The following is a 57,671-nucleotide window of genomic DNA, read 5'->3' on the forward strand; positions in this document are numbered from 1 at the left end:
CAGAACACCAACCCAAACCACAAGCCCAGGCCCAACCCCAGGCCCAGGCCAAACCAGCGAGGGACCGCGAACCACCGCACCCGTTCTGAGCGCATGCCCACACGCCACACGCGCGCGACGCGCATGGAGTATGGCGAGTCGCCACTAAAGCCCGCCAGCCCGACGCCTCGCGGAACAACGCTCTTCGGTGCTCCGCGGTGCCCCTGGTTGCTCCGCTGTACTTCTCATGGCACCGCGGTGCTTCTCGGAGCTCCGCAGTGCTTCTCGGTGCACCTCAGTGCTTCGCGGTGCACCTTGGTACCCCTAGTTGCTCCTCGGTGCCCCTATTTGCTCTGCGGTGCTCCTGCTTGCTCCGCTGTGCTTTCAGGGCCCGCCGTGCTTCTCAGGGCCCGCCGTGCTTCTCAGGGCTCCGCTGTGCTTCTCAGGGCTCCGCTGTGCTTCTCAGGGCTCCGCATTGCTTCTCGGTGCTCCGCAATACGCTTCATTGCTCCCCGTGGAGCTCGGATGACGCGCAGAGCTCAGAACTCGAAGCGCAAAGCGCAAAGCGCAGAACTCAAAGCGCAAAGCGCTGAGCAAATTCAGCGGTGTTCAGCGAAATCTAGTGACGGCCAGTACAGTCCAGCGAGATTCAGCGCTACGCGACGTCGGCCGAGCACGGCCCCCGCTCTGACACCTTGCTCCGGCACCTCGCTCAGGCGCCCCGCTGCTCTAGACCAGGGCGCTTTCGCGGCTACCCGCGTCGCATCTGCACGGGTTCATCCATCCACTCTGAGACGGAGGCACGACCCTCATCGGATAGCCGGATCGGCCGCATCGTCTCGCCGTGCACGATCACGATGTGAGAGATCGCGCGGGCGACCACGCTGCGCTCAGTGGAACCGCCGGCACCAGTGGAACCGCTGGCACCAGTGGAACCACCGGCACCGCTGGCACTGCTCGCACCGCTGCTGTCGCTCACGCCCTCGACGATCTCATAGTGCACTTCAAGGCTCGATCCGCCGAGCTTCCCGATCCATAGTTCCACCGTGATAGGGCGCTCCGAGTATTCGAGCACACGCAGGAACTCGATCTGCTGGTTCGCGACGAGCATCTTCGGCCCCGCAGGGTCGTCACCGCGGAAGTGGCGCTCCATGCCTGTGCGCTCGCGCCCGGAGCCCAGCCAGAAGGTTCGCACCCGCGCCTCTTCGAGGAACCGCGCAAACGCGACATTGTTCACGTGTCCGTAGGCGTCCTGATCGCCCCAACGGAGCTCCATGTCAATACTGGTACGCGCCATCCGACGCCCCCTCTCTCAGGTGAAACGACGAGAGCCCGACTCCCCCAAGGGAATCGGGCTCTCGATCCGCTTAGTCGCGGGTGAGCTTGCGGTATGTGACGCGTGACGGCTTCGCCGCGTCAGCACCGAGCCGGTCGATCTTGTTGGCCTCATACGCCTCGAAGTTGCCCTCGAACCAGTACCAGTTCGCCGGGTTCTCTTCGGTGCCTTCGTACGCGAGGATGTGCGTCGCGATGCGGTCCAGGAACCACCGATCGTGCGTGATAACCACAGCACAACCGGGGAACTCGAGGAGCGCGTTCTCCAGGCTCGACAGCGTTTCGACGTCGAGGTCGTTTGTCGGCTCATCGAGCAGCAGCAGGTTGCCGCCCTGTTTCAGGGTGAGGGCCAGGTTGAGGCGGTTGCGCTCACCACCGGACAGCACGCCGGCAGGCTTCTGCTGGTCCGGACCCTTGAACCCGAATGTCGAGACGTATGCACGTGACGGAATCTCGACGTTTCCGACCTTCATGTAGTCGAGGCCGTCAGACACGACCTCCCACACTGTCTTCTTCGGGTCGATCCCCCCGCGAGTCTGGTCGACGTAGCTGAGCTTGACAGTTTCACCGATTTTCAGCTCGCCACCGTCAAGCGGCTCGACTCCAACGATCGTCTTGAACAGCGTGGTCTTGCCCACACCGTTCGGGCCAATGATGCCGACGATGCCGTTGCGCGGAAGCGAGAACGACAGCCCGTCGATGAGCGTCCGCCCGTCAAAGCCCTTGTTCAGGTTCTTTGCTTCAAGCACGATGCTGCCCAGGCGGGGGCCCGCGGGGATCTGGATCTCTTCGAAGTCGAGCTTCCGAGTGCGCTCGGCCTCGGTCGCCATCTCCTCGTAGCGAGCCAGACGCGCTTTCGACTTCGCCTGACGGCCCTTCGTGTTGGACCGAACCCACTCAAGCTCTTCCTTCAGACGCTTCTGCATCTTCTGGTCCTTCTTGCCCTGCACCTCAAGACGCGCAGCTTTCTGCTCCAGGTACATGGAGTAGTTGCCTTCGTAGGCGTACAGCCGTCCGCGGTCAACCTCGCAGATCCAGGTGGCGACGTGGTCGAGGAAGTACCGGTCGTGCGTCACGGCCATGACGGCACCCGGGTACTTCGCGAGGTGCTGCTCGAGCCACAGCACGCTCTCGGCGTCCAAGTGGTTCGTGGGCTCGTCGAGGAGCAGCAGGTCAGGCTTCTCCAGTAGCAGCTTGCAGAGCGCAACACGGCGCTTCTCGCCACCGGACAGGTTCGAGACGATCGCCTCGGGCGGCGGGCAGCGCAGCGCGTCCATTGCCTGATCCAGCTGGTTGTCGAGGTCCCAGCCGTCAACAGCGTCGATCGCTTCCTGCAGCTCACCCATTTCGGGCAGGAGCTTGTCGTAGTCAGCGTCCGGGTTCGCCATCTCCGCAGAAATCTCGTTGAAGCGGTCCAGCTTGCCCTTGATCTCGGCGACACCCTGCTGCACGTTTTCGAGCACTGTGAGCTCTTCGTCCAGCTCCGGCTCCTGCATCAGGATGCCGACGGTGTACCCCGGTGTGAGGATCGCGTCACCGTTCGACGGGGTATCGAGCCCCGCCATGATCTTCAGGATCGTGGACTTACCGGCACCGTTAGGCCCGACCACGCCGATCTTCGCGCCCGGCAGGAACGCCATGGTCACGTCGTCGAGGATCACCTTGTCGCCGTGCGCCTTGCGCGCGCGAACCATCTGGTAAATGTACTCAGCCATATGTTTTCCGTGCGCCCGTGGCGCCCCGAACTCCCTGTGTGCAAGTCAATGTTGGATACGGCCACTCTACCGTGTGGGTCGGGCCACCCGCCCGCGGACCTGCGAGACTCGTTTGTATGCACAGCCGCCCCACACCACTCGCCGCGATTCCGGATGCGCCCGTCCCGGTGCCGCCACGCGTCGCTGACCTGACTGCGGGACGAGAACTCACCTCGGTCTGGATCAACGGACTCGGCGGCGTAACGTTCCGCGACCCAGGCCCCGCGGGCACGGAAGCGCGCTTCGTGAAGTGGACGGCGGCCGGAACTCCCGAGATCGATCTCGCGCAGGAGGCTCATCGGCTCGCCTGGGCGGCGGCGCATGGCGCAGCGGTCCCGCGCGTGCTGGATCACGGATCTGACGCTGCCGGATCGTGGCTGGTCACCGCCGCGCTCAATGGGGAGTCAGCGGTCTCCCCGCGCTGGATCGCTGAGCCAGAGACCGCGGCCCGGGCCATCGGTGTCGGCCTTCGGGTCCTGCACGAGCAGCTGCCGGTTTCGGAGGCCCCCGCCGCGTGGTCGATCGAGCGCCGGATCGCCCAGTTCGAGGACAGGGTCCGCGCGGGCGACGGCCCCGCACACTGGTCCGCTGAATATCGGCAACTCAGCGTCGCCGAGGCGCGGGCTCGACTCGCCGATGCTCCGCCGCTCGACGGCCCGGTCGTGTGCCACGGCGACGCGTGCGCACCGAATACGCTGCTCGACGGAGCCGGCCGCTTTCTCGCCCACGTCGACCTCCAGGAGCTTGGCGTGGCGGATCGCTGGGCCGACCTCGCGGTCGCGGCGTGGAGCACCGAGTGGAACTACGGCGCTGGCTTCGATCACCTTGTGTATGAGGGATACGAGATCGCTCCAGATCCCGAGCGCATCGCCTACTACCGTCTACTCTGGGACCTCAGCTAACACCGTTCAGGCCCGCGCCAGTGCCCCGCCGCGGGTGAGACCATCCCGACTGAGCTTTTCCGGGTTTACCTGGAGCGAGATCTCCCTGATGCCTTCCGGGCCCCGCCCAAAGTCGACGACAGTCACCACCTCCCCGGCCTCGCGAACCACGACGCCGTCGCGGCCGTTCACCGCCTCGACACTAAAACTCAGAGCCATGCGCTTTCCCGACTGAATGCGAATGATGCCCAACAGGTACCCTGCGACGCGCTCCGCCCCGAACACCGGCTTGAGCGCCGCCTGCACAAGGCCCCCGCCATCCGATCTGACAACCACGGAGGGGTCCAGCACCCTGATGAGCGCGTCGAGGTCGCCGGTTGCGCAGGCGGCCGCGAACGCGGCGACGGCAGCGCTGTGAGCATGGGGATCTGGGGAAAGCTCTCGCGCCGCCCGGAGGCGGGACCTGGCGGAGGTAGCAGCCTGTCGGCATGACGCCGCGCTGCGCCGAACCGCGGTGGCGATCTCGGGGAACGGCACCCCGAAGGCCTCGTGCAGCACAAAGCTGACCCGCTCGATCGGGGTCAGCGCTTCCATGGCAAAGAGCACCGCGAGGGTGACCGTCTCGTTGAGCACCACGCGCTCAGCCGGATCCCGAGCATCGGGTGTGCCAGGGTCCCCGGGGAGCAGCGGCTCAGGGATCCAGACTCCACGGTACTGCTCGCGCTTCCTGGGGGCTGCAGCCAACACGTCGAGGCAGCGCCTGGTGAGCACGGTCCTGAGCCACGCGTGTGGCACCGCGATCTTCGCTCGTTCCGCGCGGGTCAGACTGAGCCACCGCTCGAGGGTGTCCTGCAACGCGTCTTCGGCGTCGTGCACGGAGCCAAGCATGCGGTAGGCGACACCGAAGAGTCGCCGCGCCGCGGTGGATCCGCGATCAGCGATCTCAGCGGCTACAAGCTCGTTGGGGTGCGCCGCTGCCTGAGACTTGGTCTGCTGAGGCGCGGCGGGCTCAGCGGGCTCAGCGGGCTTAGCGGGCGCGCCGGGCTCAGTGCGCTCAGTGCGCTCGCGCTCAGGTTCCTCCGTCATCGCACCTCCTTCGGCACTCGCGGTCCCGGGAGCGCCGGTGCCGAACCAGGACGCCGCGCTTCACGGGCCGGCCATCTGAGGATACCGCGGCAGATCCATCGCTTCATCCACACGGCCAGGGGCCCGGTTACCGCGAACCCGTACGGCGTGTCGCCGCGGCTCACCAATTGGACAAGCGCCTGCCCGCGTCCGAGGCTGACACACCACTGGAAGAACCCAACGTCGACCGGCCGCGTCGCTCGCCCTCGGAGCTCGGCGAGCAGGTTGTCCGCCGCTTGTCCTCCGAGTGGGATCGCAGCCGCGCAGCTCATCCGCAGGTGCCGACCCCGTGGCCCCTGTACTACCGCGGCGTCTCCCGCCGCGTAGAGTCCAGGCGTTCCCGCGACCCGGAGCGTATCTTCGGTCAAGATCCGCCCGGACGCGTCTACGGGAAGCCCAGCGGCGCGCCCGAGCGCTGGGACCGCGAGCGAGCCGGCCCACACAGTGATTCGTTCAGGATCGCCCGGCCCCGCGGTTCTCCCCGCAATGTGGGCCCCGTGCTGGCTTGGTGATCCCCCGAGCGCCTGCGCGACCGCTGGAACTGGCTCAGCCCAGAGTGCTGGCGCTCCCGTGGGCACTGCAACTCGCTCTCCCGGGCGCAGCTGTACACCGAGCCCGTTCAGAATCCCCTGGAGTTTTCGCTGGCCGCGAGCCGGGATGCCAGCGAACCCCGATGCCGCACCCCACAGGGTCACCCTGGGCGGATCAGGCCGGCCAGCCATCTCGGCACTGAGCTCGACCCCGGTAGTTCCCCCGCCAACCACGTGGACATCAACCCCGGCCTGGCTACCCGCCGCTGCAGCGAGCTCATCACGCAGACGAGTTGCGGCCGCGAGATTGTGGATCCCATGCCACGATCCTGCTGGGCTTGCGCCGTCCGCTCCGCTACCGACAGCGATGATCCCCCGCGAGAAACGAATCTCCCTCTCATCCAGGGTGTCGGGGGTCCCGGCCAGGCGTAGTACCCGCGCCACTCGATCGAGCTCGGTCACGGTCCCGATGATGCAGCGAACCCCGGAGTGCACGATGTCCGCGAGCGGGACACGCACGTCAGCATGGGTGCCTGCGGCGTACTCGTGCAGCCGGACCCGGTCGACCAAATACGGCTCGGCGGAGATGAGGACCACCGGCCACCGCTGGGCTTCGGAATCGGTGAGTCGTGCCCGGAGTCGGTTCGCTGCTGTGACTCCGGCGTATCCTGCCCCAATCACCACGATCGGTGCTGCGGGTGTCACACGCGGAGGGCTCGCCTGCGTCGCGCCCCCTGTCTTCGCCTGCGTCGCGTCCCCTGTCTTCGCTTGCGTTTCCGTAGCTTCGCGCATCGTCTGCCCTGCCCTTCGCTGTTGGGCTGACGGTGAATCCGCTGGCCCCTCATCAGGGTTGACGATTCAGCGCGAGAAGTGTGAGGTCAGCCTCATGTCCGTGTCGAGCGGCGGCACCGGCACCGTTCGAGGCCCGGAGCACGGGTCACGGCCAGGCACGATTGGTCGCTGGGTGGACCGCTACCCACCGTTTTGTGCAATGGGCGCGGTCTTGCCGATCAAGCAGATGTCACCGTTGGGACCAATCGCGGGTTCCACAACGGCGAAGGTGCTGCGATCCTCTGACACGAGCTGTCCGATGAGGCAGCTCGCATCGACGCGCACCGACACGAAGATGTTGTCGGCGACGAGGTTCGTCTTGCTCTGATCGAAGCTCACCTGCATCAACGCAGGGTCGAAGCCTGCGGCGACCACTGCGTCTACGACGGGCTGGCCCTGAATCGGGCTCGTGCCCGAACCGTACGCGCGCAACACCTCGGAGAAGTACGGCAAGTTCTCCTCCGCCGTTCCGCCTGGGATGAACTCGGGGGCCACCTCGGGTGCCGCCGGGGTTTCGCGCGGCGGCGTCTGTGGTGTGGGACCCTCGAGTAGCGAGCACCCCGCGAGCAACGCGGCAGATGCGGTCACGGCGAGCAGCGCAGCGGCAGCGCGACGGGGACGGTTCATTCCTCTGGGCACCCGTTCAGTCTACGCAAACGCAGCGCAGCACGAGCTGATGGCAGGCTGAGACGTTCTGGGCCCGGGTGATTCCGGCTACGGTCGCGATGGTGCTGTGCGATCGCGCACACGTTGCTGCCCCCCTCCCGTTCATGCACAGGGAGCTCGGTTTCACCCGCCGCACTTGTCCGTCGCTCACAGGTACTGGATGTGAGGCGCACACGTCAAGTCATCCACAGACGCCGGGAATTGTGACCACGGGTTGGCGTTTCAACCGAGACTTGTGGCGAGCGGAGGCCCGATACGCGGCGGCCTCTCCACCCGCTCACCACTCTCACCCAGGCAAAGGAGCTCCATCATGTCCACTACCGTCAGTATCGTCGGCACAATCGGCACCACCCCCAGGCTGCTGCGTTCCGCCGCAAACGTCGCCTTCTGCTCATTCCGGGTCGCGAACACGCCACGCCGCTATGACCGCGACACTAGTTCCTGGGTCGATGGCGAGACAAGCTGGTACACAGTCAACGCGTTTCGGGGCCTTGCTGAGCACGCCAAGGCCTCGCTGTCGCTTGGCGATCGCGTGGTCGTTTCTGGCCGGCTGCGCGTCCGCGATTGGAAGGCAGACGACCGCTCCGGCACCAACGTGGAGCTCGAGGCCGACGGCCTCGGCCACGACCTCCGCTGGGGCACCACGCGCTTTAGCGCAACACCTCGGCCGCAGGAGCTTCCGGAGACAGCGAACGCTCAAGAAGGCACATCCGAAGTACCGACATCCACGGACCCCGCGGGCGGTGCCCCGAGCGCGGTTGCCCCAGTTCCCAGCATCGCCGGTACCCCCACGCAACACGGCTATGCCGCCGGCGTGCTGCGTGACTCGGAGCAGGCGGATGCCAGCGACGCCGGGGCGTCCACGAAAGACGCCACAATCCCCGAACGCGGGGCCGCGTGACTACCGCAGATACGCGGCGAACGCCGCGCGCACCTTGTTCACCTTGGGGACCGCAACTGCGAGGCAGTAGCCCTGGGTCGGGTTCTTCGCGAAGAAGTCCTGATGCGCGTCCTCCGCCGGGAACACCTCGCCGAGGGGCTCCATCGTGGTCACGACCTCCCCCGGCCACCACTCGGCGGCGCGCAGCCGAGCCGCCTCGAACAGCTCGGTCTGTGCGGCGTCCGCAGGGAACATCGCGGAGCGATACTGGGTGCCGACATCGTGCCCTTGCCGGTTCAACTGCGTGGGATCGTGCATCGTGAAGAATGCGTCGAGGATCACCTCGGCAGGGATCACGTCCGCATCAAACGTGACAGCGACAGCCTCGGCGTGACCGGTGTGTCCGGTGCAGACCTGCTCGTACGTCGGCGACGGGGTGGTGCCGCCGGTGTAGCAGGAGAGTACATCGGTCACGCCTCGTAGCTGCCGGTAGGCCGCGTCGAGGCACCAGAAGCAGCCTCCTGCAACCACAAATGTCGTGCTCATGCCTGTGCCCTCCGCTCGTCATCGCCGCGCCACCAGGTATCGTCCGGCGTCACCGGGGTGCGGCGCTTGTGCTCAGTCGCCCGGTACCGGCGCTCGAGGTTCTCAGCTGCCGCGGCGGATACGTTCTCGCCGCGCAAGTAGCCGTCAATCTCCGGGTACGAGACGCCGAGGCTCGACTCGTCGGTCTGACCCGGCTGATCATCAAGCAGGTCCGCGGTGGGTACCTTCTGCCAGAGGCGATCGGGGGCGTCCAAAGCGCGCAACATCTCTGCCCCCTGGCCCTTCGTGAGTCCCGCGAGGGGGAGCACGTCCGCGGCACCATCGCCAAACTTTGTGTAAAAGCCGGTGATTGCCTCAGCCGCGTGATCCGTTCCGATCACGAGCAGCCCCAGATCGCCGGCGATCGCATACTGCGCCACCATCCGCATCCGCGCCTTCACATTGCCTCGGGTGAAATCGGTGAGCGGAGTCCCCGTCGCGACCGCCACCTGCTCGGCGATCCCATCCGTGCCCGGCGCGATGTTTACGGTGACCGCACGATCCGGCTGCACGAACGAGAGCGCGAGCTGCGCGTCGTCCTCGTCCTGCTGCACCGCGTACGGCAGGCGCACCGCAATGAACTCCGCGTCACGCCCCTCCGCCCGGAGACGTTCAACCGCGAGCTGTGCAAGCCGGCCCGCCAGCGACGAGTCCTGCCCGCCGGAGATCCCGAGCACAAAGCCCCGCACTCCCGGGATCGCCCGCGCGTAGTCCACGAGGAACGTCACTCGGCGATCCACCTCGGCGGCCGCGTCAATCGTGGGAACCGGGCCGAGCGCCCGAATAATCTCCTGCTGCATCTCGCTCACGCTTCCCACTCTACTCCGGCCGTGGCCACGCGTCGAAGGGTCACCCCGCCGCCACAAGTTCCTCCAACGGCATGAGGCATCGGGGCCCGAGCAACCCCTTCAACTCGCCAAAGAGGTCCGCGGACACCCGCACTTGCAGCGGGAGTTCGAACACGCGGATCGCGGTCGATGTCATCAGATTCAGCCGCACCTCGCTCTCTCCGCGATGCCGCATCAGCGTCCGCTTCAACTCATCCATGAGATCTTCGGTCGCACGCGCGTCGGAGATCGTCAACATCAGCGTTTCCGCGTCTTCCTGCACTCCCGCGTCGATCGGCTTCACCCCGTAGGCGTGCATTGACATCCCGTCATCACGGGCATTCATCTTGCCCCGCAGCGCCACGATCGAATCCGGCTGCAAGAGGCTGCCGAATTCCTGGTACGACTTCCCCATGAAGAGCGCCTGCATCTCGCCGCTGAAGTCCTCGATCGTGACCATGCCGTACAGGTTGCCCGACTTTGCGGTGCGATGCTGCACGTCGGTGAGGAGCCCCGCCAGCGTGACAACTTCGCCGTCAAAACCGGGCGACGCGTCCGGGTTGGTGACCTGTTGCACGGTCGCGCTGGCCTCTTTCGCGAGCGCCGATTCGAGCCCGCGCAGCGGGTGATCCGAGACGTACAGACCCAGCATCTCGCGCTCGAAGGAGAGTTTGTCCTTTTTTGTCCACTCGGGACGATCCGGCACCTGTGAGGCCTCCGGGGACTCCCCCGCCTCCTCCGCAACCTCGGCGAAGAGGCTATCGAAGTCGAAGCCCACATTGCCCTTCTCAGCGTCGCGCTTCTCCTTGACCGCGCTCTCGATTGTCTGCTCGTGGATCTCGACAAGCGCGCGGCGCGTGCCCCCGAGCCCGTCGAATGCGCCGGCCTTGATCAGCGACTCGATCGTGCGCTTGTTGAGCGCGACAAGTGGCACCTTTTTGAGGAAGTCGTGGTAGCTCTCAAACGCGCCCTTCGACTCGCGCGCCTCACGAATCGCCTGCACCACGTTCGTGCCCACGTTGCGGATCGCGCCGAGACCGAAGCGGATGTCGTCGCCGACCGCGGAGAAGTCTGCAAACGAGTCATTCACCGCCGGCGGCAGCACCTGAATGCCCATACGGCGACACTCGTTCAGATAGATCGCGAGCTTGTCCTTCGAATCGCCGACGCTCGTCAACAGCGCCGCCATGTACTCGCCCGGATAGTGCGCCTTCAGGTACGCCGTCCAGTAGGAGATCACCCCGTACGCGGCAGAGTGCGCCTTGTTGAAGGCGTAGTCGGAGAACGGCAGCAGGATATCCCACAGCGCCTTCACTGCGGGCGGCGAGAAGCCGCGCTCGGCCATGCCTCCGGCGAAGCCCGCGTACTGCTTATCGAGCTCCTCTTTCTTCTTCTTGCCCATCGCGCGTCGCAGAATGTCGGCCTCGCCGAGCGAGAAGCCAGCAACCTTCTGCGCAATCGACATCACCTGCTCCTGATAGATGATCAGGCCATAGGTGGTGTCGAGCACGTCCCTGAGCGGTTCTTCAAGCTCCGGGTGGATCGGCGTGATCGGCTGCAGGCCGTTTTTCCGCAGCGCGTAGTTCGTGTGTGAGTCCGCGCCCATCGGGCCGGGCCGGTACAGCGCCAGGACGGCCGAGATGTCTTCGAAGTTGTCCGGCTTCATGAGGCGCAACAGCCCGCGCATCGGCCCACCGTCAAGCTGGAAGACGCCCAGCGTATCGCCGCGCGCCAGCAGCTCATACGAGGGCTTGTCGTCAAGCTCGAGCCGCTCGAGATCGAGATCCACCCCGCGGTTCAAACGAATGTTCTCGAGCGCGTCAGAAATGATCGTGAGGTTACGCAACCCCAGGAAGTCCATCTTGATCAGCCCGAGACCCTCACACGTGGGGTAGTCGAACTGGGTGACGATCTGCCCGTCCTGCTCGCGCTTCATGATCGGGATAATGTCGATCAGCGGATCGCTCGACATGATGACACCAGCGGCGTGCACACCCCACTGTCGCTTCAGGCCCTCCAGCCCGAGCGCCGTTTCGTACACCTTTTTGGCGTCCGGATCCTCCTGGAGCACCGCGCGGAACTCGGCAGCTTCCTTGTATCGACCGTGGTCCGGATCGGTAATGCCGGAGAGCGGGATGTCCTTCGCCATGACCGCGGGCGGCATCGCCTTCGTGAGCTTCTCGCCCATCCCGAAGGGGAACCCGAGCACGCGCGAGGCATCCTTGAGAGCCTGCTTCGACTTGATCGTGCCGTAGGTCACGATCTGGGCCACCCGCTCGTCACCGTACTTCTCGGTCACGTACTTGATGACCTCGCCGCGGCGACGATCATCGAAGTCGACGTCGAAGTCAGGCATGGAGACACGGTCTGGGTTCAAGAAACGCTCGAAGATGAGGCCGTGCTGGAGCGGATCAAGATCGGTGATGCGCATTGCGTATGCCGCCATCGATCCGGCACCGGAGCCACGGCCGGGTCCCACGCGAATCCCATTGTCCTTCGACCAGTTGATGAAGTCGGCGACAACGAGGAAGTAACCGGGGAAGCCCATCTGGGTGATGACGCCGGTTTCGTACTCGGCCTGTTTGCGCACGGCGTCCGGGATCCCCCCGGGGTAGCGGTATTCGAGACCCCGTTCGACCTCCTTGACGAACCAGCTCTCCTCGGTCTCCCCCGCGGGGACGGGATAGTTCGGCATGTAGTTCGCGGAGGTGTTGAACTCCGAGTTGCAGCGCTCGGCGATGAGCAGGGTGTTGTCGCAGGCCTCGGGCATCTCCCGGAAGATGTGCCGCATCTCAGCGGCAGTCTTCAAGTAGTAGCCGGAGCCGCTGAACTGGAAGCGGTTCGGGTCGTCGAGACGGGATCCGGACTGCACGCAGAGCAGCGCCGAGTGCGACTCCGCGTCGGCTTCGTGAACGTAGTGCAGGTCGTTCGTGCCGACAAGCGGGATCCCAAGATCTTTCGAGATCTTGACGAGATCCTTCTGGACGCGGCGCTCGATCTCAAGACCGTGGTCCATGATCTCGCAGAAGTAGTTCTCTTTCCCAAAGATGGCCTGGAATTCCGCGGCGGCCTCGCGCGCTTCGTTGTACTGCCCCAGGCGGAGCCGGGTTTGAATCTCACCCGACGGGCAGCCCGTGGTGGCAATCAGGCCGTTCGAATACTGCTGCAGGATCTCGCGATCCATGCGCGGCTTGAAGTAGTAACCTTCGATCGAAGATCGACTCGAGAGCCTGAAGAGGTTGTGCATGCCGGCCGTCGTTTCGGACAGCAGCGTCATATGCGTGTATGCGCCGGCACCTGAGACGTCGTCACCACCGCCGTCGCCCCAGCGGACACGCGTACGGTCGCTCCGGTGCGTGCCAGGTGTGACATACGCTTCGATTCCGATGATCGGGTTCACACCGTGATCCCGCGCGGTCTTCCAGAAGTCAAAGGCACCAAATGTGTTGCCGTGATCCGTCACCGCGATCGCGGGCATGCCCTGCGCCGCGGTTGCTTCGATCAATGGTTTGACGCGCGCCGCGCCATCCAGCATCGAGTATTCGCTGTGCACGTGCAGGTGCACGAACCCGTCTTTTTCTGACACCGAGTGGGCCCCTTTCACCGACCTCCCCAGGGTACCCCGTGCTGGGCCGGGGCGCCCCGGGTGTGCGGTCAGGCGCGTGTGTCGATGGGGTCAGCTCAGCGGACGTCAGCCTCGCACCAGGGGCAGCTGTAAGCCGCGTCCGGCTGGTTCGTCAGCTTAAACACTGTGTGCCAACCTGTGCAGATCGCGCGGAGATGCCAGTCGTCGCTGCTGACCCTTGCGGCGCGCGTTTTCACCGTGATCGGCGATTCAGTGTGTCGTTCAGTTGCCTGTGTATGCACGTGGTTCCTCGTTCCTCTCGGTCCCCCCGGGCGGCCCACAGGAGTCAGGATCGCCCTGCCACGAGTGAAGCATCGAGCCGCAGAAAACTGCGGCGTTCCGGGCCGAACCGGACGTTTCCGGAAACTCCGAACAGGCAATCCAACCGGATAGCTTCCGATCACAATGTGCCGATTAGGATAGCCTGTGATGGAGCTATGGGAGCACTATTCGAGCAACAATGCAGCGCCGCCCGCACGCTGACAGACAGCACCTCCAGCTTCTCCCTCAGGAACCTCATCGACCGCAACAATCCGACCGCTCCCCACGTGGTAACGCTCCACGCGCTCGGCGCAGGCATCCCGCGAGCTAGCGTGAAACAACCGCGCAGTGTCCTCGCCGTAGCCGGGGTAGCCCCCATCGAGGCTCCACACGTGCGTGCCTCGGGCCGCGTCGATCCCGACGGTGCGCCGGATCACTCGCGGGTCCCCCTCGTCGATGGCACCCTCAACCGCGACCGCAACGACACCCAGGTCTGAGCGGCCCGCAAGCTCGGAGGTGTGCGGCTTTCCCAGATACGCCCGAACCTTCGAGCGCAGGACGGCCTCACCGCTCGTCACATCGATGCCCAGCACCGTGGTGGCGTGGCCTGGGAGTTCCCGACCCCCACCCGGTGTCCAGGAACGCACGACCCCAACAATCATCGGGACGCTCTCGTTTGTCGTCGTGGTGAATACCTGAGCGGAGATCTCTTCATCGGGCAAGAAGTCGGCCGCATCCAGGTGGACGATCCCGACCTCGGGGACCTCGATGTCCGCGGGACCAGGGAGCGCGGGCTCTTCAACGAATTCCGCGGGCTTCGAGAAGACCCCGAACGGGACCCAGTCTGCGCCGGGCGAAGCCGACGGCGTGGGGGTAGGATCGCTCGCGGCGCAGCCGCCGAGGCCGGCAGCAAACACCGCGGCCCCGAGGAGCAACGCCCCTGTGCGCCGCGCCCGCGCTACGCGCACAGCTCCGGCCCCAGGTCAATGGTTTCCCCGTCAAGGGTAAGGCTCGCGGCACCACACACGCGGGCCTCCACGTCTGGCTCTACGATCATCGGCGTGTACATCGACTGCAGCCCCTCGGCGGTGCGTTTCTGAGCGCGAGCACTTTTGCGATCCCCCTCTGGGTAGATCTGCATGGTCAGCGTATTTCCCGAGCTACGATCGTCGTACCGCGTCACCCGCCCCCACACCGCCATGCAGTCGTTCGAGTACAGCAGTTGCACGTGCACCTGGCGATCCAGGCGACTCTCGCTCGCCGCGATGATCGCGTCGTCCTTACACGCGGTGCGCATCGGATCCACGCCGTTTGCGGCCGCGAGGTAGGGACCCTCTGCGTTCTCCGGAGCACCGGCGTCTGGAACCGGGGCTGTGCGGGTCGCCCAGAAGACGCTCGTGCCGCCCACCGCAAGCGCGGCGGCAACACCGGCAATCAGCAGTGTCTGCAGCACCGAGAACCTTCGCGAGGCCGGCTCCGGGCTCGCTCCGCTCTCGGCAGTTGCTGCGGTGCCACGCGGATCAAGGGCGAAGCGGCGCGCCACCCAGGCTTCTCGTTCTCCGCCCAGGTCCTCGACCACGCGAGCGACGGTGCGCTCGGTGGGAAGTCGCCTGCCACTGAACGCTTCCGAGAGCACACTCTTGGACACCCCGGTCCGCTCACTCAGGGCGATCAGCTTCGGATCCCCGGCGCTGAGCCTGAGCTCGCGGAGGTCGGCAGCGAATCGCTCGACTGAGTCTGGGCCGCCCTCAGATTCCGGATTACTCATACCCATGTGTATAGCAGGTCAAAGCATAGAGTTTACTTAGTCTTCGCCATGATCGACTCCCGCGAGGACGTCAAGAGCGTGCTGGAGGTCCGCCGGATACACCGAGGAGTACTCCACCGCGTCGCCGGTTCCGGGATGCCGGAAGCCCAAGCGCATCGCGTGCAGCCATTGGCGCGAGAGCCCCAGCCGCTCCGAAAGCGTCGGGTCCGCACCGTACATTCCATCGCCGACACAGGGATGGCGCTGCGCCGACATGTGCACGCGAATCTGATGGGTGCGCCCGGTCTCAAGCTCGATCTCCAACAACGTTGCGTACGGGAACGCCTCGAGCGTCTCGTAGTGCGTCACCGATGGCTTCCCGTCACGTGTCACGGCAAACTTCCACTCGTGACCGGGGTGCCGACCGATCGGCCCCTCAATCGTTCCGGAAAACGGATCGGGATGTCCCTGCACGACCGCGTGGTAGATCTTCGAAACCTCACGCTCTTTGAACGCACGTTTCAGCTCGCTATAGGCACGCTCGCTCTTCGCAACAACCATCAGGCCGCTCGTCCCCGCATCGAGGCGCTGCACGATACCCTGCCGCTCGGGCGGACCCGAGGTTGCAATACGGAATCCAGCGCCCGCGAGCGCGCCCAACACGGTTGGACCGTCCCACCCCAGAGAGGGGTGAGCGGCCACGCCGGCCGGCTTGTCGATCACCACGATGTCGTCGTCGTCGTGCACGATCCCCAGCTCTGGGAGGTCGACCGGAATGATCTCCGGGCCACGCTTTTCGGTCCAGGACACTTCGAGCCAGCCGCCCACAACCAGGCGATCGGATTTGCCCAGCACCTGACCGTCGAGGCTCACGCCCCCGCCCTGCGCAATCTCCGCGGCAAAGCTGCGGGAGAAACCGAGCAGTTTCGCGAGCGCGGCGTCCACCCGCTCACCGGCAAGCCCGTCAGGGACCGGAAGACTACGGTGCTGCATGACCATCCTCAGAGTCTGGGCGCGTCGGAGTCTCAGTTCCCGACGACGCGTCGGCGGCTGGCTTCGACACGGCCTTCGACGCCGCCTTCGCCTCTGCAGCGGCCTCCTCGGCCGCGCGCGCCTGCGCTCGGGTGCGTCCATCAATGGGCAGCCCGAACAGTGTGATCAGGATGAATAGGATCATCCCGGAGACGATCCCGATGTCCGCGATGTTGTAGATGGCCTCGGTGAAGCCGAGCCACATCCACGGCGTCGAAATGAAATCGATCACGTGACCCTCGGGGAACCCGGGTTCGCGCGTCAGTCGATCCGTAAGATTGCCCAGCACGCCGCCCAGGAGCAGGCCCAGGAACACTGACCACGCGATCGAGCGGAGTCGCCGGATCTGCCACAGGATCACACAGACAACAACGACGGCGAGGATCGTAAAGATCCAGGTCGAGCCGCTTGCCAGGGAGAACGCAGCACCGGGGTTGCGAACGAAATGCCAGCGGAGCGCGTCTCCGAGCACCGGAACTGTCACGCCTTCCGGAAGGGACGTGACGACCCAGTTCTTGACGAGCTGGTCCGTTGCCCAGACGAGAAGCGCAACGCAGAGAAGAATGAGCGGGACCCAGCGACGCCACGGCCGGATGGCCGTGGCGTCGCTGGAAACCTCAGAGGCGGTGGTCACGCTCCGTGTTACTGCAGGCCGTCAGGCGCACCGGCCGGCTCGGGCGAGCCGTCGAGGCCGCGCAGCTGCGACTGGATGTACGAACGGAGTGTGGAGCGGTACTCGCTCTCGAACTGACGCAGGTCCTTGATCTTGAACTGCAGGTCGCCGCGTTCTTCGCCCAGCTCTCGCAGTTCATCTGCGCGCTGCTGCTGGGCTTCCTCCACAAGCTGCTTCGCGGTACGCTCTGCGTCCTGGATCATCTGATCGCGCTTCGATTCAGCGTCGTTGATCAGCTGGTCACGAGTGGTCTCACCCTCGTGTACGTGCTTGTCATGCAGCTCGAGGGCGAGCTGCAACATTGCGCTCGACTTCACCGCGTCGGGCTGCGTGGCGCCGACCGCTGCGACCGGAGCTGCCGGTGCCGGCGTCTCCACTGGCGCGGCAACGGGGGCGTCAACGACGATCGTCTGCTCGGAAGCGGCACCGGCCGACTCAGAGCCCTGTCCGGCCTCGCAAGCGGCGAGCTTCGCAGTGAGGTCGTCGATCTGCGCCTGCAGACCGGACTTCTCCTCTTCGTGCTCACGGAGCACCTCGACGATCGTGTCGAGGAAGTCGTCGACCTGGTCCAGATCGTAGCCGTCGCGGAACTTGGTGATCGTGAACTTCTGGTTCACGACGTCTTCGGGAGTCAGGGCCATCGTTACGTCTCTTTCGCTTCGGGACCACTGACGTGGTCTGTGACAACGGTCACAAGCACGTGGTCAATACCCACGCTAGCAAATAATGCCGGGTTCTTGCAGAACTGGGCCGTTACCACCCGGGAATAATTGCAATCAGGATCCAGCAGGACAGCATCGCGAGCATCCAGCCGAGGTCCAGGGACACCTGTCCGAGCCGGATCGGAGGCAGGAGCTTCCGGAACATCCGAATCGGCGGATCTGTCACGGTGTACACAAGTTCAATTGCCACGGCAAGTGCGCCACGGGGGCGGAAGTTGCGGTTGAGAACCGTAATCCAGTCGAGCACAAATCGCACCCACAGTACGAGGGTGTAAATCCTGAGGACCACCTTGAGGATGGTCCCGATGATCAGTACAAACTCCACCGGTTACGCCGTGGGCGAGACGAAGAACGAACCGCTGTCATTTGCGCGCGAATCATCGCCCGCCACCTCAATGTGCTCCGGCGATAGCAGGAACACCTTGCTGGTGACGCGCTCGATCCGGCCGTGCAGGCCCATCGAGAGACCGCTCGCGAAGTCGATCAGGCGCTTCGCGTCTGCCTCGTCCATCCGCGAGAGGTTGATAATCACGGGGACACCCTCACGAAAACTCTCCGCAACAATCTTGGCGTCACGGTACTCCGTAGGGTGGACCGTGAGGATCTCGTTGAGCGGCTGTGCGGCTGCCGGCTTCGTCGGCGTGACGCGACGCAGCGGGGTCACGGCGGCGCGCTGAGCGGCCGGCCGACTGGGCTCGGGCTTGGCGGCTGCCGGAGCTGCCGGGGCAGCGGCGGGGGTCGCGCGAGGGGTGGCAGCCGGCTGCGTCGCGGCGGCCTGCTCCTCGAGCTCTTCCTCGGCGAGGCCGAGGAACACCATGGTCTTCTTCAGCGGGTTGCTCATTTTCTCTCCCAACGGTGCGGTGGTTTGAGACTATCGGGGGTCGGGCCGATTGCCGGTGATTGCGCTGCCGATTCGCAGGTGTGTCGCCCCAGCGGCGATCGCTTCGACATAGTCGTGCGTCATTCCCGCCGAGATCGCGGTCGCGGCCGGGGCGACGGCACGGACCTGTGCAGAGTAGTCAGCGAGGCGTGCGAATGCCCGCGCCGGCTCCTCATCCAGGGGCGCGACCGCCATGATCCCGCGCAACGTGAGCGACGGGTTCCCGAGCGTGTGCTCCGCGAGGGCGCTGAGTTCTGCGGGCAGCACTCCCCCGCGGCCGGGATCGTCAGTCATGTTGACCTGCAGGAACACATCGACGGGCCGCTCCAGCTCGGTCAGCGCGTCAACGAGTCGGGTGCGATCGATCGAGTGGATCGAACGCGCGTAGCGCGCAGCCTGACGCGCCTTCTTCGTCTGCAGCTGGCCGATGAAGTGCCAATGCAGATCGAGGTCGCTCAGTGCCTCGGCCTTCGCCTGCGCTTCCTGGTGCCGGTTCTCGCCAACGTCGCGCACCCCGAACCCAGCAAGGGCCCGGACGAGCTCTGGCGGATGAAACTTGGTCACGACGATCAGCGTGACGTCTTCATCCGGTCGACCGGCAGCGCGGCACGCGTCCGCGACGCCCTCCCGCACCGCAGCCAGGCGATCACTCAGCGCGGGATCGCTCCATTCCTGCTGCACCACGACGGGCTACCTCAAGAACTCGGGGATATCGAGATCGTCGTCATCGTCGCCGTCGAATGCGGGATCCTTGAGCTGCGCCTCGACCGGCGGGTTCGCAATGACCTCGCCGAACTGACCCGTCGCGGGGGCGGGCTCCGCCGCCTTCTCCGCACCGACGGCGTTGAAACCTGGGAAGCCCAGGCCGGTAGCCTCGGCGGTCGCGCCCACGGTCCGTCCATTCGGAACCTCGTCAAGGCTCTCGACGTGGCTGCCGCGGCGACCTCGTTCGGGACCCGGGGCTGCAGCAGCCTGGTCAGCGTCGAAGCCTGCCGCGATCACGGTCACGCGCACTTCGTCGCCGAGCGTGTCGTCGATCACGGTACCGAAGATGATGTTCGCCTCCGGGTGGACCACGTCTTGCACGAGGGTCGAAGCCTCGTAGATCTCGCTCAGCGCGAGGTTCGAGGAGCCCTGGATCGACAGCAGCACACCGTGCGCCCCCTCGACGGAGGCCTCGAGCAGCGGCGACGCGACCGCAAGTTCAGCGGCCTTGATCGCACGGTCCGCGCCGCGCGCGGATCCAATGCCCATGAGCGCGGCACCCGCACCCTGCATGACCGATTTCACATCGGCAAAGTCGAGGTTAATGAGGCCCGGGGTGGTGATGAGGTCCGTGATGCCGGAAACGCCGGCGAGCAGCACCTGGTCGGCTGCCGCGAAGGCCTCGATCATGCTGATGCCCGGCTCGCTGATGTCGAGCAGGCGGTCGTTCGGGACGACGATCAGGGTGTCGACGGCCTCGCGGAGCGTGTTAATGCCCGAATCGGCCTGCGCGGCGCGGCGCTTGCCCTCGAAGCTGAAGGGGCGGGTCACGACGCCGATTGTCAGGGCACCAATCGACTTCGCGATGCGCGCAACCACGGGCGCGGCACCGGTGCCGGTTCCACCACCCTCGCCCGCGGTCACGAAGACCATGTCGGCACCTGTCAGCGCTTCTTCGATCTCCTCAGCGTGATCCTCGGCGGCACGGCGTCCAACCTCGGGGTCGGCACCGGCGCCGAGCCCACGGGTGAGTTCGCGGCCGATGTCGAGCTTCACGTCAGCGTCGCTGAGGAGCAACGCCTGCGCGTCCGTGTTCACCGAGATGAATTCGACACCGCGGAGGCCGAGCTCGATCATGCGGTTCACGGCGTTCACGCCGCCGCCGCCGACTCCGACGACCTTGATTACCGCGAGGTAGTTCTGGTTCCCTGACACCTGGATCCTCCGCCCGTAACCCTCAACCTCTAGCTGAAGTTCAAAGTTAGTATTGCCGAATACGTTTCTGGGGACCACGCTACGGCCCGAGCCACCCTCGTCGCGGCAGACACGCGGGAACTAGCGGAAAACAGGCGCTTCGGAGGACGACACGTCCACGTGCTCCACAGGGTGGTCGCCCAGCGAGCCGAGCATTGCGCTCAACACCATCGCTTTGCGCTTCGTCTGCTCGGCGTCACCCCACAGCACTTCGATCCCGTCGGTCAGCACAAACGTCACATCCTGGGCACTCGTCGCGCTCACACTCGCGATCACCGCCCGCAGCTCTGCAGGCATGTCCCGCAGAGCGCGGGCCGCGGACCGGAACGCCCCGGACGAAAGATCAGCCACAGCATTCGTTCCGAGCGGAACGCCCGCGGGCGCAGCCTCCTGGACGCCGAGCAGCACGCCCGCAGCATCGTACTGCCCGATTCCCCCCTCCACAGGAAGGGAAATCACCGGCACGCGCTCCTCGATCCGCACGGTCATCGTGTGCGGCGGCGTCCGCTCCACGGCATAGCGCTGGATCACCGGGAATGGCTCAAGCGCCCGGTGGACCTCCGCGTCATCGACGAGCGCCAGCGGGACCCCGTCGAAACGGGAGAGCGCCTCCGCCACCGCAGCCTCGTCAACGTTGACGGCACCCACGACCTGCACGTCACGCACAGCCATGAGCGGAGTGAACGCCCCCACGGCAACAAACAGCACAAGCGTCCCGACCGCACTGAGCACAATCCACCACGCACGACGGCGACGGCGCGCCGCGAGGGTGAACCGCTGACGTTCACGCCGGATTCGCGCCTTGCGCTGCTTGCCTGCCTCACGCACGCGGCGCTCGGCAGCGCGAACAGGATCCGCCTCGCGGGCGGCGCGCCACCGGGTCAGTGCAGAGCCTGAGGCGGCCTGCTCCGAGGGGAGCACGAGATCCGTAGCGGGTTCCCGCGTGGGATCCTCGGCTCCGCGCGCCTCGCGCACAGCTGACAAATCGACAGTCGGCGCGATATCTGAGGAGGTCGCCGAGATCTGCGGATCCGGCGTCGCATGTTCCGGTGCCTGTTCAGTTCCGCCCGATTCAGCCACGGCCTCCCGAGCCGTGCGTGAGCGGAGACGGCCGATGAGCCGAGCTCCCGCCGTCGACTCAGCCGGGGCCGCACCGGTCGTGGGAGTCGCCTCCTGGTCCGGCTCAGTTCCGGGCGCGCTCGGATCGGGGCGCTCCGGCCCCTGATCGAACCCGCTCGGCCGCTTCACTGATCCGCGACCTCAAACCGACCACGCAGCGCCTCAACAACCTGCGGGATGATTCGGTAGACCGTGCCACAGCTCATCGTCACCATGACGTCGCCTGGCTTGGCGAACTCGGCGAGGTAGTCGGCCGCGTCCTGCCACTCCGGACGGTAGGCCACCCGGTCCGCGTCCACAAAGTCGTTTGAGACAAGCGCCCCCGTCACCTCAGGCACCGGATCCTCACGGGCCCCATCAACAGCGAGCACAACCGTGTGGTCCGCACCGGACTCGAGCGCCTCCGCGAACTCACGGTGGAACATGCTCGTGCGACTGTACAAATGAGGCTGATGGATCGCAATCAGGCGCCCCTCCCCCACGACCGCGCGGGCAGACTCTAGGAGCGCCGCGACCTCGGTGGGGTGATGGGCGTAGTCGTCGTAGACGCGCACGCCCCCGACCTCGGCGTGGAACTCGAAGCGTCGCTTCGTCCCGCCGAACTCAGCGATCGCAGCAAGTGCAGCGGCCGCCTCGAAGCCAAGTCCGGTGAGCACGGCGAGCGAGCCCACAGCGTTGACGGCGTTGTGGCGGCCGTATACCGACAGCTGGGCCTCGTGCCGCGCGCCGTCAATCTCGACGGTGAAGCGCACCGGTCCGGAATCATCGATCGCGAGAATGCGGACGTCCGCGTCGGCAGTCTCGCCAAACGTGCGGATTGCGGGCCCATTCGCCGCGTCGGAATCGGCGCGCAACTCTGCGAGTACCTCAAGCGCGCCCGGATCATCGGCCGAAATCACGACGAGCTCGCGCGCGCCACGCGCGAAGTCGACAAACGCCTGCATAAAGGCCTCACGCGAGCCGTAAAAGTCGAGATGCTCCGGATCAACGTTCGTGATGAGCGCGACTGCCGTGTCATACAACAGGAACGACTTATCCGACTCGTCGGCCTCGATCACGAAGAGTTCGTCCGTGCCAGGGCCGGAACTCACCCCGAGCGACTCGATGATCCCGCCGTTCACAAACGAGGGGTCTGCGCCGACGCCGTGCAAGCCGGTCACGACCATTCCGGTCGAGGTTGTCTTGCCGTGCGCACCCGCGATCGACACGACGCGCTTGCCGCGGGCGAGCCACGCGAGCGCCTGCGAGCGGTGCAACACGGGCATGCCCGTGGCGAGCGCGCGCTGGTACTCGGGGTTGTCCTGCCACAGCGCACCCGTGACCACAAGCGTGTCTGCGTCGCCCACGTTCTCTGCGTCATGCCCGATCGCGACGGGAATTCCCAACTCTTCCAACGCCACCGTGGAATAGTTCGCGCTGCGGTCAGACCCAGTCACCCGGACGCCCGCCTGGTGCATCATGCGCGCGATCCCGCTCATCCCGGATCCACCGATACCGACAAAGTGCACGCGGCCCAGATCGGCGGGGATCTCCAGTTCGAGGTCGGGATAGATCATCTGTGCTCCTTGGGACGACGGTCGGGGGCGCTTCGCGCGCCAGCACTCAAGCGTATCGCGCGCTCCCCCGAAGCCGGGTGTACGACGCGCTCCCGCGGGATCAGCGGGAGCGCGATCACCGGCGCGAGCGCGGTGATCGCGAGGGCTGCAGGAATACCGAGCGTCCCGATCAGCAGGCCCACGCCCGGTCCCACCGCGGCGGCGGCGAGGAACTGCCCCGTGTTTTGCACCCCGAGCGCGCGACCGGCCCACCCGGGACCGGCGATCTCCGCGACGGCGGTGAAGGCGAGCCCGTTGTCGGCGACACTGACGCAGCTCGCGAGCACGTAGACGGCGGCCGCGGCAATCCCCCACTCGGCCCAGCCGCACACAGCGGCGGCAAGGAGTACAACGACGCCCGCAACGGCGACCTGCCGCAGCGGACGGAGCCGCGACCTGACCCGGTCACTCCACACACCGACAAGGATCCGCCCGCCCGCGCCCGCGAACTGCGCGCCAGCAACGAGAGCCCCGGCGACGAGCGGGTCCCCCCCAAAGCCCACCGTAAACCACACGAGCCCAAACGTGGACAGGGCAAACTGCGGAATCACGAGCAGCATGGAGACGACGTGGATCCGCGTGAGGTCGGCGCTGCCGCGGTACGGGTTCCCGACGAGCACCGCGCCAGCACGCACCAGCCGTTCGGGGTCCCGCACCACGGCCGCGCACACAACAAGGCTCGCCAGGGTCAGCCCGCCGCCGAGCGCCAAGGCGAGTGGTACACCCCCGGCCGCAGCCAGCGGGGGCACCCCGATCGCAGCGACGGCCATGCCGAGCGGCTGGCACGTCTGCCGGATCCCCATCGCGAGGCCGCGCCGTTCGGCCGGGAACCAGCCCGTTATCAGGCGGCCGCTCGCGCTATTTGTACAGCCGGCGAGCGCGCCGCTCACCGCAAGCGCGATCGCGAGCGGCCACAGGCGATCCGGCCCTGCCGGCGCGAGCGCCACGCTGCCACCCACGGCAAGTGCCGTGAGGCCGAGGCCGATCAGCAGCACCCGGCGCTCGCCCCAGCGATCCGTCGCAGCACCCCACAGCACAAGCGAAGCGACAAGCCCGAGGTTTGGTGCGCCAGCGAGAAGTCCCGCCTCCGCAAAGCTCAGCCCCGCCTGCTCGTGCAGGAACGGGATCAAGAACGCGGGTGCCGCGGTCACAACCGTGGTGGCTGCCTGCGCGAACACCATCGTGGCGAGCATCGCCCACAGGCGAGAAGGAATTGTCATGGGGTCTCCGAGTGCCGAAACGGGAAACCGGCGCGCCAACAACTCCGCGGACGGGGTGCCGGTCTATTTAGACCCCGTCGCGGCGCTGAAGGAGAAGCGTGCCCGACATAGGCACGAGTCTAGCGCCTCCCGGCCCGAGCCCCACGCCCTCAGGCGCTCGCGAGGGCCTCGCGCACGAGATCGAGCAGGCGCTCCGTACCGTCGAGGCGGCCGGCGCTCCGCGCGCGTTCCGACATCGCGGCGAGCCGCTTGTCGTCGGCGAGCAGCGGCAGGAGCGTATCGGCGACCCAGGTAGGCGTGAGTTCGGCATCCTCGACGAGCAGCGCACCACCGGCCTCAACCACACCCGCAGCGTTGAAACGCTGTTCGCCGTTGCCCACCGCGTACGGGACAAACACGGCGGGGATACCGAGACCCGCGAGTTCGCTTACCGTTGTCGATCCGGCACGGGACACTGCGAGGTCGCAGGCCGCAAACGCGAGATCCATACGGTCGCAGTACGGAATCACGTGGTATCCGGGCACGCCAGGATCCTCAATCTCCGTGAGTCCACCCCACACGTGCAGCACCTGCACTCCCGCGGCGACGATCTCTGCGGCGGAACCCGAAATGCCACGATTGATCGCGCGGGCACCCAGCGAGCCGCCCGTCACCAGCAGCGTGCGGCGGGCAGGATCGAGTCCAAAGTGCGCCCGGGCGGACTCGCGAACCGCGGCGCGATCGAGGCCCGTGATCTCGGGTCGCAGCGGCATGCCGGTCACGTGGGCGTGCCGGATCGGGGTCCCCGGGAAGGTGACGCCGACAAAGGTTGTGCTCCGAGCCCCAAGCTTGTTGGCCATGCCGGGCCGGGCGTTCGCCTCGTGCACCACGACCGGGACGCCTTCCTTGGCCCCGGCCCGATACGCCGGTGCGGAAGCATAGCCACCGAAGCCCACAACCACGTCGACGCGGTGCGCGCGAATCAGCTCTCGCACTGTTTTCACGGCCCGGGCATATCGGGCGGGAAACTTCAGGGCTGCCGCGTTCGGTCGGCGCGGGAACGGCAGCCGCTCAATGAACGCAAGTTCGTAGCCGCGCTCGGGCACGAGCCGGGCCTCCAAGCCCTCGCGGGTCCCGAGCACGAGAATCCGCGCCTCGGGCTCGGTCGCGCGGATCAGGTCCGCGAGCGCGAGCAGGGGGTTCACGTGTCCGGCCGTACCTCCGCCGGCAAGCAGGTAACTTGTCATCGGGTTCGCGGTCTCCTCTGGTCTGACGATCCGGCACCGGCGGCGGCCAGTTCCTCTTGATATTGGGCCCCGTCGCGCGCGATCGACACGACGACCCCGATTGCGGCGAGACAGGCGATCAGTGCGGTGCCGCCGGCGCTGATGAGCGGCAGCGGCACGCCGAGCACCGGCAGCACGCCGATCACGACGCCGATGTTCACAAACGCCTGGCCGACGATCCAGACGAGGATCCCGCCGACAACGGCCTTGCCGAAGCGATCGCGCGCCCGGGAAATAATGCGCAGCATCACAACTGTGAGAGCCACAAACAGCCCGATCACAAGTAGCGCGCCGATCAACCCCAGCTCCTCGCCGATGATCGCGAAAATGTAGTCGTTGTCGGCGGCGGGCAGCCACGACCACTTCGCTTTGGACCCACCAAGCCCCACCCCGAACAGGCCCCCTCCCGCGAGCGCCCACAGGCCGTGCAGCGGCTGCCAGCCGAGCCCGCTGTAGTCGTCATTGCCCGCGGCGTGGCCAAACAGCCGATCCAAACGGTTCTGACTTGTCACCACAAAGAAGACCACGGCAAGCAGGCCGCCAGCTGCGGTGACGCCGAGGGTCTTCCCGCTGACGCCGCCGAAGTACATCGCTCCGAACACCATCGCCGCCATGATCAGCACGGTGCCGAGGTCACGGCCAGCCAGCACCACGCCGAGCGCGAGGATCGCGCCCGGGAATATTACCGGGATGAACTCGTGCTTCATCTGTCCGAGCAGCGGTTCTTTGCGCTGCAGGACCGCGCCGATCCAGACGACAAGCGCAAGCTTCAGCGCTTCCGAAGGCTGTGCTCCGAAACTCCCGATCTGGATCCAGTTGCGGTTGCCGTACACCTCAATGCCGAGCGGGGTGAATACAAGCAACTGCAGCAGAATTCCAAACCCGAGCAGATACCAGGCCCAGCGCTTCCAGAACGTGATCGGCAAAGCCGCCGCGATCAGCATCAGCGGCAGGCCGATCAGGGCAAACGTCGCCTGCTTCCAGAAGCCTCCGAAAAAGCCTTGGTCGTCGAGGTACGACGTGATCGAGGAGGACGACAGCACCATGATGAGCCCGAAACCAACGAGCAGGAGCGTGATCGCGTAGAGCGCGATCACCGTGCGGTCGGTGCCGGGGCGCAGCACCGCGCCGAGGCTGATGCGCGCCTGGCCCGTGGCGCGGCCCGCGGCGTTCGTCGGTTCCTGAGCCATCTGAGTTACTCCAGTTCGGAAACGGCCGCTTGGAAAAGCCGCCCACGCTCGGCGGTGCCGGAGAACTGGTCACCCGGCGCAGCAGCCGGGGAAAACAGCACGGTGTCGCCTGGCTGCGCCATGGCCACAGCCGCAGCGACGGCCGCGTCAAGCACTCCAGAAGCGTCGAGTTCTCCTGATGAGACCTCCGTGACCGGGCGCTCGCCCAAGTGCTGGCGGAGTGCGGCGAGCACCTCGGCCCGCTGCGCGCCGATCACCACGGCCCCGCGGAGGCGGTGCTCGTGTGCGGCGACGAGGCCGGAGAGGTCTGTGGAGGTCTGTACGCCGCCCAGAATCCACACAACGTCCTTCAGGGTGCGGAGCGCGGCGTCGGCGGCGTGCGCGTTTGTCGCGGCCGCGTCGTCGATCCAGCGCAGGCCTGCACGGTCCGCAAGCCGCTCGGTGCGGTGCGGCTGCTGCGCAAAGCTCAGCACGGCCTGCGCCACCTCGCCGGGCGTGACCCCACGCGAGCGAGCGAGCGCGGCCGCAGCGAGCACGTTGTGCGCGCTATGCGGCGAGGCAAGGCCGTGCTGGGAAAGCTCTTCCACGGTGACAAGCTCGAAGGCCTCGCCCCGGCGGTCCTCGTGGAAACCCCGATCCACGAGGATACCCTCGACGATCCCGAAGCCGCTCGGCGGCGGCGTATCGATGCCGAAGCTGATCGCGCGCGCACCCTCGACGACGTCGGCCTGCTCGACCATGCGCTCGGTTGAGGCGTCCTCGCGGTTGTACACGCAGGCGATCTGGGTGTTTTCGTAGATTTTTGCCTTCGCCGCCCACGCGGCGTCGGCGCTGCCGTGCCAGTCGAGGTGGTCCTCAGCGAAGTTCAGGCAGGCACTCGCGTAGGGGGAAATCTCGCCGAGCCGGGCAAGCTGAAAGCCTGACAGCTCGACGACGATCGCGTCATAGCCCTGCGGATCACGCAGGACATCAAGAATCGGGGTTTCGTTGTCGCCAGCCGGGGTGACACGCAGTCCGCCGGCGGCGAGCATGTGCGCCGTGAGCTGCACCGTGGTCGTCTTGCCGTTCGTTCCGGTGACACAGAGCCAGTCGGCGATGCGGGGCGTTTTGTCCCGGAGTCGCCAGCCGAGCTCGATGTCGCCCCACACGGTGACGCCGTGCGCGCCGGCCCACTCGCTGAGCGGATCGTCCAGGCGGAGCTCGGGGACGGGGACCACAAGCTCTGGGTCGAACGCCGCAAGATCCGCCAGTCGTGCCGCGGGATCAGCGTCAGCGAAGCGCTCGGCTCCGATCACGTCGAGCAGGCGATCGCGATCCGCGTCCGCGTCCTCGGCGATCACGCGCACCCGAGCCCCCAGCTCGACGAGCGTATCCGCCACCGAGAATCCGACCGGTCCGAGGCCCAGCACCGCGACCCGGAGCTCGCTCCAGTCATGATGCCAGCTTGTCAGCGCAGCGAGGCGCGTTTCGAGGGTCACTGCTGCAACAACCATTCACCGTAGAAGGCACCAACGCCCGCGATCACAAACAGCCCGGCGATGATCCAGAACCGCACCACCACGGTCACCTCGGCCCAACCTTTGAGTTCGAAGTGATGATGGATCGGACTCATCAGGAAGATCCGCTTGCCCTTTGTCACCTTGAAGTAGATACGCTGCACGATCACGGATCCGGTCTCAATAATGAAGAGCCCGCCGATCAGTACCAGCAGGATTTCGGTGTGCGTCAGAATCGCAAGCGCCGCGATCGCGCCACCGATGCCCATGGAACCCGTGTCGCCCATGAACACCTGCGCCGGGTTCGTGTTCCACCATAGGAAGCCCGCGAGGCCTCCCAGGAACGCCGCGGCAATCACCGCGAGGTCCATCGGATCCCGCACCTCGTAGCAGCCGGCCTCCCCCGCGGTCGTCGCACAGTTCTGCGCCGACTGCCAGAACCCGATGATGAGGTACGCGCCAAACGCGAAGATCGACGCCCCCGCTGCGAGCCCGTCGAGGCCGTCGGTCACGTTGACCGCGTTTGTTGTGGCGGTCACGATGACCATCACCCAGATGATGAACAGGATGATGCCAGCGATGGGGCCGAGCACCATGAAGTCGAAGGGGAGATCACGGAACAGAGAGATGTGGGTGGATACGGGAGTGAGCCCAGCATCGTTCGCGAACTGCAGTCCGAGCAGTGCGAAGGACACCGCGATCACGATCTGGCCGGCGATCTTCGCCCACCCGCCGAGGCCCGCGGACTGCTGCTGCCTGGTCTTCATGAAGTCGTCGATGAAGCCGACGAGCCCCGCGCCCACCGCCATCAGGATCACGAGCAGTGCCGACGGCGTCGGCTGCTCGCCCATGACAAGCTTGCCGACGAAATACGCGAGCACGGATCCGGTCAGGAAGATTAGGCCGCCCATCGTGGGCGTGCCGCGCTTCACCTCGTGCTCTTTCGGGCCGTCGACGCGGATCGGCTGACCCCACTTGAGACGGTTGAAGATCCGCACAAACAGCGGCGTGAGCAACAACGAGTACAGCAGCGAGAAACCGCCGGCAATCAACAGCGCGATCATGCGAAGGCCTCCCCCAGGCGGTCACCGAGGAAACGCAGTCCCGCGGCGTTTGACGATTTCACGAGCACCGTGTCGTTCGGCCGGAGCGTGCGCTCCAGATATTCGAACGCCTCGTCCTGCTCGGCGAAGAACACGCTCTCGCCGTCCCAGGATCCCTCGTTGATCGCACTGATGTGCAGGTTGCGGGCCTCGGCACCGACAACAACAAGCTCTGAGATGCGCAGCCGCACCGCCTGCAATCCGATGCGCAGGTGTTCCTCAATGGCATACTCGCCAAGCTCGCTCATTGCACCGAGCACCGCGACCGTGCGGCCCTCCGGTTTTCCGATCTGCGCGAGTGTGCGTAGCCCGGCGCTCATCGAGTCCGGGCTCGCGTTGTACGCGTCGTTGATGATTGTGACCCCGTCACGGCCACCCATCACTTCCATGCGCCACCGCGCCGCGCGAGTCGCCCCCTCGAGGGCTTCCACGATGTCTGCGGGGGCCAAGCCGAGCTCGCTGCCGACCGCGGCCGCCGCGAGCGCGTTGGTCACGTGGTGTTCCCCGAGTACGCGGAACGTGACGGGCAATGATGCGCCGTCGATGTGCAACGTAAAGCGGGTTCCGCTTGCGTCGGAGTCGATGTCGCTTGCGCGCACGTCCGCCTCAGGATGTCGGCCAAACCAGCGCACACGCGCGTTGGTGAGTTCCCCCATACGGGAGACATAAGCGTCGTCACGATTCAGCACCGCGACAGCGTCCTCGGGCAGATCGCGCACCATCTCGCTTTTCGTGCGGAAGGTTGTCTCGATCCCGCCAAACTCACCGGCGTGGGCGAGGCCAACGGTCAGCACAACGCCGATGTGCGGCGGGGCCATCGCGGTGAGGCGAGCAATCTCGCCCTCAGCGCTCGCGCCCATCTCGGCGACAAGCGTGCGCGTCTCGTCTTCCACGCGCAGCATTGTGAGCGGGCCACCGACCTCATTATTGAAGGACTTCGCGGAGGCCACGGACGGCCCCACACGCTCCGCCATCGCTGCGACAAGGTTCTTCGTTGTTGTTTTCCCGTTGGATCCAGTAATCCCGACGATCCGGAGCTGCCCCGCGGCGCGCACGCGGCGCACAACCTCTGTGGCCAGCGCGCCGAGGGCGTCGGTCGTATCGGCCACGATGATCTGCGGCACGGTGTCGTCGGTTTCACGTTCCCCGACGATCAGCGCGGCGCCTGCGGCAACGGCCTGCGGTACGAATCGGTGCCCGTCGGTCTCTTCGCCGCGGCGTGCGAAGAAAATCTGACCGGGGGCAACCTCACGAGAATCGGTCTGCGATTCGCCACTGATCCGGTCCTCGGGTGTCGCCCCGCTTGTGCCCACCACAAGGGTGCCGTGCACCGCAGCCGCAATTTCTGCGAGCGTCAAATCAATCACGAAAGCAATCCTGCCTCGCGGAGCGCACCGCGGACCTCATCACGCGCCGAGTACGGGATGAACTGCCCGGCGACTTCCTGGTGGTCCTCGTGTCCGGGACCGGCATACAGAATAACGTCACCCGGCGCGGCCAGCGAAATGGCGAGGCGCACGGCCCGTCGCGGATCGCCCTCCTCGATCACCTCAGCGTGATTCGCTGAGCGGGCACCGGTGAGCAACTGGGCACGAATCGCCTCCGGCGGTTCGGAGCGCGGGTGGTAGTCGCAGATGATGAGCGTGTCGGATCCTGCGGCCGCGATCCGGCCCATCTCTTCGCGCTTCGTTGTATCGCGGTCGCCATCGGCCCCGAACATAAAAATGATCTTGCCGGTGGCGACCTCGCCGAGCGCATCGAGCATCGCCTCGAATGCCCCGGGAGTGTGCCCATAGTCCACGAAGAAGCGGGGACCGGAGGATCCGGGTGCCGTCATCTCTTCCAGCCGGCCAGGAATATAGACCGGGATCCGGCCATTGTCGAGTCCGGCCGCAACCTGCGCGAGCGGGATCCCTGCCTCGTGCAGCATGATCAACGCGAGGGCGGCGTTTTCCGCCATGAACCCACCGAACACGGGAACGCTGCCGCGGAAGTGTGCCCCCTCGGGGCCCTGCAGCACAAACGAGACACCGTCGAGCGACTGCCGAGTGACGGCCAGGTGCCAATCGGCGGACTGGCCGTACTCGGTCGCGAGGCGGGTAACGGGAATTTGCGATTCTTTCGCGATCCGCTGTCCGTACGTCGAGTCGACAACCACGACGCCGCGGCTCGCGCGCTCCGGGGTGAACAGCGCGAGCTTCGCCGCGAAGTACGACTCCAAGTCACCGAACTCGTCGAGGTGGTCCTGCGAGAAGTTATTGAACGCGACCACGTCGAAGTGGACACCGTCGAGCCGGTGGCGCACAACGGCTTGGGCCGACACTTCGATCGCCACGCCCTCGACCTCCCGCTCGCGCATCCGAGCCAGGAGGCCGTGCAGTTCCGAGGCCTCGGGGCTTGTCAGGTTCGCGGGGATCACCTCCTCGCCAACGCGGCGCTCCGCGGTCGAGCTGAGGCCGGGCGTGAGACCCGCGGCGCGCAACAATTCCGCGAGGATGTAGACCACGCTCGTTTTGCCGTTCGTGCCGGTCACCCCGAAGAGTTTCGCGGCAAACTCGGCCGTGCCGTAGACGGCGGCGGCAACCTCGCCGAGCAGCTCGCGCGGGTGCTGCGCGGAGACGAGCACCGGGAGTTCGACCCCCGCCGCACTGGCAAGCTCGGCACCCGCCGCGTCGGTGAGCATCGCGTGGGCCCCGGACGCGGCGGCCTGCGCTGCGAAGTCCGCGCCGTGGCGCTTCGCCCCGGGCATCCCAATGTAGAGATCCCCCGGCCGCACATCACGCGAGTCGAGCGACACGCCGGTCACGGCACCGCCTTCTTCGAGGCCGTGCGCCTCGAGCCCAAACTGCGTCACCAACTCAGTGAGCGGTGTCGGGGTGGGGGTCTGCGGGCGAATGCTCAACGCATCTCCGGTACTCACGTGGTTGTGCCTCCTGCGGGCGTGTCTCAATATTCGGTGGGGAGCGGGGTGAACTCCCCGGTCGACGGCGGAATATGGAAGGTGCGGATCGTGGCCTCGGCCACCTCGCGGAAACTTGTCAGCGCGGCATTACTCCCATCCCCGGCCGACGGGAACCCAATCGATGTTACCGCGACATACTGCGGGTCGTCGGCCGGGAAGATTCCCGCGAAGGAGTGCACGTAGTCCGTGCGGTAGCTACCCTGGCCGTCTGACTGCTCCGCGGTGCCCGTCTTTCCGGCGATTCGGTAGCCGGGGATCGCGAGCATGTCCGAGAACCACGCCTCGGTCGTGACTGTCTCGAGCATCTGCATCATCGTGGCGGAGGTCTCCGGGGTGACGACAGTCACGGGCTCGCCGTGCTCCGGCTTCGTTTCGGTGCCGTCCTGGGAGGTGCAGCCACGCACGATGCTTGGCGGCACGCGCACACCGCCGTTGGCGAAGGTCTGGTACACAGCCGCGGTCTGCACGATCGTCGATGACAGGCCCTGGCCGAACATAGTGTTGTACGAGGTCTGCGGGTCCCAGTCCTCGACGGGAATCAGCATGCCAGAGTCTTCCACCGGCATGCCCGCCTGCGTCGCCTCGCCCACGCCGAACTTCCGCAGGTAATCGTAGCGCACCTCGGGGCTCAAAGCGCTCCCCAGGGTTGCGGTGCCCACGTTTGACGATTGCGTCAGAATGCCTGCGAGCGTCCAGGGCATAGGCTGGTGCGGGAACGCGTCGCCAAAGCTCACGTTCGGCTCGGGTACGAGGTGATCGGGGGTCAGGTTTTGCGTGGCGGGCGTTGCCGCACCCTCCTCGATCAGCGCGGCGGCCGTGATCGCTTTGAACGTGGAGCCGGGCTCATAGGGCGACACAAATGAGCGTGCCTCGCGCTTCATCGGGTCGGAAGCATCAACGTCGTTCGGATCCACCGAGCCGTCCTCCGCGACCGCAACGAGCTCACCCGTCTTGATGTCCATCACCACGATATAGCCGTACTCGGCCGCGGTCTCCTGCACCTTTGCGTTGATCGTCTGCTGGGCTTCCCACTGCAGGTCGCGGTCGATTGTCAGCTCGACCGTGCCGCCGTTCTCCGCTTTTCGTTCCACCACGACACTGCCCGGCAGCGGCACCCCGTCGGCCCCGCGCTCGTACGTCTCCGTGCCGCTCACTCCCGTGAGGCACTCGTCCTGCGAGACTTCGACGCCCGACTGCGGCACGTCCTCAAAGCCTGAGAACCCGATGATGTTGCCCGCGACGGCCCCGTTGGGATAGGTCCGCGTGTGGTGGCTCTCGAAGGTGAGCCACGGGATACCGAGTGCTTTCAGCTCGTTCAGCTGGGTGAGATCGACGGCGCGCTGCACGTAGGCGAAATCCGACTTCGGGTTCGCCTCGAGCGCGTCGTCTACGATTTTCTGGATCTCTGCCGCGCTCTGCCCCGTGATCGCACCGATCTCGGCGAAGGCCTGCTGCGCCGTCACCTCAACCGTGGCGGCACCGCCGCGTTCTGTGTCAGGACGCCAGAACTTCCCGCCCTTGATCTTTGTGTTCTTGGGCGACAGATTCACGTCGTAGCGCTCGTCTGTCGTCGCGAGCACCTCGCCGTTGCGGTCGACAATGTCGCCGCGAAGGCTCAGGATCGTGTTCCCCACCGCACGTTTCCCCTTGGCGTCCTCGCTCAGGGCTGCGGCCGAAACGACCTGCAGGTCCACGAGCCGGACCAGGAACACTATTGCAGCGATCACCACGATCGCGAGTGCGATCGTGCGCCGCCGCCGTCCTGTGCGCACAGTCCGCATGCTGTTCCTCCCGCCGGGTGCCGCCGGCTAGTGGGTCTCCGGGGCCGGCAGCTTGCCCGTTAACCGTACCGGCGCGGTGGTGGCTTCTGCCTGAGTGGCGGCTGCCTGGGCAGTGCGCGGGACCAGCAGGCCCGCGGCGTCGACCACAGGCATGGTTTCGAGCGTTGAGTTCGGAATGAGGTTGCCGCGGGCCTCCGAGGTTTCGGAGGCGAGAGTCCCGAGAACCGCACCGTCGCTCAGGCGCAGCGTCGCCGGGCGGGCGTTCTGCACCATCCCGAGGGCCGTCGCGTTCTCCGCGAGGTTTTGCGGCGACGACAGCTTGTCGACGTTTTGTGAGAGCACGCGCTCAACGCGGCTGAGGTCGCGCTGCTCGATTTCAAGTGCGCGGGTCTCGTAGGCACCCTGCGAGATCGCGATACTCAGGCCCAGTTGCACGGCAAGAATCACGAGGATGACGCCAACCGCGACGAGCGAACCGATCAGCGGGCTCTGCAGCGCGCGACGTGCCGACTTCGGGGCCTCGGGCGCGATTCGGAGGTGACGCTCCCCCGGTGTCGTCGGGGTGAGCGGGGTGCCGGGCCGGACGGGTGCGTTTGCCGTGCTGGCCGAGGTCGCGGCGAAATCCGCGAGATCGAAGTCGACCGGAACCGTATTGTTCATCGCCCATCCCTCGTTCGTTCGGCGGCACGCAAGCGCACCGGGATAGCCCGCGGATTGCGCGCGCGTTCTTCGTCACTGGCAAGTTCGGCGCCGCGCGTCAGCAGCTTGAACTCGGGTCGGTGCTCTGGCAGTTCCACTGGAAGTCCCGCGGGTGCCGTCGATCGGCTACGCCGCGTAAGCTCTCGCTTCACGAGGCGATCCTCGAGCGACTGGTAGGACATGATCACCGCTCGGCCGCCCAGGTTGATGAGGTCGAGTGCGGCCGGGATCGCGCGCTCCAGCACGGAAAGCTCACCGTTCACCTCGATCCGCAGTGCCTGGAAGACGCGCTTGGCGGGGTGGCGCTGATCCCGCACCGCGGCGGGGGTCGCTTCCTGCAGCACGTCCACAAGCTGGCCGCTGCGCTCGATCGGGGCGAGCTGGCGCGCGGCGATGATCGCCCGGGCATAGCGGCCGGCGAGCGGCTCCTCGCCGTAGCGCTCGAAGATCGCCCGAAGCCGCCCCTCGGGGGCCTCCTTGATTACGTCGGCCGCGGTCTCGCCTCGGCTCTGATCCATCCGCATGTCGAGCGGCGCATCCTGCGCGTAGGCGAAGCCGCGGTCGGCCTCGTCGAGCTGCAGCGAGGAGACGCCGAGGTCAAAGAGGACGCCGTCGATGCGGTCAAACCCGGCACCGCGCACGGCATCCGCGATCTCGTCGTACACCGCGTGGACGCGGATCGCGCGGTCGCCGAAACGGGCAAGGCGGGTGCCCGCCAGGCGTAGCGCCTCGGTATCGCGGTCGAGGCCGATGAGCGTGAGGCCGGGGTGGGCATCGAGCAGTGCCTCGCTATGGCCTCCCATGCCGAGGGTGGCGTCAACCACGACCGCCCCCTCACGGCTGGCCGCGGGGGCAAGCAGTTCGAGGCAGCGGTCGAGCAACACGGGAACGTGCAGTTCGCTGGGGTCGCGGGTATCAGTGGTCATATGGGTGTCCGGGCTAGAACATGCCCGGAATCACCTCCCCGTCAGTGTCAGAAAATACGGCTTCCTGCTCGCGCAGGTAGGTCTCCCAGGCGGTCGCATCCCAAATCTCGGCGCGCGAGCCGGTCCCGATCACGGCAAGGTCTCGATCCAGACCCGCGTACTCGCGCAGGCCCTGCGGGATCGTGACCCGGTGCTGCTTATCCGGTGTCTCCGGGTGCGCCCCGGAGAGGAACACACGGAGGTAGTCACGCGCATGCTTTGAGGTCATCGGCGCTTGGCTGATGCGCTCGTGCATTGCGGTGAACTCCTGCTCGCTGAAGACGTAGAGGCAGTGCTCTTGTCCTCGGGTTATCACTAACCCGTCAGCGAGCTCGTCGCGAAATTTGGCCGGAAGAATCAACCGCCCTTTGTCGTCCAGCTTGGGCGTGAAGGTTCCCAGGAACATGGGTTCCTCCCTCCGCCGGATCGACTTGGGTCCACACTACTCCACTTTCCTCCACCCAGGCAGGTTTTCCCTCCACTTTCTTCCACAAGCCCGTTTCTTATTGAAATCATGCGGTTCTTGGGCCGAACAACCGCGAGCCCTGAGCGCGCCGCGCCCGGCCTTCTGAGGATTTCCTCGGGCTTTTCGCCCCGATACCCGGCGTACTGGGCAGAAACGTGGAGGAAAGTGGAGCCGGTGGTGGAAAGTGGAGCCAGTGGGGGAAAGTGGAGCGCGCAGGAAAATGGAGCGCGCGGGAAAATAGAGCACGCGGTTGATACGACGAGCATCGGCACCGACGAGCCTCACCCCACACCCACACCTCCCGCTCTCACTCCTCCATCTCCCCCCCTCACAACCCTGCCCCTCTCAATCCTCCCCGAGTCGTTTTATCGAAAGTGACGGAAATATCGCGGAAAATGCGTACCGCTAGATAAATTGGCTCGGGCTGGACGAGCATGGTGACAGGCAGGCAGACCCGGGCGCGCAAGCGGGTGCAGACCAGCACGCAGACCGAGCCGACGCGCGCGGGCAGGGCCGACGCAGGCAGGCAGGCAGGGCCGACGCAGGCAGGCATACATACATGCACACAGGGACCAGGCCCACGGACGCACGGACGCACGGACGCACGGACGCACGGACGCACGGACGCACGGACGCACGGACGCACGGACGCACGGACGCACGGACGCATGGACGCACAGCTACTGTTCCCCAGGCACCGGGGTACGCCCTCCCCGAGTCGTTTTATCGAAAGCGACGGAAATACCGCGGAAAATGCGTGCCGCTAGATAAATAGGCTCGAGCTGGCGGGCGGGCTCGAGCTGGCGGGCGGACGCGGGTTAGGGGCGGACAGCAGGCGCAGCAGGCGCAGCAGGCGCGGAGCACGCAAAACGCCCGCGGGGCCGCGAACCTCAGTGGTTCGCGGCCCCGCGGGCGTGCATGCGGGACTCCCCGCGGAAAAACTGGCTGCTAGCGTTCGCCCTCCATGCGCTCGTCCCAGCGGCGCTCGGCGCGCTCACTCAAGGACTCACGCGAGGACGATGACGATGACGCGCCATTCAGCACGTCCTCAACGGTGACGGAGTCCGAGCCGCGCGACAGCATGAGGGTGACCCCTCCCACCATGAGGGCGAAGCCGATGAGCCCCAACCACAACTGCTGGGCGGCGACTCCCCCGATGAGCACACCAATACCGACGAGCACCACAATGATGCCCAGCACCAGCGATCGGTAGCTCACCCGGCGACGACGCACCGACCCGGTCTGCATCACGTCAGCTTCACTCTGATAGAAACCGCGTTCCATCTCGTCAAGCAGCCGCTGCTCGTGTTCTGACAGCGCCATGACGATCCTCCCGACACTCTAACGATCTGTACCTTACAGTCTACGTTGCGCACCCGTGAGTAGGCTAGTTGTGTGCAAGAAACGATGCGACTCGCAGGCCTTATTCAGGAGCGGATCGGTGCCACGCTGACGCGGCATCGTGCAGCTCTCACCCCCCTGGGGCCCGACGCCCTGCCGTTGCTCGACGAAGCCCTGGGCTTCCTGACGGGCGGCAAGCGGTTCCGGGCGCAGTTTGCGGTGCTCGGCTTCCGCGCTGTGCGCGAGCTTGACGTCGACGGTGAGGTGACGCCGGAGTTTGCACGGGTTCTCGATGCGGCGTGCGCGCTGGAGCTGTTCCACGCCGCAGCCCTCATTCACGACGACGTCATCGACCGCTCCGACACGCGGCGCGGCCGGCCAGCTGCGCACAGGCTTTTTGGCGCACTGCACCGGCACGAGGGGTGGCGCGGTTCGGCGGATCACTTCGGGCTCGCCGGCGCGATCCTGCTCGGCGATCTACTCCAGTCCTGGGCAGACGAGCTCATGCAGTCGGCCTGTGACGCCACCGAGGACCGGGCCGCCGCCCGCCGCGCAAGGGAACACTTCAATCGGATGCGGAGCGAGGTTGCCGTGGGCCAATACCTCGACGTCCTCGAAGAGCAGCAGCCCACATTCGCGGCTCACGAGGAGCAGCTTGAGCGTTCCACCCGAGTCCTCGTCTACAAATCCGCGAAGTACAGCGTCGAAGCACCCCTCCTCATCGGAGCAGCCCTCGCTGGAGCGAGTATGGAGACAGAGGACGCGCTCTCGCACTTCGGCCTTCCCGTCGGAGTCGCGTTCCAGCTCCGCGACGACCAGCTCGGCGTGTTTGGTGACGCTGACATCACAGGCAAGCCCATCGGCGACGACCTGATCGAGGGCAAGCGCACCGTGCTCGTCACCCTCGCACGGGAGAACCTGCCGACCACCCAGCGCCGGATCTTTGACGATCTCCTGGGCACCGATCTAGACCCGGAGCAGGTCACGATCCTGCAGCGCACAATCCGCGAGAGCGGTGCCGTGGAGCAGGTCGAGGAGATGATTTCCCGCAACGTGGAACGCGCAATTGATGCCCTCGCGGGTGCGCCCATCCGAGCCGATGCGACCGCGCGGCTGACGCAGCTATCTGAACGGGCCGCTCGGCGGGACGCGTAGCAAACGTAACAGGCCGGTTCACCCGCTCACTGCGGGTGAACCGGCCTGAACGGTTGGCCCAGGGGTTTAGAAGGCCAGCGCCTGCGTGGCTCGGCGGACCGCGCTCTTGCGTCCGGCCATCAGGGAATCGATCGGCCGCTCCCCCAGCTCCTCGTTGACGGCAAACAGCCAGTCAATCGATTCGTCACGTGTGAAGCCCGCGTCGAGCAGCACGAGCAGTGTGCCGCGCAGCGGCGGCAGCGGCTCCGTGCCCTGCACAAACTCTGCCGGCACGCTGAGGACGCCGTCGACGCGCACGGCAGCGAGGTAGTTGTCCTCGATCAGGCGGTGCACTTTCCCCGGAGTCAGGGAAAAACGCTTCACCAGATCGGGAATCGTGAAGTATGAGGGTTCGGGTGCGATGTTCTCGGCCACAGGTCAACTCTGCCACCGCTTGGGGCAGAGCGCAATCTGCCAGTCCTCGGCGCGCGCCGGGCTGTGGCCCGGGAATCTTCCGTAGACTCTCTGCGTGACACCTGCGCCTCCAGACCCGTTGATCGGGCAGACCCTCGATGAGCGGTACGTGATTCGCTCACGCATCGCCCGCGGGGGCATGGCGATGGTGTACCTCGCGAACGATCTTCGACTCGAGCGGCGCGTCGCCGTGAAGGTGATGCACCAGCACCTCGCCGAGGATGAAAACTTCACTCGCCGCTTCGAGCAGGAGGCGCGGAGCGCGGCCCGGCTTTCCCACCCGAACCTTGTCAATGTCTTTGACCAGGGCCAAGATGCGGGTCGCACGTACCTGGTCATGGAGTATCTCCCGAGCATCACGCTGCGGGATCTCCTGAAACAGCAGACCCATCTGACCGCCGAGCAGACGATGGAGATCGGCGAGGCCGTCCTCTCCGGTCTTGCCGCCGCGCACCGAGAAGACATTGTCCACCGGGACATCAAGCCTGAAAACGTGATGCTGGCGGATGACGGCCGGATCAAGCTCGGCGACTTTGGCCTGGCGCGCGCGGTGAGCGCGAACACGACAACCGGCCAGGCACTGCTGGGCACGATCGCCTACCTCTCCCCCGAACTTGTGACGCGCGGGGTCGCCGACGCGCGGAGCGATCTCTACGCCTTCGGCATCATGTTCTACGAGATGCTGACGGGCACACAGCCGTTCACGGGCGAGCAGCCCATGCAGATCGCGTACCAGCACGCGCACTCCGAGGTTCCCGCGCCGTCACTCGTGAGCGCGGAGGCGAGCCCCGAGCTCGACGAGTTCGTGCGATGGACCACGCAGCGCGAGCCGGAAGCTCGGCCCGCACACGCCGACGAAGCGCTCGAGCACCTCGCGGCGATCCGCGCGGGCCAGGCCCCGCATATGAACGCCACACGTGTGATGCCTGCGGCGATGGGCGCGCCCACCTCCGCGACCACTGTGCTCGACGAGGCACAACGGCAGACCCTCGATACTCATGCAAGCGCGCTCGGCGCCACGGGCGGCACTACCGTACTCGATGGCGTAATCGGCGATGCTGCGTCGGCGCTCCCGCTGGCGAGCGACAACGAGCCGCAGAACCCCATTGATCGGGTGGCGGATACGGCGCGACGCCGCACGAAACGCGGCAGGGTCCTCGCGCTCGTACTCGTGGTGCTCGTATTGCTCGCCGGCGGGGTTGGGTGGTGGTTCGGTCAGGGACCCGGGTCACAGGTGGCCGTGCCCGACGTTGCGGGATCAGACCTCGCGTCCGCACAGGCCGCCATTGAAGCGCAGGATCTCCGCGTAGACGTCATCGAGTGCGCTCACCTCACGATCCCGGTGGGTGACGCGACCGGTACCGAGCCGAAGGCGGGCGAGCGGTTGGATCGGGGCAGCACCGTGCAGCTCTGCCAGTCGACTGGACCCGAGATGAAAGCTGTTCCGACGCTCGTCGGCCTCTCCCGGGAGGATGCCGAGGCTCAGATCTCCGCGGCCGGCTTCACCTTCGGTTCGGTTGCCGACACGCGCTTCGCCGATGCTGAGGCCGGCACCGTCCTCGCCGCGCTCGATACCGAGGGCGAGGCGCTCGAGGCCCAGTACCCGGAACAGGGACGGATCGATCTTGTCGTGTCCGCCGGCTCACTGCCCGATGTGATCGGGCTCGACGCCGCGCAGGCCACCGCGGCACTCACGGACCTCGGTCTCGTGGTTGACGCGGGACTCGGTTCTGAAGCGCACAGCAGCGATGCCCCGAAGGGATCGGTATTGGATCTGATCCTCTCGACTGACCCGGTGCGTCCGGGAGACGCCGTTGGCCTCCAGGTATCGCTCGGGCCGGAACTCTTTGAAATCCCAGACATCGCAGGGATGGGCCTGCAAGAGGCGATGGACGCACTCTCCGCGGCCGGCTTCGCCCCGAGCACGCTCGTTCCTGAACCGCTCCGAAGCCTCGCGAAGGCAACGGCCACGGATCCCGCAGCGGGCGAGCGCGTGGAAGCGGGCACCGAGATCCGCGTCAAAAGCACGATCTCCCTGTAACGCGTGAGGGGGCGGTGCCGAATCGGCACCGCCCCCTCACGCGTCCGCGCTAGCGAACGGAGTGTTTCAGTTCCTCCGCCACCAGGAAGGCGAGCTCGAGGGACTGCATGTGGTTCAGGCGCGGATCGCAGAGCGACTCGTAGCGCTGGCCCAGGGTCGCCTCGTCAATGTTTTCTGATCCACCCAGGCACTCGGTGACGTCGTCCCCCGTGAGTTCGACGTGGATGCCGCCGGGGAAGGTGCCCACCTCGCGGTGCGCCTCGAAGAAGCCGCGCAGCTCGTCCATGACGTCGTCGAAGCGGCGCGTCTTGAACCCGTTCGAGGTGGTGATCCCGTTGCCGTGCATCGGGTCGGTCACCCACAGCGGCGTCGCGCCCGCATCGCGCACCCCGGCGAGCAGGCCGGGCAGCACGTCGCGAATCTTGCCCGCACCCATGCGCGTGATGAACGTCAGGCGTCCCGGCTCGCGTTCGGGGTCGAGCTTGTCGATCAGGCGCAGCGCGTCGTCGACAGTTGCCGTGGGGCCGAGCTTGACCCCGATCGGGTTGCGCACATGCGAGAGGAACTCGACGTGTGCTCCGTCAAGGTCGCGCGTGCGCTCCCCGATCCAGAGCATGTGGCTTGAGGTGTCGTAGAGATCGCCAGTGCGCGAGTCAATGCGCGTGAGCGGGCGCTCGTAGTCAAGCAGCAGCGCCTCGTGACTCACGTAGAACTCGGTCTGCGTGAGCGCCGTGTGATCAACGCCGCATGCGTCCATGAACTTCAGCGCCCGATCGATCTCGGCGGCGAGCGACTCGTAGCGCTGGTTCGCCGGGTTCGACACGAAGCCCTTGTTCCATTCGTGCACCTGCCGCAGATCGGCGAAACCACCCTGCGTGAACGCACGGATCAGGTTCAGCGTGGACGCGGAGACGTGGTAGCCGCGCACCAGGCGCTGCGGGTCGGCGGTGCGCGACTCCAGAGTGAAGTCGAAGCCGTTGACGATGTCGCCACGGTAGGCCGGCAGAGTGACTCCGTCGCGGGTCTCCGTCGTGCTTGAGCGCGGCTTCGCGAACTGGCCAGCCATACGACCGACCTTGATCACGGGCATCGAGGCGCCGTAGGTGAGCACGACCGCCATCTGCAGCAGCGTCTTCACGCGGTCCCGGATCTTGTCGGCGGTGGCAGCTTCGAAGGTTTCGGCGCAATCCCCGCCCTGCAGCAGGAACGCTTCTCCCCGGGCCGCAGCGGCGAGCCGGGCGCGCAGCTGATCGGCTTCCCCGGCGAACACGAGCGGCGGCTGACTGGCGAGCTCCGCTGACGCGCGCTGAGCCGCCTCGGCGTCCGGCCACTCCGGCTGCTGCTTCGCCTCGAGCGTGCGATAGGCGTCAAGCCCCGCGAACGCTCCGGTTTGCGCAGTCAGAGTGGTGTTGCTCGTCATCAGTATTCCCTTGGGTTGGGGTGAATTCGCGTACACGTGTGGCAGGGTGCCACAAGCCCCCAGCTTACTCCCCTGTGGGAAACACGCCGGGCGGTTCCGCTCAGAGCGCTACGCGGTGCGGGCGCGCACGCTCGAGGCGTACACGTCAACGTATTCCTGGCCACTCAGGCGCTGGATCTCAAGCATGATCTCGTCGGTCACGCTGCGCAGCACAAAGCGGTCAGCACTCATCCCGGCAAAGCGAGAGAAATCGAGCGGCTTACCGATCACGGTGCCGATGCGGCGGATCTTCGGAATCTTCGCGCCAATCGGCATCGCCTTTTCGGTGTCGATCATCACCACGGGCACCACGGTTGCGCCGGATTCAAGCACCATCCGCGCCACGCCTGTGCGCCCACGGTAGAGCCGAGCGTCGGGGCTGCGCGTGCCCTCGGGGTAGATGCCGAGCACCTCGCCGCGATCCAGCACACCGAGCGCCGTGTTGAGCGAGGCTTCGGAGGCCTTGCCGCCCGAGCGGTCAATGGGGAGCTGCCCGACAGCGGTCATGAACGTCTTCACGATCCAACCTTTCAGGCCTTTACCCGTGAAGTAATCGCTCTTCGCGAGGAAGTAAATGCGCCGGTCGATCATCACCGGGAGGAAAAAAGAGTCCACAACGGAGAGGTGGTTTCCCACAATAATTACGGGCCCCGTCGCCGGAATGTTCTCGGCACCCTCTACCCAGGGGCGATAGAACATTTTCAGTAACGGCCCGATGATCAGGTGTTTAAAGATCCAGTAGAGCACAGTGGGTGGTTTCCTCTCGATACCGACAAGACTAGCCGACACAGCGGTCACACACCGGTATGCATATAGGCTCAATCATGTGACGTTGCGGCTGAGTGAGCCGCACACCGTGAAGGCCTGTAACAGGTATCAAGGGAGCTGCCGTGAAACAGTCTGAAATGCCCATTCTGATCCCACCCGTCCCCGAGGACAACATTTCCGACCTGCTGGAGCAGCGTGTCGCTGCGACGCCGGATCGTGTCCTCTTCTCGGTTCCCGAGCAGGGCGACTGGCGCGACATCACGGCGACGGAGTTCCGCGCCCAGGTCGTCGGGCTCGCCAAGGGCTTCGTGTCAGCCGGAGTCGAACCGGGCGACCGAATCGCGTTCATGTGCAAGACGAGCTACCCGTGGACGCTCGTGGACTTCGCGCTCCACTACGCGGGTGCCGTCATGGTGCCCGTATACGAGACGTCGTCGCCGCTGCAGATCCACTGGATTCTCGAGGATTCGGGCGCGCGCGGGATCGTTATGCAGACCGCCGACTACGCGGATCGCGTTGCGGAGATTCGCAGTGATCTGCCGGATCTCGAGCTCACCTGGCGCCTCGACGAGGACGCAATCGCAAGCCTCACTGCCGCGGGCCGCGAGGTCCCCGACGCCGAGATCGAGCGCCGTCGCAACATCGCCGTGGGCAGTGACATGGCGACGCTGATCTACACCTCTGGCTCCACGGGCCGGCCCCGCGGCTGCGTGCTGACCCACTCGAACTTCGTTGACCTCTCCCGCAACGCCGGGGCTGCGCTGGATCAGGTCGTCCAACCCGGCGCATCAACCCTGTTGTTTGTGACCCTGGCGCACGTGTTCGCCCGTTTCATCTCGGTGCTGGCTGTGCACGCTGGCGTTCGCGTTGGCCACGAGCCGGACACCTCGAAGTTGCTGCCGGCGCTCGGCTCGTTCAAGCCGACCTTCCTGCTCGCCGTGCCGCGCGTGTTCGAGAAGGTCTACAACTCAGCAGAGCAGAGCACCGAGGCCGACGGCAAGGGCAAGATTTTCCGGGCCGCCGCGAAGGTTGCCGTCCAGCATTCTGAGGCGATCGACGCCGGGCATGTCCCGTTCATGCTCGGGCTGAAGTTCAAGGTGTTCGACAAGCTTGTCTTCACAAAGCTGCGCGAAAAGCTCGGCGGAAACGTGAAGTACGCTGTCTCCGGTTCTGCGCCGCTCAGCCACTACCTCGGGCATTTCTACCGCAGTCTCGGCGTCAAGATCCTCGAGGGCTACGGCCTGACCGAGTCGACCGCGCCCGTCTCGGTGAACCTGCCCGACAAGTTCAAGATCGGCACCGTGGGCCCCGCACTCCCCGGCCACACGATCCGCATCGCGGACGACGGCGAAGTTGAGATCAAGGGCATCGACGTGTTCAAGGAGTACTGGAACAACCCAGTCGCCACGCGGGACGCGTTCACCGAGGATGGCTTCTTCCGGACCGGCGACCTGGGCTCGCTGGACGAGGACGGTTACCTCACGATCACGGGCCGCAAGAAGGAGATCATCGTCACTGCCGGCGGCAAGAACGTCGCACCGGCCGCGCTTGAGGATCCGATCCGCGCGAACACGATCATCGGTCAGGTCGTTGTCGTCGGCGATCAGAAGCCGTTCATCTCCGCGCTCGTGACACTCGATCCAGAAATGCTGCCGGCTTGGTTGAAAAACCAGGGCGAGGATCCGACAATGTCGCTCGAAGAAGCCGTACGCAACCCGAAGGTGCTGGCGGAAATCCAGAGCGCGATCGACGAGGGGAACAAATACGTCTCCCGTGCCGAGTCGATCCGCAAGTTCGTGGCGCTGCCCACCGAGTTCATCGAGGCGAACGGCCATCTCACCCCGAAGATGAGCATCCGTCGCGACGCAATTCTCCGCGACTTCGCCGGCGAAATCTCAAAACTCTACGGCGAGAACCCGCAGACCGAAGCGGTCGACACGCAGAAGTAGCCGCGCGGCAGGAGCCGCACAACCCAAGGGAGTCCCTGTGACATACGAGCCACACCCTCAGGCAAATCAGTCGCCGGTGCCGCCGAAGCAGGGACTCCCGGGCTGGGCGATCGGGCTGATCGTCGGCGTGAGCGCCCTCTTGATCCTGCTGCTCGGCGCCGGGATCTGGGGAATCAACGCGCTCGGTCGCACGCTGAACGACGCGATGCCCGAGCGGCAGCTTCCGACTCCGGAATCGCCGGCATATCCCGAGCCCAAGCGGCCCGGACACGACGCCTCGGAGCACACCGATGGCCTCGCTTCGCAGGCCGCCACGGATTCCGAGTACATCGTGTCGACAACCGAGAAATACCGGACCGCGCGTTCTGACGGCACGATCACGCAGCTTGTCCCCGGCGGAGACACCGTGGATCCTGACTACATCACGGCGTTCCTCTACGTGCTCACCGATCTTCGCAGCGCGGTGCGGTTCACCCCCGCAACGCCGGACAATGCGGCGCAGCTGCGCGAGTACGCGGAGCAGACGGCAGAGTACGAGCGCCGCTTCCTCGCGGGCGAAGACCTGGACGTTGACATCACCATCACCCGAGACGATGGCTCCGTCTTCGAATCTGACGGGAAGTACCGTACGAAGACCCCATAGCTGCCCCGCTCGCGGTAGCATCTTCGCACACGCACACACTCTGAGGGGAGCACGCCATGACCGGTGTCACCGCAACAGGCATTGTCATCGATCGCACCACGATCGCATCTCCCGAAGCTGTATTCGCCGCGCTCACCGAGGCCGAGGCCTTTGCACACTGGTTCGGCGGCCCAGACGTCGACGTGCCAGCAGACAGACTCTCGTTCACCGCGGTGACCGGGGAACCCTGGTTCGCAACGATGGTGCTGCCGGACGGGAACACAATCGACTGGGCCGGACACTTTGTGCGCGTCGATCCGCCGCACGAGTTTGTGTTCACCCTGACGGACCAGCCGGGTGCCGACGCAGTGTCAGATGGGGTGCCCGTATCGGTCACCATCGGCCCTGCCGACGGGGGCGCTGCGCTACACATGACGCAGGAGACCCCGGATTTCCCGGAGGAGCAAAAGGCCGCGACGCTTGACGGCTGGCAACTGTTCTTCGATGAGATCCTCACGCTCGCCGAGGCGCGCTAGAACCAGCTCGAGGTTCGGATCTGACGCATCGCTTCGCCACGCGATTCACGGTCCAGGCGGCTGATGTAGAGCTTGCCATCGAGATGGTCGCACTCGTGCTGGAGGGCCTGCGCGAGCAGGCCCTCCCCCGAGATCACAATCTCGTTCCCGTCGAGGTCGATCCCGCGCACCGTTGCGCGCGGGTACCGCAGCACCTCGAACCACAAATCCGGCACCGAGAGACACCCCTCACCCGTGGGCACAGGCTCCCCCTCAAGCGCCACGATCTCCGGATTCAGCACATAGCTGACGTTCCCGTCGATGTTCAGTGAAAAGGCGCGCAGGTTGTGCCCGATCTGGGTGGAGGCAAGCCCGGCCCGCCCATCGAAGGCGACCGTGTCGAGGAGGTCGGTGACAAGAGCACGCACGCCCTCGTCCACCTCCCCGACCGGTTCACAGACTGTGCGGAGGGCCGGGTCGCCAAACAGGCGGATATCTCGTACTGCCACTCACCCAGCTTAGGCGATGATGACGATGAGGTCGCCCGCCTCCAGTGCGCGGGTCCCGCTAAACACGAGCCGCTCCACGACACCCGCGACCGGGGCCGTGATTGCCGCCTCCATCTTCATCGCCTCGATCGTCGCGATCGGCTGCCCCACCTCGACGGTGTCGCCGGCCTGGACCTTCACCGTGACAGTCCCCGAGAAGGGTGCCGCGAGCTGCCCGGCAACCGTGCGATCCGCCTTCTCTGCGACCGGGGCCGACACGGCAACGCGTTCGTCTTTCACGAACACCTGCCGCAACTGACCGTTTACACGCACCATTACGGTCCGCACGCCCTTGTCATCGGCCTCGCCAATCGCTTCGAGACCGACGTAGAGACGCACGCCCTTCGCAAGGTCGATCGCGTATTCGGTGCCCGCTTCCAAGCCGTACAGGTAATCGGGGGTGTCCAGGACCGAGAGATCGCCGAACAGTTCCCGATCCCGCTCAAACTGCTGTGTCGGGACCGGGAACAGGAGACGGTTCAGGGCCTGCTGGCGCGCCACGCCCGACGCAGCAAGCAGCGCTTCGTCCGCCGCGGACAGCGGTGTGACACCCACGTTCACGTTCCGCCCGGCAAGCACCTTGCTGCGGAACGGTTCGGGCCAGCCGCCGGGGATCTCGCCGAGTTCCCCTGCCAAGAAGCCGACCACGGAATCTGGGATGTCATAGTTTTCCGGGTGTGCCGCAAAATCTGCCGGATCCGCGTCAACCGCGGCAAGGTGCAGGGCAAGATCCCCCACGACCTTTGACGACGGCGTGACCTTCGGGATTCGGCCCAGCAGTCGATCCGCCGCCGCGTACATGTCCTCAATCTTCTCGAACTCGTTGGCGAGCCCCAGTGCGATTGCCTGCTGGCGCAGGTTGGAGAGCTGCCCGCCGGGGATCTCATGGGAGTACACCCGCCCGGTCGGAGCCGGCAGGCCCGACTCAAACGGACGGTACACCGAACGCACCGCATCCCAGTACGGTTCCAGCGCAAACACCGCGTCCTGGCTGAGCCCGGTATCCCGTTCCGTGTCCGCGAGCGATGCGACCAGGCCCGACAACGATGGCTGACTCGTGGTCCCCGACATCGGCGCAGACGCGACATCGACCGCGTCGACGCCCGCTTGTGCGGCCGCAAGCAGTGTCGCGAGCTGCCCGCCCGGGGTGTCGTGGGTGTGCAGGTGCACGGGGAGATGGAAGCGCTCCCGCAGGGCGGTCACGAGTTTCGCGGCCGCCGCGGGGCGCAAGAGCCCGGCCATGTCCTTGATCGCGAGCACGTGGGCACCCGCCGCCACGATCTCGTCCGCGAGGTTCAGGTAGTAGTCCAGGGTGTATTTGTCCTCCGCCGGCGAGAGCAGATTGCCGGTGTAGGCCATCGCCACCTCTGCGACCGCGGTGCCCGTGTCCCGCACTGCGTCGATCGCCACACGCATCTGCTTCACGTCGTTCAGCGCGTCGAAGATCCGGAACACGTCAACACCCGTCGCGGCAGCCTCAGCCACGAAGGAACGCGCCACGTTCGCCGGGTACGGGGTGTAGCCAACGGTGTTCTGTCCGCGCAACAGCATCTGAATCGGCACGTCTCCGAGCGACTCGCGAAGAGTTGCCAGGCGTTCCCACGGATCCTCGCCCAGGAATCGGAGTGCCACATCGTAAGTCGCCCCGCCCCACGCCTCCACAGACCACAGCTCGGGCGTCATGCGGGCCACATACGGCGCGACGCGGGCCAGGTCCTTGGTGCGCACGCGAGTGGCAAGGAGCGACTGGTGGGCGTCCCGGAACGTGGTGTCGGTGACAGCCAGCGCGGTCTGCTCGCGCAAGGATCGCGCATAGCGCTCCGGCCCAAGTTCCAACAGCCGCGACCGCTGCCCTGAAGGGGCGGGCCGGGACAGATCCAGCGCGGGAAGCTTCGCCGCCGGGTCGATGCCCTCGGGGCGAGGCCCGTTCGGCTGGTTCACTGTGACGTTCGCGACGTGCTGCAGCAGCCGCGTTGCCCGGTCCTTCGGCTTGTTCATGCTGAGCAGCTCGGGACGTTCTTCAATAAACGAGGTCGCCACATCCCCAGCTTGGAATGCCGGATCGGCGAGCACGGCTTGCAGGAAGGGGATGTTCGTGGCGACGCCACGAATCCTGAACTCCGCAAGAGCGCGCCGCGCCCGCACCACCGCGTCTTCGAAGGAGCGGCCCCGGCACGTGAGCTTCGCGAGCATCGAGTCGAAGTGAGGGCTGATCTGCGCGCCAGCGTTGATCGTCCCGCCGTCGAGACGTACGCCACCGCCGCCCGGCGAGCGGTACGCGGTGATCCGGCCCAGGTCTGGCCGGAAGCCGTTCGCCGGATCCTCCGTCGTGATCCGGCACTGGAGTGCCGCCCCACGCAGGTGGATCTGGTCCTGTGTGAGTCCGAGCTCCGCAAGCGTCGCGCCGGCGGCGATCTGCATCTGCGCGCGCACAAGGTCCACATCCGTCACCTCTTCGGTGACTGTGTGTTCAACCTGGATGCGGGGGTTCATCTCAATGAATACGTGCTCCCCCGCACGCTCCCCCTCGGTATCGAGGAGAAACTCCACCGTTCCCGCGTTTTCATAGCCAATCGATTCGGCGAACGCGATCGCGTCTCGGGTAAGTTCTTCCCGCTTCCCCACAGGGAGGTTCGGGGCCGGCGCAATCTCCACGACCTTCTGATGGCGGCGCTGCACGGAGCAATCGCGCTCGAACAGGTGCACAACGGCGCCCGATGCGTCTGCGAGAACTTGCACCTCGATATGGCGGGGTCGCAGCACAGCCTGCTCGATGAACATTGTCGGATCACCGAACGCGGAATCGGCCTCGCGCATCGCCGCTTCGAGCGCGTCGCGCAGGTCCTCGGGTCGTTCGACCCGTCGCATACCACGCCCACCACCGCCGGCAACAGCCTTCGCGAACACCGGGAATCCGATCTCCGCGGCCCCCGTCACGAGCTCTTCGACGTTCGTGGTGGGCGGCGTCGAACGCAGCACCGGCACACCGGCCTTGATCGCGTGCTCCTTCGCAGCGACCTTGTTCCCGGCCATCTCGAGCGCCAGTTTGCCAGGCCCAATAAATCGGATCCCCGCCGCTTCAGCCGCGGCCGCGAGCCCCGGATTTTCGGAAAGGAAACCGTACCCCGGGTAGATCGCGTCAGCTCCCGATTCAACCGCGACCCGCACGATCTCGGCAATATCAAGGTACGCGCGCACCGGGTGCCCGACCTCGCCGATCAGATACGCCTCGTCCGCCTTCAAACGGTGCAGCGAGTTCCGATCCTCATAGGGAAATACCGCGACCGTGAGCGCACCCAGCTCATGCGCCGCACGGAACGCACGAATCGCGATCTCACCACGATTGGCAACCAAAATCTTCTCAAACATGCAGAAACACCTCTCTGTATTCAGTCAACGTCGGTTGCCCAGACCGCACGAATCGTTCGATATCAAGATACATGGAACTTTCCGCAGCACCACTCAGAACGTCTCTGCGCCGCAGATCTTGCGGCCTCTTCCCCACAGCCCAGATCCGGCAGTATCTTGGAACAGCCTGCGCCCGTCGTCACCGAAGACCGCGCGCACACGCACTCCCATATTCCTCCCAACTGAAGGAAGTTATGACCGACCCCACTTTGGCTCACGGTGCGAAGATGCGCCGAGGCGGAGGGCTCATCGCTGCGGCGACGCTCGCCGCGAGCCTCCTACTCATTCCCGCCCCTGCGGCGTTCGCCGACGATGTCGCCCCAGCGATCCCTGGCCCGCTGACCGCGGGCGACCCTGTGTTCCCGAACGTCGGGAACGGTGGTTACGACGCGCTGGACTACCAGGTTTCCCTCACATGGACGCCGGACCCCCTGCCGCAGGCGGGGCCGCTCATGGCCGGCAGCATCGACGCCGCCACCACCACAATGACTGCGCGCGCAGCGCAGCCGCTCAGTTCCTTTGCGCTCGATTTTGAAGGAATGGAGGTTGATTCGGTAACGGTCAATGGCACGCCTGCGACCTTCACCCGCGCGCAGGACGCGGACGCAATCAGTTTTAAGCTCATCATTACCCCGGCGACCCCAGTGTCCGGTGAGTTCACCACAACCATCGCTTACCACGGCGTCCCCGTCACCCACATCGATGCCGACGGGTCGGCTGAGGGCTGGAGCCGCACCACCGACGGCGCGATCCTTCTGGGCCAGCCTGTCGGCATGATGGCTGGCTACCCGCACAACAACACACCGGGCGACAAGGCCACCGCCACCTTCACGCTCGATATCCCCACAACTCTGAGTGCCGCCGACGGCTCGAACCCCGGCCCCGCAGCCGCCGTGAGTACCGGCGAGCTCCTCTCCCGCACGCCGTCTGAAGATGGTGCGCGCACAACCTGGGTGTGGCAGCAGCGCAAGCAGCTGGCCTCCGAGCTTGCCCTCATCGCTATTGGCCGTTACGACATCGTGGAGGGCGAGATCACACTCACCAGCGGCCGTACGATCCCGAGTTGGTCCTTCATGGATTCGCAGCTCAGCGCTGCCGATAAGGAGAAGGTACGCAGCAGTGTGGCGCGACTCCAAACGGTGACGCAGCAGCTTGAGTCACTCTACGGCCCATACCCCGGCAACAGCACTGGCGTTGTCGTAGACTCGGTCCCGCGCGCCATCAACTACGCCCTTGAGACGCAGGATCGATCCTTCTTCCCATCCGCAAACTCCGTGGCCGGCAACACCCTGATCCACGAGGTTGCACACCAGTGGTACGGCAACAACGTCTCACCCACGACCTGGACCGATATTTGGATCGCCGAGGGTATGGCGACCTGGGCGCCGCGATACGTCAACAGTACGGACGGTTTTGGCACCGGGAACACCACGGAAACCTCGTTCTACGAGGACTGGCAGCGGACTCCCGCAGACAGCGATGCATGGGCAATCGCGCCCGGCGCGCAGACTGACTCGGCAATGCTCTACGACTACCAGACATACTCGCGCGGCGGTCAGTTCTGGGAGGCGCTGAAGATCGCCATCGGCGATGAGAACTACCGTGCGGTGGTTGCCGAGTGGCAGACCCGCTACGCGGGCACAAGCGTCGCGGGTGCACAGTTGCGGGCACTCGCGGAGGAGATTTCCGGGCGCGACCTCGACGCGTTCTGGGAAGCTTGGATCCTGACCCCCGCGAAGCCAGCCTGGCCGGAGAAGCTCACGGCGAGCCTCACGACCCCCGAGCGCAGCGCATCGCTTGAGCGCGGGGACCGCGTGAGCTACAGCCTGAGCGCGGCAAATACCGGCCTCGCTCCCTTGGCGAGTTCGGTGATCACCGTCGACGTCACGACGCTCCTCGCTTCCGCCACCCTTGACACCCCGCTGCCTGCAGGACTCACGCTCGAGGGCACCACGCTGACCTGGGCGGTCCCCGAGACCGCCGCGGGGGCCACCGCTACGACGGAGTTTGCGGCGACCGTGACCGATTCCGCATCGGGCGGAACGATCGACACCGTTGCTGCCGTCGCCACGCTCGGCGGGACGTGCACCGATTGCAGCACTTCGCTCCCCATATCCGAGTACGAGATCACCCCGGCCCCCGTGCCCGTCATCGCCGGTGAGGCGCGCGTCGCTTCAACGCTCACCGCGGCCACCGCAGGCTGGCCAGAGGCCACGGTGTTCACCCACCAGTGGAACGTTGGCGGCGTACCCGTTCCGGGGGCAAGCGACACCTCCTTCGTGATCCCCGAATCTGCACTCGGCGAGACCGTCACCGTCACCGCAACAGGCACGGCGCCGGGGCACCTTCCGACGGCGGCCACAAGTTCGGCAACCGCGGCAGTCCAGGCTGCACGCGTGGATCCGAAGCCTGACCCCGAGGGGCCAGTCGCGCCATCAGAGGACGCACTCACCGACGCCCTGCGCGGTGCCATCTCGTTCCCGAGCACGGTCGCCCCCGGCCAGCGCATCACTGTGGGCCTGGGCGCGGAGTTTGCGAGCACCACGGTTGAGAGCTGGCTCTTCTCCACACCCAGCCACCTCGGGAGCCGAACCGTCGACGCTCACGGCACCATCGAGCTCACGATCCCGAAGAACGCCGAGCTCGGGACACATCGCCTGGCAGTGGCACAGGCTGACGGCACGGTCATCGGGTGGGGGCCGCTCACCATCGCCGCCGCGACGCCAGACACGGCCACGCCGAGCACCGGCGGGCTCGCCAAAACTGGCGGCTCGGTGCCGCTGCTCGCGGGGGCTCTCGGTGCCACGCTGCTCCTGAGCGGCGCGGTGTTGATCGCTTCGCGACGAATCGGACGCAACGCGCAGTAGCAGGGCTCCGGGGCCGGGAGGACGCGCCCGGGGTCCCGTCGAACTCATCGGCGGGGCCCCGGGGCAGCCTCCCGGCCTCAGCCGTGTGCGCCCGTCATTCTCGCCCTGATCGGGCATCCGCTTTCGTTGTCCGCGAACAGTTCTTCCAGAAACTGCCGCTCTGGCAGCTCGATCGACTAAACTCAAGACGTGCATGTATTGAGTGTGAGCTCCCTCAAAGGCGGCGTAGGCAAGACCACAGTGACCCTTGGCCTTGCGTCGGCAGCGTTTTCCCGCGGCCTGCGGACTCTGGTTGTGGACTTCGATCCCCAGTCCGACGTCTCGACCGGCCTCGCGGTGAACCCTGAAGGCTACCTGAATGTCGCTGACGTCCTGGAGAGCCCCAAGGAGAAGACTGTGCGCGCCGCGATCGCGCACAGCGGCTGGAACGACTACCACGAGGGCGGCACGATCGACCTCATGGTCGGCAGCCCCTCCTCCATCAACTTTGACGGGCCCCACCCGTCCGCGCGCGATATTTGGAAGCTCGAAGAAGCGCTCGCCATCGTCGAGTCCGAGTACGACCTCGTCCTTATCGACTGCGCCCCCTCACTGAATGCGCTGACCCGTACCGCTTGGGCCGCCAGCGACCGCGTGCTCGTGGTGGCAGAGCCCAGCCTGTTCGCAGTCGCCGCGACGGACCGTGCCCTCCGCGCCATCGAGGAGATCCGCCGCGGAGTCAGCCCGCGCCTGCAGCCACTGGGCATTCTGATCAACCGAACCCAGCCGCAGTCGATCGAACACCAGTTCCGGATCCGCGAACTGCGGGAGATGTTCGGCCCGCTTGTGCTCACCCCGCAGCTGCCCGAGCGCCCCTCGCTACAGCAAGCTCAGGGTGCAGCGAAGCCCGTACACATGTGGCCAGGCGAGCCCTCGCAGGAGATGGCCGGAAACTTCGACACGATCCTCGATCGAGTCCTCCGCTCCGCAGGCATGGACGCCTCGCGCGCGGCAACTGCCCCCACCGCAGCAACGACGGTCACCGACTAACAGACCCCCGTTTTCCGAGCCCCTGTGCCGAGCATCGACGCTCAGTACAGGGGCTCGTCTCGTTCCTGCCGGTGCACGGCAACACCGTCATGACTACTCAGATACATTGCATGTGCGCTGAGCGATCAGGGGCGATAACCGTGCGAGATAGGCATCCCGCACTCAGATGTGTGCCGGATTCCGCCAGCTCCGCACCGCGCGACGTCAGCTCCCTACGCTAGACCGGGGAGTTTCCAGCGCCGCAGTTTCGGTGCTCTGGCTGCAGAGGACAGATGCCACCATGATCCCCATTCCCCGGACTCGACGTCAGCGGACTCGGTATGCGTCGCCGTTGTGGGTGTGCCTGCCTGTTGCGCTCATGCTTATCCAGAGCTCCAGCCCGCCTGCCTCCGCGGCCGAGCGCAGCGGCGTTCTTTCCACTGTGACTCCCGTGCTTTCCGCGGCACGAACGGCACCGGTGCTGCCACGCGCCGAGCTCGCCGCCACCGGGGCGGCGTTCGGCGCCGTCGAGATCATCGCGCTGATCGCGGTCGTGCTGATCGCGGCCGGGCTAACGGCCACCGCCGTTGCACGCAAGCACCGCGCACGCCAGGACCAGACCCCCACCGACACGATCGAGTAGGACAGCGTATCCCTACTCCCGGTTCGCACTCAGAAAACGAGGTCCGCACCATGTTCGATGCTGCTCACCCCCAGAGCCCCCCTCGCGAGCGTTCGCGGCGCCCCCGCAAGCGCGGGCGCCGCGGGCCGAAAGCAAGCCGACGGCGATCAGCGGGAACTCTCCTCGCTGTTGTCGCGCTGGGACTCTCGAGCGGGGCTGTCACGGGCGGTGCCACGCCGTCGCACGCGGACGCACCGACTCCCGTCACCACTGAACGAAAGATCTTCGTGCCTGATCGCACGAATCTTGCTGGGAGCGCAGTCGCCGTCGCCTCTGACACGGTTGCGTATACAAATGCCTACGGGGGTGAGGTGCAGATCGCAGAGCTCGCGGAGCCCGAAACAGACACGTGGATCGAGACCACGTTGACTCCTGACGAGTACGAATCAACCTACGGCGCTGACGTCGCCCTCGCCCCGGATGGGCTGACGCTCTATGTGTCTGCTCCGGCGTCAGAGCGGATCTACGTCTACTCTCGGGAGGCACTCGGCACCTGGGTCAAAGCTGCTCCGTTGCTCGCCCCGGAACCTGTCGCTCCCATCGAAGACAACGGCATCGGGTTTGGCAGACGCATCCTCGCGGACGGGAACCGGCTGCTCGTAGGAGTTCCCTCGGGTGTCATCGATGGCGAACAATGGAGCGGCTTCGCCTACCTTGTCGAGCTGCCGCGTGATCCGGACGAGCCGGCGCAGTGGACTCCGCTCATCGCGGGCACCCCACAGCCCTGGGACGCGATGGGCGAGGCGCTCGCGCTGTCGGGGGATCGTGTCGCGATGGGTGCGCCGGGAGGCTCAATAGATGACCCGCTGTCCTATTGGGGTGGCGTCTACCAGTGGGACCTCACAGATGCGGATCTCACCCCACGATACCGCGAGACACCACCGCTGGGCAGCGACACCTGCATCAACGAGGAGTCCATGCGCGGTTTCGGCAGCACGCTGGCATTCGATGACACCTCGCTCTTTGTCGGCGCAGCGATGGAGATCACCCTTCCTGAGGGATCCGCACCAAGCACGGGCGGCGTGTGTGGCGAGGCGGAAATCGAGCACATGGGTGCCACCCGCGGCACGATCTACCGATTCGACGCTGAACTGCAACAGATCGGCGGGAAGATCCTACCCCAGCCGCAGACCTCACGGTTCGGCTATTCCATCGCCGTGGCCGGAGACCGACTGATCAGCAGCGGCGGAAGCTATGACGGCCCGCCAAGCTGGTCGGGGGACGACACTCCGGGGGAAGTCCAGGTGCTCCAGCGCGCAGGGCTCTCCGAAGTGCCGGCGACCGTGGAGACCCCCCATCAGCGCCCGGACCCCGCCCAGATCATGCGGCCGTCCTCGCCGGAGGCGGCTGGCCGTGCCTTTGGAAGTCAGCCGAGCACCCACGGCTTTGCGTCGACAGCAGACATGACATTCGTCGGGGCACCCGACAATCTCGGGCCCCGAGCGCTGAACTCAGGTTCGGCGTACCTCTTCGATCACACACCGCTACCGGAACCGCCGAAGCCCGGTCCCATCACACTTGCCACAGACGACGTCGTGGTGAGTTACGGAGCGCAGGCTGAACTCAGTGCCACAGTCTCCGGGACTACCGACCCCGGAGAGGTGCGTGGCACCCTGAACCAGAAGCCGATCGGGCCAGTGACGACCGTCGCAGGTGAAGCACTGATCGCGGTTCCGGGAACCCCGCTGGACACTGGCGTGTATCCGTTTGAACTCGAATTTCTCTCGGAGGGAGACGATGCGCCGAGCGCCAGGGCCACTGGCACCCTCACTATCGTGCCAGTCGCAACGACAGTCGCGTTCACCGCGGTCGACGCGTCCGGAACCCCGGTTACAGAAGCGGATGAGCGGACACCGTTCTGGCTGCAGGGCACCGTGGGCACCGAAGGCGACACCACACCCCGTGGCACCGTCGAGATTTGGGACAGTGACGATGAGGAGGTGCTCCTCAGGCTCCCGGTAACGGAGAACACCGGGGCATTTGCGCTGCCCGCCGATGATCCGGGGTTTGTGATCGTTGACTTGGACGCCCGGCTCGAGGCTCGCTATACGGGTGATGGGAATCACCTCCCCGCGGTCGGGCACGTCACAGTTGCGGCCCTAGGGCCGGATCTCATCGGGGGTCCGACGCCGCGGGATCCGCCAGCAGAAGATCCCCCCGCAGGCGAAGCCGCTGGGCCGCGAACGCTCGCGGCGACTGGAGCCACTCCAATCCCGCTGGGTTGGAGCACGGCATTTGTGCTCGCCTTGCTTCTCCTGGGCACGACGTTACTCACCCACGGACGCCGGCGATCGTGACGAAGCGTGCGGAGCGCTAGGAGATCTTGCGGGAGGTGCGTCGCGCGGCGAGCTCGTCGACCGAGTCGGCGCTTTGCTCGCGGTGTTCGTCCATGTCGACGAGCGAGGACTCGACCTCGCGGAGGACCTTGCCCACCGCAATCCCGAACACGCCTTGCCCTCGGCTCACGAGGTCGATGACCTCGTCGCTTGAGGTGCAGAGGTAGACGCTTGCGCCGTCGCTCATGAGCGTTGTCTGCGAGAGGTCGTGCACACCGGCCTCATGGAGCTGGGCGACGGCCGTGCGAATCTGCTGGAGCGAGATCCCCGTGTCAAGTAGACGCTTGACAAGCTTCAGAACGAGGATGTCGCGGAAGCCGTAGAGTCGCTGCGAGCCGGATCCGGCCGCACCGCGAACCGTGGGCT

48 protein-coding genes (1 of these 48 running past the window's edge) are annotated in these 57,671 nt (G+C 66.0%); 11 read left to right on the forward strand and 37 right to left on the reverse strand.

Annotated features, from left to right (window positions below; translation table 11 throughout):
* Nucleotides 1-730 precede the first annotated feature (730 nt).
* A complete protein-coding gene (locus FM113_RS02160) occupies nucleotides 731-1,276 on the reverse strand; it encodes a thioesterase family protein (protein ID WP_087011030.1) in 546 nt (181 codons plus the stop codon).
* A 70-nt stretch (nucleotides 1,277-1,346) separates the two neighbouring features.
* Entirely contained in the window at nucleotides 1,347-3,029 is a 1,683-nt protein-coding gene (gene ettA / locus FM113_RS02165; protein WP_087011033.1) for an energy-dependent translational throttle protein EttA, read from the reverse strand.
* Nucleotides 3,030-3,145: 116 nt separating this feature from the next.
* On the opposite strand from ettA, the gene FM113_RS02170 reads away from it, so the two are divergent.
* Entirely contained in the window at nucleotides 3,146-3,970 is an 825-nt protein-coding gene (locus FM113_RS02170; RefSeq protein WP_087011035.1) for an aminoglycoside 3'-phosphotransferase, read from the forward strand.
* Between the two features lie 6 nt (nucleotides 3,971-3,976).
* Here the strand turns inward: FM113_RS02170 and FM113_RS02175 are convergent, their stop codons facing one another.
* The 3 genes from FM113_RS02175 to FM113_RS02185 form a co-directional block, all read right to left on the reverse strand.
* Complete coding sequence (locus FM113_RS02175) at nucleotides 3,977-5,035, reverse strand: sigma factor (RefSeq protein ID WP_087011037.1); 1,059 nt, start codon at nucleotides 5,033-5,035, stop codon at nucleotides 3,977-3,979.
* Nucleotides 5,032-6,396 (reverse strand): NAD(P)/FAD-dependent oxidoreductase, encoded by a 1,365-nt coding sequence (locus FM113_RS02180; RefSeq protein WP_087011039.1) that lies wholly within the window; start codon nucleotides 6,394-6,396, stop codon nucleotides 5,032-5,034. Before FM113_RS02180 ends, FM113_RS02175 begins: the two co-directional genes overlap by 4 nt.
* Before the next feature lie 180 nt (nucleotides 6,397-6,576).
* Nucleotides 6,577-7,074: a hypothetical protein gene (locus FM113_RS02185; RefSeq protein WP_254908826.1), complete on the reverse strand. Its 498-nt coding sequence runs from the start codon at nucleotides 7,072-7,074 to the stop codon at nucleotides 6,577-6,579.
* Nucleotides 7,075-7,411: 337 nt separating this feature from the next.
* On the opposite strand from FM113_RS02185, the gene FM113_RS02190 reads away from it, so the two are divergent.
* A complete protein-coding gene (locus FM113_RS02190) occupies nucleotides 7,412-8,002 on the forward strand; it encodes a single-stranded DNA-binding protein (RefSeq protein WP_087011043.1) in 591 nt (196 codons plus the stop codon).
* Here FM113_RS02190 and msrA read toward each other — a convergent pair whose 3' ends face one another.
* The 26 genes from msrA to FM113_RS02325 form a co-directional block, all read right to left on the reverse strand.
* Complete coding sequence (gene msrA, locus FM113_RS02195) at nucleotides 8,003-8,527, reverse strand: peptide-methionine (S)-S-oxide reductase MsrA (RefSeq protein WP_087011045.1); 525 nt, start codon at nucleotides 8,525-8,527, stop codon at nucleotides 8,003-8,005.
* Entirely contained in the window at nucleotides 8,524-9,366 is an 843-nt protein-coding gene (nadE, locus tag FM113_RS02200) for an ammonia-dependent NAD(+) synthetase (RefSeq protein WP_140393267.1), read from the reverse strand. The genes msrA and nadE overlap by 4 nt, the downstream gene beginning before the upstream one ends.
* Before the next feature lie 49 nt (nucleotides 9,367-9,415).
* Nucleotides 9,416-12,979 carry a DNA polymerase III subunit alpha gene (dnaE, locus tag FM113_RS02205; protein WP_087011047.1) on the reverse strand — a complete coding sequence of 1,188 codons (3,564 nt, stop codon included), beginning with the start codon at nucleotides 12,977-12,979 and terminating at the stop codon, nucleotides 9,416-9,418.
* A 485-nt stretch (nucleotides 12,980-13,464) separates the two neighbouring features.
* The gene (locus FM113_RS02210) at nucleotides 13,465-14,247 is read right to left on the reverse strand and encodes a hypothetical protein (RefSeq protein ID WP_087011048.1); all 783 of its coding nucleotides are present in this window, start codon (nucleotides 14,245-14,247) and stop codon (nucleotides 13,465-13,467) included.
* Nucleotides 14,238-15,047, reverse strand: coding sequence for a DUF2690 domain-containing protein (locus FM113_RS02215; RefSeq protein ID WP_176387049.1), 810 nt, complete (start codon nucleotides 15,045-15,047; stop codon nucleotides 14,238-14,240). Before FM113_RS02215 ends, FM113_RS02210 begins: the two co-directional genes overlap by 10 nt.
* 36 nt (nucleotides 15,048-15,083) lie before the next feature.
* A complete protein-coding gene (locus tag FM113_RS02220; RefSeq protein WP_087011052.1) occupies nucleotides 15,084-16,019 on the reverse strand; it encodes an RluA family pseudouridine synthase in 936 nt (311 codons plus the stop codon).
* The gene (lspA, locus tag FM113_RS02225) at nucleotides 16,006-16,692 is read right to left on the reverse strand and encodes a signal peptidase II (RefSeq protein WP_254908827.1); all 687 of its coding nucleotides are present in this window, start codon (nucleotides 16,690-16,692) and stop codon (nucleotides 16,006-16,008) included. Before lspA ends, FM113_RS02220 begins: the two co-directional genes overlap by 14 nt.
* Nucleotides 16,693-16,700: 8 nt before the next feature.
* Nucleotides 16,701-17,372 (reverse strand): DivIVA domain-containing protein, encoded by a 672-nt coding sequence (locus tag FM113_RS02230; RefSeq protein ID WP_087011054.1) that lies wholly within the window; start codon nucleotides 17,370-17,372, stop codon nucleotides 16,701-16,703.
* Between the two features lie 112 nt (nucleotides 17,373-17,484).
* Nucleotides 17,485-17,778 (reverse strand): YggT family protein, encoded by a 294-nt coding sequence (locus FM113_RS02235; RefSeq protein WP_087011057.1) that lies wholly within the window; start codon nucleotides 17,776-17,778, stop codon nucleotides 17,485-17,487.
* A 3-nt stretch (nucleotides 17,779-17,781) separates the two neighbouring features.
* The gene (locus tag FM113_RS02240) at nucleotides 17,782-18,294 is read right to left on the reverse strand and encodes a cell division protein SepF (RefSeq protein ID WP_087011058.1); all 513 of its coding nucleotides are present in this window, start codon (nucleotides 18,292-18,294) and stop codon (nucleotides 17,782-17,784) included.
* A gap of 30 nt (nucleotides 18,295-18,324) precedes the next feature.
* A complete protein-coding gene (locus FM113_RS02245; protein ID WP_254908828.1) occupies nucleotides 18,325-19,017 on the reverse strand; it encodes a YggS family pyridoxal phosphate-dependent enzyme in 693 nt (230 codons plus the stop codon).
* A 6-nt stretch (nucleotides 19,018-19,023) separates the two neighbouring features.
* Nucleotides 19,024-20,253, reverse strand: coding sequence for a cell division protein FtsZ (gene ftsZ, locus FM113_RS02250; protein ID WP_087011061.1), 1,230 nt, complete (start codon nucleotides 20,251-20,253; stop codon nucleotides 19,024-19,026).
* 120 nt (nucleotides 20,254-20,373) lie between these two features.
* Complete coding sequence (locus tag FM113_RS02255; RefSeq protein WP_087011063.1) at nucleotides 20,374-21,540, reverse strand: FtsQ-type POTRA domain-containing protein; 1,167 nt, start codon at nucleotides 21,538-21,540, stop codon at nucleotides 20,374-20,376.
* Nucleotides 21,537-22,967, reverse strand: coding sequence for a UDP-N-acetylmuramate--L-alanine ligase (murC, locus tag FM113_RS02260; protein WP_087011065.1), 1,431 nt, complete (start codon nucleotides 22,965-22,967; stop codon nucleotides 21,537-21,539). The genes FM113_RS02255 and murC overlap by 4 nt, the downstream gene beginning before the upstream one ends.
* A complete protein-coding gene (locus FM113_RS02265) occupies nucleotides 22,964-24,226 on the reverse strand; it encodes an MFS transporter (RefSeq protein ID WP_217895939.1) in 1,263 nt (420 codons plus the stop codon). The genes murC and FM113_RS02265 overlap by 4 nt, the downstream gene beginning before the upstream one ends.
* Before the next feature lie 149 nt (nucleotides 24,227-24,375).
* On the reverse strand, nucleotides 24,376-25,452 hold the full coding sequence (locus FM113_RS02270) for a glycosyltransferase (RefSeq protein ID WP_087011067.1): 1,077 nt from the start codon (nucleotides 25,450-25,452) through the stop codon (nucleotides 24,376-24,378).
* Complete coding sequence (locus FM113_RS02275) at nucleotides 25,449-26,681, reverse strand: FtsW/RodA/SpoVE family cell cycle protein (RefSeq protein ID WP_087011069.1); 1,233 nt, start codon at nucleotides 26,679-26,681, stop codon at nucleotides 25,449-25,451. Before FM113_RS02275 ends, FM113_RS02270 begins: the two co-directional genes overlap by 4 nt.
* A 5-nt stretch (nucleotides 26,682-26,686) precedes the next feature.
* Nucleotides 26,687-28,159, reverse strand: coding sequence for a UDP-N-acetylmuramoyl-L-alanine--D-glutamate ligase (gene murD, locus FM113_RS02280; RefSeq protein ID WP_254908829.1), 1,473 nt, complete (start codon nucleotides 28,157-28,159; stop codon nucleotides 26,687-26,689).
* Nucleotides 28,156-29,241 (reverse strand): phospho-N-acetylmuramoyl-pentapeptide-transferase, encoded by a 1,086-nt coding sequence (mraY, locus tag FM113_RS02285; protein ID WP_087011073.1) that lies wholly within the window; start codon nucleotides 29,239-29,241, stop codon nucleotides 28,156-28,158. The genes murD and mraY overlap by 4 nt, the downstream gene beginning before the upstream one ends.
* Nucleotides 29,238-30,647, reverse strand: a complete 1,410-nt coding sequence (gene murF, locus FM113_RS02290; protein ID WP_087011075.1) for a UDP-N-acetylmuramoyl-tripeptide--D-alanyl-D-alanine ligase — start codon at nucleotides 30,645-30,647, stop codon at nucleotides 29,238-29,240. The genes mraY and murF overlap by 4 nt, the downstream gene beginning before the upstream one ends.
* Nucleotides 30,644-32,200 (reverse strand): Mur ligase family protein, encoded by a 1,557-nt coding sequence (locus FM113_RS02295; protein WP_087011078.1) that lies wholly within the window; start codon nucleotides 32,198-32,200, stop codon nucleotides 30,644-30,646. The genes murF and FM113_RS02295 overlap by 4 nt, the downstream gene beginning before the upstream one ends.
* 26 nt (nucleotides 32,201-32,226) lie before the next feature.
* Nucleotides 32,227-34,023 (reverse strand): penicillin-binding protein 2, encoded by a 1,797-nt coding sequence (locus FM113_RS02300; RefSeq protein ID WP_087011080.1) that lies wholly within the window; start codon nucleotides 34,021-34,023, stop codon nucleotides 32,227-32,229.
* A gap of 27 nt (nucleotides 34,024-34,050) precedes the next feature.
* Nucleotides 34,051-34,683: a hypothetical protein gene (locus FM113_RS02305; RefSeq protein ID WP_087011082.1), complete on the reverse strand. Its 633-nt coding sequence runs from the start codon at nucleotides 34,681-34,683 to the stop codon at nucleotides 34,051-34,053.
* On the reverse strand, nucleotides 34,680-35,648 hold the full coding sequence (gene rsmH, locus FM113_RS02310; RefSeq protein ID WP_087011084.1) for a 16S rRNA (cytosine(1402)-N(4))-methyltransferase RsmH: 969 nt from the start codon (nucleotides 35,646-35,648) through the stop codon (nucleotides 34,680-34,682). The genes FM113_RS02305 and rsmH overlap by 4 nt, the downstream gene beginning before the upstream one ends.
* Nucleotides 35,649-35,661: 13 nt before the next feature.
* Entirely contained in the window at nucleotides 35,662-36,093 is a 432-nt protein-coding gene (gene mraZ, locus FM113_RS02315) for a division/cell wall cluster transcriptional repressor MraZ (protein WP_087011086.1), read from the reverse strand.
* Between the two features lie 1,008 nt (nucleotides 36,094-37,101).
* Entirely contained in the window at nucleotides 37,102-37,476 is a 375-nt protein-coding gene (locus FM113_RS02325) for a DUF3040 domain-containing protein (RefSeq protein WP_087011090.1), read from the reverse strand.
* 72 nt (nucleotides 37,477-37,548) lie between these two features.
* Here FM113_RS02325 and FM113_RS02330 point away from each other — a divergent pair, with 72 nt between their 5' ends.
* Nucleotides 37,549-38,649 (forward strand): polyprenyl synthetase family protein, encoded by a 1,101-nt coding sequence (locus FM113_RS02330; protein WP_087011092.1) that lies wholly within the window; start codon nucleotides 37,549-37,551, stop codon nucleotides 38,647-38,649.
* Between the two features lie 66 nt (nucleotides 38,650-38,715).
* Here the strand turns inward: FM113_RS02330 and FM113_RS02335 are convergent, their stop codons facing one another.
* A complete protein-coding gene (locus FM113_RS02335; RefSeq protein ID WP_087011094.1) occupies nucleotides 38,716-39,063 on the reverse strand; it encodes an Rv2175c family DNA-binding protein in 348 nt (115 codons plus the stop codon).
* Nucleotides 39,064-39,157: 94 nt separating this feature from the next.
* Here FM113_RS02335 and pknB point away from each other — a divergent pair, with 94 nt between their 5' ends.
* Entirely contained in the window at nucleotides 39,158-41,143 is a 1,986-nt protein-coding gene (pknB, locus tag FM113_RS02340) for a Stk1 family PASTA domain-containing Ser/Thr kinase (RefSeq protein ID WP_254908830.1), read from the forward strand.
* A 49-nt stretch (nucleotides 41,144-41,192) separates the two neighbouring features.
* Here the strand turns inward: pknB and FM113_RS02345 are convergent, their stop codons facing one another.
* Nucleotides 41,193-42,563, reverse strand: a complete 1,371-nt coding sequence (locus FM113_RS02345; protein ID WP_087011098.1) for a class II 3-deoxy-7-phosphoheptulonate synthase — start codon at nucleotides 42,561-42,563, stop codon at nucleotides 41,193-41,195.
* Nucleotides 42,564-42,671: 108 nt separating this feature from the next.
* Nucleotides 42,672-43,349: a 1-acyl-sn-glycerol-3-phosphate acyltransferase gene (locus FM113_RS02350; protein WP_087011100.1), complete on the reverse strand. Its 678-nt coding sequence runs from the start codon at nucleotides 43,347-43,349 to the stop codon at nucleotides 42,672-42,674.
* A gap of 143 nt (nucleotides 43,350-43,492) precedes the next feature.
* Here FM113_RS02350 and FM113_RS02355 point away from each other — a divergent pair, with 143 nt between their 5' ends.
* Genes FM113_RS02355 through FM113_RS02365 form a run of 3 tightly spaced genes read left to right on the forward strand, consistent with a single transcriptional unit; the run spans nucleotide 43,493 to nucleotide 46,477 of the window.
* The gene (locus FM113_RS02355; protein WP_087011102.1) at nucleotides 43,493-45,319 is read left to right on the forward strand and encodes a long-chain fatty acid--CoA ligase; all 1,827 of its coding nucleotides are present in this window, start codon (nucleotides 43,493-43,495) and stop codon (nucleotides 45,317-45,319) included.
* A 37-nt stretch (nucleotides 45,320-45,356) separates the two neighbouring features.
* Nucleotides 45,357-45,962, forward strand: a complete 606-nt coding sequence (locus tag FM113_RS02360; protein WP_087011104.1) for a hypothetical protein — start codon at nucleotides 45,357-45,359, stop codon at nucleotides 45,960-45,962.
* A 56-nt stretch (nucleotides 45,963-46,018) separates the two neighbouring features.
* On the forward strand, nucleotides 46,019-46,477 hold the full coding sequence (locus FM113_RS02365) for an SRPBCC domain-containing protein (RefSeq protein ID WP_087011106.1): 459 nt from the start codon (nucleotides 46,019-46,021) through the stop codon (nucleotides 46,475-46,477).
* On the opposite strand, the gene def is transcribed toward FM113_RS02365, so the two are convergent.
* A complete protein-coding gene (gene def / locus FM113_RS02370) occupies nucleotides 46,474-46,965 on the reverse strand; it encodes a peptide deformylase (RefSeq protein ID WP_087011108.1) in 492 nt (163 codons plus the stop codon). The two genes, FM113_RS02365 and def, sit on opposite strands and share 4 nt — an antisense overlap.
* Nucleotides 46,966-46,974: 9 nt before the next feature.
* The gene (locus FM113_RS02375) at nucleotides 46,975-50,373 is read right to left on the reverse strand and encodes a pyruvate carboxylase (protein ID WP_087011110.1); all 3,399 of its coding nucleotides are present in this window, start codon (nucleotides 50,371-50,373) and stop codon (nucleotides 46,975-46,977) included.
* A 233-nt stretch (nucleotides 50,374-50,606) separates the two neighbouring features.
* Between FM113_RS02375 and FM113_RS02380 the strand changes: the two genes are divergently transcribed.
* From FM113_RS02380 to FM113_RS02395, 4 genes are all read left to right on the forward strand, one after another.
* Entirely contained in the window at nucleotides 50,607-53,279 is a 2,673-nt protein-coding gene (locus tag FM113_RS02380) for a M1 family metallopeptidase (RefSeq protein ID WP_176387050.1), read from the forward strand.
* Nucleotides 53,280-53,468: 189 nt separating this feature from the next.
* Nucleotides 53,469-54,308, forward strand: coding sequence for a ParA family protein (locus FM113_RS02385; RefSeq protein ID WP_087011114.1), 840 nt, complete (start codon nucleotides 53,469-53,471; stop codon nucleotides 54,306-54,308).
* Between the two features lie 280 nt (nucleotides 54,309-54,588).
* On the forward strand, nucleotides 54,589-54,930 hold the full coding sequence (locus FM113_RS02390; RefSeq protein ID WP_140393264.1) for a hypothetical protein: 342 nt from the start codon (nucleotides 54,589-54,591) through the stop codon (nucleotides 54,928-54,930).
* A gap of 266 nt (nucleotides 54,931-55,196) precedes the next feature.
* A complete protein-coding gene (locus FM113_RS02395; RefSeq protein ID WP_140393265.1) occupies nucleotides 55,197-57,266 on the forward strand; it encodes an Ig-like domain repeat protein in 2,070 nt (689 codons plus the stop codon).
* 16 nt (nucleotides 57,267-57,282) lie between these two features.
* On the opposite strand, the gene FM113_RS02400 is transcribed toward FM113_RS02395, so the two are convergent.
* Nucleotides 57,283-57,671 carry the 3' portion of a MerR family transcriptional regulator gene (locus FM113_RS02400; RefSeq protein ID WP_254908831.1) on the reverse strand. It continues 196 nt past the right edge of the window, so 389 of the gene's 585 nt are visible here — the last part of the coding sequence; its start codon lies off the right edge, out of view; its stop codon occupies nucleotides 57,283-57,285.

Origin of the sequence: Leucobacter sp. 7(1) (genome assembly GCF_900163635.1) — a bacterium.
In the GTDB taxonomy this organism is placed as follows: domain Bacteria; phylum Actinomycetota; class Actinomycetes; order Actinomycetales; family Microbacteriaceae; genus Leucobacter.

Bases quoted from the DNA above. Each gene is read 5' to 3' on its own strand.
- mraY (WP_087011073.1), bottom strand. From the start codon at position 29,241: ATGATCGCGCTGTTGATTGCCGGCGGTTTCTCGCTGCTGTACTCGTTG.
- msrA (WP_087011045.1), bottom strand. From the start codon at position 8,527: ATGAGCACGACATTTGTGGTTGCAGGAGGCTGCTTCTGGTGCCTCGAC.
- FM113_RS02240 (WP_087011058.1), bottom strand. From the start codon at position 18,294: ATGAGCAACCCGCTGAAGAAGACCATGGTGTTCCTCGGCCTCGCCGAG.
- FM113_RS02305 (WP_087011082.1), bottom strand. From the start codon at position 34,683: ATGAACAATACGGTTCCGGTCGACTTCGATCTCGCGGATTTCGCCGCG.
- ettA (WP_087011033.1), bottom strand. From the start codon at position 3,029: ATGGCTGAGTACATTTACCAGATGGTTCGCGCGCGCAAGGCGCACGGC.
- FM113_RS02160 (WP_087011030.1), bottom strand. From the start codon at position 1,276: ATGGCGCGTACCAGTATTGACATGGAGCTCCGTTGGGGCGATCAGGAC.
- FM113_RS02220 (WP_087011052.1), bottom strand. From the start codon at position 16,019: ATGCAGCACCGTAGTCTTCCGGTCCCTGACGGGCTTGCCGGTGAGCGG.
- FM113_RS02390 (WP_140393264.1), top strand. From the start codon at position 54,589: ATGATCCCCATTCCCCGGACTCGACGTCAGCGGACTCGGTATGCGTCG.
- FM113_RS02375 (WP_087011110.1), bottom strand. From the start codon at position 50,373: ATGTTTGAGAAGATTTTGGTTGCCAATCGTGGTGAGATCGCGATTCGT.
- FM113_RS02215 (WP_176387049.1), bottom strand. From the start codon at position 15,047: ATGAGTAATCCGGAATCTGAGGGCGGCCCAGACTCAGTCGAGCGATTC.
- rsmH (WP_087011084.1), bottom strand. From the start codon at position 35,648: ATGACCACTGATACCCGCGACCCCAGCGAACTGCACGTTCCCGTGTTG.
- murC (WP_087011065.1), bottom strand. From the start codon at position 22,967: ATGATCTATCCCGACCTCGAACTGGAGATCCCCGCCGATCTGGGCCGC.
- FM113_RS02380 (WP_176387050.1), top strand. From the start codon at position 50,607: ATGACCGACCCCACTTTGGCTCACGGTGCGAAGATGCGCCGAGGCGGA.
- FM113_RS02275 (WP_087011069.1), bottom strand. From the start codon at position 26,681: ATGGCTCAGGAACCGACGAACGCCGCGGGCCGCGCCACGGGCCAGGCG.
- FM113_RS02365 (WP_087011106.1), top strand. From the start codon at position 46,019: ATGACCGGTGTCACCGCAACAGGCATTGTCATCGATCGCACCACGATC.
- FM113_RS02325 (WP_087011090.1), bottom strand. From the start codon at position 37,476: ATGGCGCTGTCAGAACACGAGCAGCGGCTGCTTGACGAGATGGAACGC.
- mraZ (WP_087011086.1), bottom strand. From the start codon at position 36,093: ATGTTCCTGGGAACCTTCACGCCCAAGCTGGACGACAAAGGGCGGTTG.
- FM113_RS02190 (WP_087011043.1), top strand. From the start codon at position 7,412: ATGTCCACTACCGTCAGTATCGTCGGCACAATCGGCACCACCCCCAGG.
- FM113_RS02300 (WP_087011080.1), bottom strand. From the start codon at position 34,023: ATGCGGACTGTGCGCACAGGACGGCGGCGGCGCACGATCGCACTCGCG.
- FM113_RS02175 (WP_087011037.1), bottom strand. From the start codon at position 5,035: ATGACGGAGGAACCTGAGCGCGAGCGCACTGAGCGCACTGAGCCCGGC.
- FM113_RS02270 (WP_087011067.1), bottom strand. From the start codon at position 25,452: ATGACAAGTTACCTGCTTGCCGGCGGAGGTACGGCCGGACACGTGAAC.
- FM113_RS02230 (WP_087011054.1), bottom strand. From the start codon at position 17,372: ATGGCCCTGACTCCCGAAGACGTCGTGAACCAGAAGTTCACGATCACC.
- FM113_RS02345 (WP_087011098.1), bottom strand. From the start codon at position 42,563: ATGACGAGCAACACCACTCTGACTGCGCAAACCGGAGCGTTCGCGGGG.
- FM113_RS02170 (WP_087011035.1), top strand. From the start codon at position 3,146: ATGCACAGCCGCCCCACACCACTCGCCGCGATTCCGGATGCGCCCGTC.
- nadE (WP_140393267.1), bottom strand. From the start codon at position 9,366: ATGCAGCAGGAGATTATTCGGGCGCTCGGCCCGGTTCCCACGATTGAC.
- FM113_RS02265 (WP_217895939.1), bottom strand. From the start codon at position 24,226: ATGACAATTCCTTCTCGCCTGTGGGCGATGCTCGCCACGATGGTGTTC.
- FM113_RS02180 (WP_087011039.1), bottom strand. From the start codon at position 6,396: ATGCGCGAAGCTACGGAAACGCAAGCGAAGACAGGGGACGCGACGCAG.